This window comes from Achromobacter sp. 2789STDY5608621, assembly GCF_001299375.1.
GTDB classification, from domain to species: Bacteria; Pseudomonadota; Gammaproteobacteria; order Burkholderiales; family Burkholderiaceae_B; genus Achromobacter; species Achromobacter insuavis.
In genome coordinates, this window is sequence record NZ_CYTU01000046.1 from 1 (window position 1) to 44,993 (window position 44,993).

At 69.7% G+C, this 44,993-nt stretch carries 40 protein-coding genes, 1 pseudogene and 2 riboswitches; of the genes and pseudogenes, 21 read left to right on the forward strand and 20 right to left on the reverse strand.

Features of this window, described 5'->3' with window-relative positions; translation table 11 throughout:
* The 3 genes and pseudogenes from AOZ53_RS35140 to AOZ53_RS27410 form a co-directional block, all read right to left on the reverse strand.
* Positions 1-336 (reverse strand): annotated as a pseudogene (locus AOZ53_RS35140) (lytic murein transglycosylase); the annotation flags it as partial.
* A gap of 200 nt (positions 337-536) precedes the next feature.
* Positions 537-1,877, reverse strand: coding sequence for an MATE family efflux transporter (locus tag AOZ53_RS27405; protein ID WP_054490179.1), 1,341 nt, complete (start codon positions 1,875-1,877; stop codon positions 537-539).
* Positions 1,878-1,904: 27 nt separating this feature from the next.
* Positions 1,905-2,591, reverse strand: coding sequence for a hypothetical protein (locus tag AOZ53_RS27410; protein ID WP_231690698.1), 687 nt, complete (start codon positions 2,589-2,591; stop codon positions 1,905-1,907).
* A 112-nt stretch (positions 2,592-2,703) separates the two neighbouring features.
* Here AOZ53_RS27410 and AOZ53_RS27415 point away from each other — a divergent pair, with 112 nt between their 5' ends.
* From AOZ53_RS27415 to AOZ53_RS27450, 8 genes are all read left to right on the forward strand, one after another.
* Positions 2,704-3,624: a LysR family transcriptional regulator gene (locus AOZ53_RS27415; protein WP_054435210.1), complete on the forward strand. Its 921-nt coding sequence runs from the start codon at positions 2,704-2,706 to the stop codon at positions 3,622-3,624.
* 8 nt (positions 3,625-3,632) lie between these two features.
* Positions 3,633-4,583 (forward strand): adenosine deaminase, encoded by a 951-nt coding sequence (locus tag AOZ53_RS27420; RefSeq protein ID WP_054435212.1) that lies wholly within the window; start codon positions 3,633-3,635, stop codon positions 4,581-4,583.
* A 163-nt stretch (positions 4,584-4,746) separates the two neighbouring features.
* Entirely contained in the window at positions 4,747-6,012 is a 1,266-nt protein-coding gene (locus AOZ53_RS27425; protein ID WP_054435215.1) for a carboxylesterase/lipase family protein, read from the forward strand.
* Between the two features lie 55 nt (positions 6,013-6,067).
* Positions 6,068-7,018: a Bug family tripartite tricarboxylate transporter substrate binding protein gene (locus AOZ53_RS27430; RefSeq protein WP_054435218.1), complete on the forward strand. Its 951-nt coding sequence runs from the start codon at positions 6,068-6,070 to the stop codon at positions 7,016-7,018.
* Between the two features lie 99 nt (positions 7,019-7,117).
* Positions 7,118-8,611, forward strand: coding sequence for an MFS transporter (locus tag AOZ53_RS27435; protein WP_054490184.1), 1,494 nt, complete (start codon positions 7,118-7,120; stop codon positions 8,609-8,611).
* A gap of 179 nt (positions 8,612-8,790) precedes the next feature.
* A complete protein-coding gene (locus AOZ53_RS27440) occupies positions 8,791-10,179 on the forward strand; it encodes an amidohydrolase (protein ID WP_054490186.1) in 1,389 nt (462 codons plus the stop codon).
* A 92-nt stretch (positions 10,180-10,271) separates the two neighbouring features.
* On the forward strand, positions 10,272-11,249 hold the full coding sequence (locus AOZ53_RS27445) for a Bug family tripartite tricarboxylate transporter substrate binding protein (protein ID WP_054478869.1): 978 nt from the start codon (positions 10,272-10,274) through the stop codon (positions 11,247-11,249).
* Positions 11,246-12,157, forward strand: coding sequence for a BMP family ABC transporter substrate-binding protein (locus AOZ53_RS27450; protein WP_054490188.1), 912 nt, complete (start codon positions 11,246-11,248; stop codon positions 12,155-12,157). Before AOZ53_RS27445 ends, AOZ53_RS27450 begins: the two co-directional genes overlap by 4 nt.
* Here AOZ53_RS27450 and AOZ53_RS27455 read toward each other — a convergent pair.
* The gene (locus AOZ53_RS27455) at positions 12,138-12,644 is read right to left on the reverse strand and encodes a GNAT family N-acetyltransferase (RefSeq protein WP_054478873.1); all 507 of its coding nucleotides are present in this window, start codon (positions 12,642-12,644) and stop codon (positions 12,138-12,140) included. The two genes, AOZ53_RS27450 and AOZ53_RS27455, sit on opposite strands and share 20 nt — an antisense overlap.
* Before the next feature lie 171 nt (positions 12,645-12,815).
* On the opposite strand from AOZ53_RS27455, the gene AOZ53_RS27460 reads away from it, so the two are divergent.
* The gene (locus AOZ53_RS27460) at positions 12,816-13,619 is read left to right on the forward strand and encodes an aspartate dehydrogenase (RefSeq protein ID WP_054478875.1); all 804 of its coding nucleotides are present in this window, start codon (positions 12,816-12,818) and stop codon (positions 13,617-13,619) included.
* A gap of 91 nt (positions 13,620-13,710) precedes the next feature.
* Here the strand turns inward: AOZ53_RS27460 and AOZ53_RS27465 are convergent, their stop codons facing one another.
* Positions 13,711-15,543 (reverse strand): ABC transporter ATP-binding protein/permease, encoded by a 1,833-nt coding sequence (locus AOZ53_RS27465; RefSeq protein ID WP_054490190.1) that lies wholly within the window; start codon positions 15,541-15,543, stop codon positions 13,711-13,713.
* A gap of 174 nt (positions 15,544-15,717) precedes the next feature.
* Positions 15,718-16,605: a LysR family transcriptional regulator gene (locus tag AOZ53_RS27470; protein ID WP_054435243.1), complete on the reverse strand. Its 888-nt coding sequence runs from the start codon at positions 16,603-16,605 to the stop codon at positions 15,718-15,720.
* A 120-nt stretch (positions 16,606-16,725) separates the two neighbouring features.
* On the opposite strand from AOZ53_RS27470, the gene AOZ53_RS27475 reads away from it, so the two are divergent.
* The 5 genes from AOZ53_RS27475 to AOZ53_RS27495 all read left to right on the forward strand — a co-directional run bounded on the left by AOZ53_RS27475 (position 16,726) and on the right by AOZ53_RS27495 (position 21,777).
* A complete protein-coding gene (locus tag AOZ53_RS27475; protein ID WP_054490192.1) occupies positions 16,726-17,562 on the forward strand; it encodes an amidohydrolase family protein in 837 nt (278 codons plus the stop codon).
* Positions 17,559-18,548 carry a tripartite tricarboxylate transporter substrate binding protein gene (locus AOZ53_RS27480; protein WP_054478884.1) on the forward strand — a complete coding sequence of 330 codons (990 nt, stop codon included), beginning with the start codon at positions 17,559-17,561 and terminating at the stop codon, positions 18,546-18,548. Before AOZ53_RS27475 ends, AOZ53_RS27480 begins: the two co-directional genes overlap by 4 nt.
* Before the next feature lie 116 nt (positions 18,549-18,664).
* The gene (locus AOZ53_RS27485; RefSeq protein ID WP_231690455.1) at positions 18,665-20,395 is read left to right on the forward strand and encodes a putative bifunctional diguanylate cyclase/phosphodiesterase; all 1,731 of its coding nucleotides are present in this window, start codon (positions 18,665-18,667) and stop codon (positions 20,393-20,395) included.
* 52 nt (positions 20,396-20,447) lie between these two features.
* Positions 20,448-20,828, forward strand: coding sequence for an RNA-binding S4 domain-containing protein (locus tag AOZ53_RS27490; RefSeq protein ID WP_054478886.1), 381 nt, complete (start codon positions 20,448-20,450; stop codon positions 20,826-20,828).
* 130 nt (positions 20,829-20,958) lie between these two features.
* The gene (locus AOZ53_RS27495; protein WP_156333548.1) at positions 20,959-21,777 is read left to right on the forward strand and encodes a hypothetical protein; all 819 of its coding nucleotides are present in this window, start codon (positions 20,959-20,961) and stop codon (positions 21,775-21,777) included.
* A gap of 42 nt (positions 21,778-21,819) precedes the next feature.
* Here AOZ53_RS27495 and ppk2 read toward each other — a convergent pair whose 3' ends face one another.
* Positions 21,820-23,097: a polyphosphate kinase 2 gene (gene ppk2 / locus AOZ53_RS27500; protein ID WP_054435256.1), complete on the reverse strand. Its 1,278-nt coding sequence runs from the start codon at positions 23,095-23,097 to the stop codon at positions 21,820-21,822.
* Between the two features lie 195 nt (positions 23,098-23,292).
* Here ppk2 and AOZ53_RS27505 point away from each other — a divergent pair, with 195 nt between their 5' ends.
* Together AOZ53_RS27505 and AOZ53_RS27510 are read left to right on the forward strand one after the other, a co-directional pair.
* Positions 23,293-23,736 carry a hypothetical protein gene (locus AOZ53_RS27505; RefSeq protein WP_054435259.1) on the forward strand — a complete coding sequence of 148 codons (444 nt, stop codon included), beginning with the start codon at positions 23,293-23,295 and terminating at the stop codon, positions 23,734-23,736.
* Positions 23,737-23,788: 52 nt separating this feature from the next.
* The gene (locus AOZ53_RS27510) at positions 23,789-24,859 is read left to right on the forward strand and encodes a hypothetical protein (RefSeq protein ID WP_054490196.1); all 1,071 of its coding nucleotides are present in this window, start codon (positions 23,789-23,791) and stop codon (positions 24,857-24,859) included.
* 81 nt (positions 24,860-24,940) lie between these two features.
* Here the strand turns inward: AOZ53_RS27510 and AOZ53_RS27515 are convergent, their stop codons facing one another.
* From AOZ53_RS27515 to AOZ53_RS27540, 6 genes are all read right to left on the reverse strand, one after another.
* A complete protein-coding gene (locus AOZ53_RS27515) occupies positions 24,941-26,137 on the reverse strand; it encodes a trans-sulfuration enzyme family protein (RefSeq protein WP_054435266.1) in 1,197 nt (398 codons plus the stop codon).
* Between the two features lie 16 nt (positions 26,138-26,153).
* Positions 26,154-26,810 (reverse strand): methionine ABC transporter permease, encoded by a 657-nt coding sequence (locus tag AOZ53_RS27520; protein WP_054435269.1) that lies wholly within the window; start codon positions 26,808-26,810, stop codon positions 26,154-26,156.
* Complete coding sequence (locus AOZ53_RS27525; RefSeq protein WP_054490198.1) at positions 26,791-27,897, reverse strand: methionine ABC transporter ATP-binding protein; 1,107 nt, start codon at positions 27,895-27,897, stop codon at positions 26,791-26,793. Before AOZ53_RS27525 ends, AOZ53_RS27520 begins: the two co-directional genes overlap by 20 nt.
* A 145-nt stretch (positions 27,898-28,042) precedes the next feature.
* A complete protein-coding gene (locus AOZ53_RS27530) occupies positions 28,043-28,882 on the reverse strand; it encodes a MetQ/NlpA family ABC transporter substrate-binding protein (RefSeq protein ID WP_054478895.1) in 840 nt (279 codons plus the stop codon).
* 162 nt (positions 28,883-29,044) lie between these two features.
* Positions 29,045-29,470, reverse strand: a complete 426-nt coding sequence (locus AOZ53_RS27535; RefSeq protein ID WP_054435277.1) for a CopD family protein — start codon at positions 29,468-29,470, stop codon at positions 29,045-29,047.
* 60 nt (positions 29,471-29,530) lie between these two features.
* A complete protein-coding gene (locus AOZ53_RS27540; protein ID WP_054490199.1) occupies positions 29,531-30,889 on the reverse strand; it encodes a spinster family MFS transporter in 1,359 nt (452 codons plus the stop codon).
* A 159-nt stretch (positions 30,890-31,048) separates the two neighbouring features.
* Here AOZ53_RS27540 and AOZ53_RS27545 point away from each other — a divergent pair, with 159 nt between their 5' ends.
* The 3 genes from AOZ53_RS27545 (at position 31,049) to AOZ53_RS27555 (ending at position 34,315) form a co-directional block, all read left to right on the forward strand.
* A complete protein-coding gene (locus tag AOZ53_RS27545) occupies positions 31,049-32,041 on the forward strand; it encodes an AraC-like ligand-binding domain-containing protein (RefSeq protein WP_054490201.1) in 993 nt (330 codons plus the stop codon).
* A 163-nt stretch (positions 32,042-32,204) separates the two neighbouring features.
* Positions 32,205-33,302 carry an NAD/NADP-dependent octopine/nopaline dehydrogenase family protein gene (locus AOZ53_RS27550; protein WP_054490203.1) on the forward strand — a complete coding sequence of 366 codons (1,098 nt, stop codon included), beginning with the start codon at positions 32,205-32,207 and terminating at the stop codon, positions 33,300-33,302.
* A gap of 2 nt (positions 33,303-33,304) precedes the next feature.
* Positions 33,305-34,315, forward strand: a complete 1,011-nt coding sequence (locus AOZ53_RS27555; RefSeq protein WP_082385793.1) for a 3-hydroxybutyryl-CoA dehydrogenase — start codon at positions 33,305-33,307, stop codon at positions 34,313-34,315.
* 1 nt (position 34,316) lies between these two features.
* On the opposite strand, the gene AOZ53_RS27560 is transcribed toward AOZ53_RS27555, so the two are convergent.
* Positions 34,317-35,324, reverse strand: coding sequence for a COG3904 family protein (locus AOZ53_RS27560; RefSeq protein WP_082380603.1), 1,008 nt, complete (start codon positions 35,322-35,324; stop codon positions 34,317-34,319).
* 189 nt (positions 35,325-35,513) lie between these two features.
* Positions 35,514-36,692 (reverse strand): ELC family class C beta-lactamase, encoded by a 1,179-nt coding sequence (gene ampC, locus AOZ53_RS27565; RefSeq protein WP_082385794.1) that lies wholly within the window; start codon positions 36,690-36,692, stop codon positions 35,514-35,516.
* A 151-nt stretch (positions 36,693-36,843) separates the two neighbouring features.
* A riboswitch (glycine riboswitch) is annotated at positions 36,844-36,935 on the forward strand.
* A 1-nt stretch (position 36,936) separates the two neighbouring features.
* Positions 36,937-37,023, forward strand: a riboswitch (glycine riboswitch).
* Positions 37,024-37,067: 44 nt separating this feature from the next.
* On the opposite strand from ampC, the gene AOZ53_RS27570 reads away from it, so the two are divergent.
* Entirely contained in the window at positions 37,068-38,297 is a 1,230-nt protein-coding gene (locus AOZ53_RS27570) for a D-amino acid dehydrogenase (protein WP_054435281.1), read from the forward strand.
* Between the two features lie 342 nt (positions 38,298-38,639).
* Here AOZ53_RS27570 and AOZ53_RS27575 read toward each other — a convergent pair whose 3' ends face one another.
* Positions 38,640-39,572, reverse strand: coding sequence for a LysR substrate-binding domain-containing protein (locus AOZ53_RS27575; protein ID WP_054435283.1), 933 nt, complete (start codon positions 39,570-39,572; stop codon positions 38,640-38,642).
* Positions 39,573-39,659: 87 nt separating this feature from the next.
* On the reverse strand, positions 39,660-40,892 hold the full coding sequence (locus tag AOZ53_RS27580) for an MFS transporter (protein ID WP_156333549.1): 1,233 nt from the start codon (positions 40,890-40,892) through the stop codon (positions 39,660-39,662).
* Between the two features lie 133 nt (positions 40,893-41,025).
* Here AOZ53_RS27580 and AOZ53_RS27585 point away from each other — a divergent pair, with 133 nt between their 5' ends.
* On the forward strand, positions 41,026-41,988 hold the full coding sequence (locus AOZ53_RS27585; RefSeq protein ID WP_054490209.1) for a LysR family transcriptional regulator: 963 nt from the start codon (positions 41,026-41,028) through the stop codon (positions 41,986-41,988).
* Here the strand turns inward: AOZ53_RS27585 and AOZ53_RS27590 are convergent.
* The 3 genes from AOZ53_RS27590 to AOZ53_RS27600 all read right to left on the reverse strand — a co-directional run.
* Entirely contained in the window at positions 41,985-42,728 is a 744-nt protein-coding gene (locus tag AOZ53_RS27590; protein ID WP_054435285.1) for a sulfite exporter TauE/SafE family protein, read from the reverse strand. The two genes, AOZ53_RS27585 and AOZ53_RS27590, sit on opposite strands and share 4 nt — an antisense overlap.
* 152 nt (positions 42,729-42,880) lie before the next feature.
* Entirely contained in the window at positions 42,881-43,669 is a 789-nt protein-coding gene (locus AOZ53_RS27595; RefSeq protein ID WP_054490211.1) for a PhzF family phenazine biosynthesis protein, read from the reverse strand.
* A gap of 129 nt (positions 43,670-43,798) precedes the next feature.
* Positions 43,799-44,993 (reverse strand): MocR-like pyridoxine biosynthesis transcription factor PdxR (locus AOZ53_RS27600; protein ID WP_156333550.1); only part of this gene is annotated, 1,195 nt, incomplete at its 5' end.

The window sequence follows — 44,993 nt, forward strand, 5'->3', positions numbered from 1 at the left end:
GGGCGCGGGAGCCGGGGCCGCCGTGGCGGGCGCGGGCGCAGGAGCAGCCGCCGGGGCAGGCGCGTGCACGTTCGTCGGCGGGGCGGCGCGCGTATCGTCCGGGACGGCCGCGGGCGCGGCGGCCGGGGCGGCGGCGGGCGTGGCCGGATCGTCGAAGCTGCGCTTGGGCGTCAGCGTCGGGCCGGACGTGGCGGGCTGGGCCCCGGGACTGCGCGTGCCGGTGGCGGAAGCAGGCGACTGGGCCTGGGCGGCGCCGACGGCGGCGACGCAGAACGCGGCGGCGAGGACCGCGCGCGCAAGGGGATCGATTCGGGCGCGAAGGAGACGCTGTCGCATGGCAATCCTGAAAAATCGAAGTCAGCCCGGATCGTACCGCGACCGGGCGCCGAAATCGAATGGCCTGGACGGGGCGCCGCCGGACCGTGGATTCCCCGGCTGGCGATGCCGGAACGGCCGTGACGCACAGCCCCTGGCCATGCCGGAACGGCCGCGACGCACGGTCCCTGGCCCGGCCGGAACCGTCGCGGGGCGCCGTCTCAGGCCGGGCCGGGCGCTAGGCTGGCCGGTGGCTGGCGCAACACCCGCCGGCAGAGCGCCAGCGCCAGCAGGCTCGACAGGGCGAAGCCCAGGGTCTGCCCCAGCAGCACGCCCTGCGCGCCGCCGTAGTGGGCGCCGACCCACACGAACGGCAGCGTGCCGACGGTGGCGCGCAGCCAGCCGATGACGGTGGCATAGGTGGCGTAGCCCAGGTTGTTGAACACCGCCACGGATACGAAGAACACGCTGTTGATCGCCCAGATGAAGCTGGCGTAGCGGCAGAAGACCAGCACCAGGTCGCGACCCGGCCCGGTGACCTGGAACAGGTCGGGAATCCACGGCGCCAGCAAGGCCAGCAGCGTGGCCGCGCCGAAGCCATAGGCCAGCGCCAGGCCGAGCGTGATGCGCACGGTCTGCCGCACCCGCGGCCACTGCCCCGCCCCCAGGTTCTGGCCCAGGATCGGGCCGATGGCGCCGGGCAGCACGAAGAACAGCGAGTACGACAGTTGCAGCACCCGGTCCACCACGGTCGCGCCGGCCATGACGCTGGGACCGAAGCCGGCGTAGGTGGAGGCGGTGAAGACCACCGCCGCGGGCGTGGCCAGCGCGCTCAGCGTGGCCGGCAGCGCGATGCCGCCGACGGCGGCCAGATCGGCGCGCAGGCTGGCCCGCGCCGGCCGCGCCACCAGCCGGTAGCGCCCGAACACCAGCCAGGCGCCCAGCGCCACCGTCGCCACGCGACCGACGCCGCCGGCCCAGGCCACGCCGCGCATGCCGCCGTCGAACACGAAAATCACCAGCGGATCCAGCGCCGCCACGGTGGCGGTGCCGGCCAGCAGCACCCACATCGACTGGCGTCCGCGACCGGCGGCGCGCAGCAGGTTGGACAGCATCATGCCCAGGCCCATCGCCACCGAGAACGGCGCGGTGATGGCCACATAGGACAGCAGCAACGCCCGCACGTCCGGCGCCAGCCCGATCGCCCGCGTGAACGGCCCGATCGCCAGCAGGAACACCGCCGCCGACAGCAGCGTGGCCGCGCCCATCAGCACCAGCGAGGCCGCCGCCAGCCGGCGCGCGCGCAAGGCATCGCCGGCGCCGAGGGCGCGCGACACCTGCGCCGCGCCGCCCACGGTCACGCCGATGCAGATCGACGTGATGGTGAACAGCGTCATCGAGCCGAAGCCCACCGCCGCCAGCACCGCCTCGTCGCGCAGCGTGCCCAGGTACAGCAGGGTCAGGAATTCAACAGCGAACACGGCCAGCATGCTGGCCCAGCCGGTCAGGACCATCTCGAGCACATGGCCGCGCAACGGTCCGGAGACGAAACGCGCGGGCATGGCGGCGGCGGCGTCCAGGCGGCTCTCCTAGCGCGGCGCGAACCAGTATTGCGCGCGGACCTCATCCGACGAATACCAGGGCAGCAGGCCGATGCTCTGCGACTCGCGCTGCACGGTCACCAGCAGCCCGCCCGCCAGCGGCCGCAGCAGCGCCATGGTGCGGTACATGCCCATCGATTCGTACTGGCGCCAGTCGCGCCGGGCGCTGATCCAGAAACGGCCCTGGGTACAGCCGCTGAAGCGCTGGATGCCGGGCACGTTCTCGCCCGGCGCATCGGGATCGGCGGCGCCATCGCGTTGCCGCAGCAGGTCAGCGCTGCCGCCGCCCAGGCCGTCGTCGGCCTCGACGCGCCAGCCGCCCGCGACGCTGACCAGGGTCACGCTGGCGGCCGCCGTGGGGCGCCAGGCGCGCTCGGCGGTGTCGCGCAGGCCGGGCAGGCCGAGCGTGTCGGCCAGGAAGCGTTGCAGGTCGGCGGCGCCGGCCATGGCCTTGCCGTCACGCAATTCGCCGGCGGCGCGATAGCGGCCGGCCAGGTCCGGGCACTGCGCCGGATCCGAGGGCAGCACCAGCGCCGCGCCATCCTTGAACGGCGGCCACTCGACCCTGACCCCGTCCACCGTCGACGTGCCGCATCCGGCCAGCGCCGCCAACGCCAGGAAGGCCGCCAGCCGCCGCGCGGCCAGCCCCAGGGTGGCGCCCATCATCCTCGTCATTGCCCGCTCCCCTCCGTTTCCATGGCGAGCAACTATACCGAAACCCGTCACCCGCGTTGCCAAGGCCCCGGCGCCGGAGAATAATCGGCGCATCGCTACTCTGCCGCCCGCCATGACGCCCTTCAAAGGAAAACTCCGCACCCGGCACCTGGAGATCGTGCTGACGGTCGCCGAGCTGGGCAACCTGTCCAAGGCGGCGGCGCAGTTGCACAGCACGCAGTCGGGCCTGTCGCGCGCCATCGCCGAGATCGAGGAACTGGTGGGCGCGCGGCTGTTCGAGCGCACCGCGCGCGGCACCAGCTGTACGCCGCTGGGCGAGGCCATGTGCCGCCACGCGCGCCAGCTGCTGACCGGCTTTCGCAAGGCCGAGATCGACCTGGCGGCGCTGTTGCGCGGCGACGAGGGCAGCCTGACGGTGGGCTGCTTCTCGATGTTCGCCGGCTGGCCGGTGGCGCAGGCCGCCTCGCGCTTTCGCGAGCGGCATCCGCGCATCACGCTGACACTGGAGATCGGCACGCACGAGCGCCTGATCGAGGACCTGGACGCCGGCGCGCTGGACGTGCTGATCAGCCGCTTCTCGTCCACGGTCGATCCGCGCATCTACCGCTCGGCCACCCTGCTGGAAGACGCCGTGGTGCTGGCCTGCGCGCCCGCCCATCCGCTGGCCGAACGGCCCGAGGTCACGCTGGCCGATTGCGTCGCCTACCCGTGGATCACGGCGCTGCCCGGCAGCCGCATCCGCGGCGAGCTGGAAATGCTGCTGTTACGGGAAGGCCTGCCGATTCCGGATATGATCGGCGCCCTATCCCTGGAATTCGGCCGCGAACTGCTGACGGTCGGACCCTATCTGTGGATGCTGCCCGGCAGCGTCGCGGCGGTGCGCGCCGCGCGCGGCGAGGTGGTGGTGCTGGCGCCCCGTCCCGCCCTGCGGCGCTCGCCGCTGGCGGCCATCTGGCGCCGCGACCGGCCCAGCACCCGCCAGGCCCGCGCCTTCGCCGACACGCTGGCCGAGGCCATCCAATCTTCTTCTTAGGAGCGCCCATGTACGACTGGCTCAACACCCTGCCCAAGGCGGAACTGCACCTGCACCTGGAAGGCACGCTCGAACCCGAGCTGCTGTTCCGGCTGGCCCACCGCAACGGCGTGGCGCTGCCATGGCCGGACATGGACGCGCTGCGCGCCGCCTACAACTACGGCAACCTGCAGGAATTCCTCGACCTGTACTACCGCGGCGCCGACGTGCTGCGCACCGAGCAGGATTTCTACGACCTGACCTGGGACTACCTGGTCAAGTGCCACGAGCAGAACGTGGTGCACACCGAGCCCTTTTTCGATCCGCAGACCCACACCGACCGCGGCGTGCCGTTCAAGGTGGTGCTGGACGGCATCAGCCAGGCGCTCGAAGACGGCCGCAAGAAGCTCGGCATCAGCAGCGGCCTGATCCTCAGCTTCCTGCGCCACCTGCCCGAGGAGCAGGCCATGCGCACGCTGGAAGAGGCGCTGCCCTACCGCGACGCCTTCATCGCCGTCGGCCTGGACAGCAGCGAAAAGGGCTTTCCGCCGCGCCTGTTCCAGCGCGTCTTCGACCGCGCCCGCGCCGAAGGCCTGCCGGCCGTGGCCCATGCGGGCGAGGAAGGCCCGCCCGAATACATCTGGGAGGCGCTGGACCTGCTGAAGGTGCTGCGCATCGACCACGGCGTGCGCGCCGCCGAGGACCCGCGCCTGATGGCGCGCCTGATCGACGAACAGATCCCCTTGACGGTATGTCCGCTGTCGAACACCCGCCTGCGTGTGTTCGACCACATGTCGCAGCACAACATCCTGTCGCTGCTGGACGCCGGCGTGAAGGTCACGGTCAACTCCGACGACCCGGCCTACTTCGGCGGCTACGTCACCGAGAACTTCCACGCGCTGTACGAGCACCTGGGCATGAGCCAGGCGCAGGCCCAGGCGCTGGCCGACAACAGCATGGATGCGCGCATCCTGAAGTAGCCCCGGCCGGCAGCCCCGGTCGCGGCACGGGGTATGCGGGTTGCGCATGGCCCGGTTCGAAACCGGCATGTCTGCCCGCCCCCTTTCGTCCCTACCATAGTCCCGAGCGGATGGCGGCCCTGCATGCCCTCCGCCGGAAACCAGGACGACAAGGGACCAGACCATGACTGACACCGTTCAGGCCGACCTGCGCGCCGGCAGGTTGACCGGACTGCGCGACGGCGACGCCTGCCGCTTCAGCGCCATTCCATATGCCGAACCGCCCGTGGGCGCGCTGCGCTTCGCGCCGCCCCAGCCGGCCCGCTGGCGCGGCCCGCGCGATGCCACCCGCCCCGGCAGCGTGGCGCCGCAACTGCCCTCGCGCCTGCGCGGCGCCATGGGCGACTTCGACGCGCCGCAGGCCGAAGACTGCCTGCACCTGACGGTGTGGACGCCCGCCGCCGACGCGCGCCGCCGGCCGGTGGTGGTGTGGCTGCATGGCGGCGCCTGGCAAAGCGGCGGCGGCGCGCTCGACTGGTACAACGGCGCGCGCCTGGCGGCGCGCGGCGACGTCGTGGTGGTGGCGGTGAACTACCGGCTGGCCGCGCTGGGCTGGCTGCACGTGCCGGGCGAGACCGCCAACGTCGGCCTGCTGGACCAGGAATGCGCCATCGACTGGGTGCTCGACAACATCCAGGACCTGGGCGGCGACCCGGCCCGCGTCACGTTGATGGGCCAGTCGGCCGGCGCCTCGTCGATCTGCGCCATGCTGGCGCGGCGGCCGCGCTTTGGCCGCGCCATCCTGCAGAGCGCCGCGCTCGGCCGCGGCTTTCGCAGCAGCGCGCAGGCCGCGGCGCTGGGCCAGGCATTCCTGGCCGCCGCCGGCGCCGACACGCTCGAACACGCCCGCGCGCTGCCGGTCGAGCGGCTGCTGGCGGCGCAGCAGGCGCCCGCGGTCATCGCGGCCCTGCAGGCCGAAAGCAGCCGCCGCAGCCTGTTCGGCCCGGTGCTCGATGGCCAGGTGCTGCCGGCCGACATCGCGCCGGCCTTGCGCCAGGCGGCTGGCCGCGCCGACGTGCTGGTCAGCTACACCCGCGACGAAATGGCGGCGTTTCCCGGCGGCGACGGCCCCGACTGCGCGGCCGCCAGCGAGGCGGTGTTCGGCGCGCCATCGCGCCAGTGGGCCGCGGATGCCGCCGCCCAGGGCCGCCAGGCCTGGCTGGCGCGCTTCGACGTGGCGCCCACGACCCGTTTCCAGGCCTGCCACTGCATCGAGCTGCCGTTCGTCTTCGACACGCTCGCGGCCTTTGCCGACGCGCCCATGCTGCAAGGCCTGGCGCCAACACAGGCCGCCGCGCTGGCGCAGACCACGCAACGCGCCTGGATCGCTTTCATTCGCGGCGAAACGCCCGCGTGGCCGGCCGCGCCGCACCTGGAACGGCTGGCCTGAAGTCCCGCGCCGGGCGCATGACCCGGCGCGTCCAACATCGACAAGGGGAATACCAATGCTCAAGCCATTCGCCATCGCGCTCGCCCTGCTGCTGCCCGCCGCCGCCGGCGCGGCCTATCCGGACAAGCCGGTCAAGATCATCGTCTCCAATCCGCCGGGCGGTCCGGTCGACGTGATGCTGCGCGTGCTGGCCAGCAAGCTGTCCACCGCCTGGGGCCAGGCGGTGGTGGTGGAAAACAGGCCCGGCGCGTCCGGCATCATCAGCACCGGCGCGCTGGTCAAGTCGGCGCCGGACGGCTACACGCTGGGCATGGTGGTGGCGTCGTCGGTGACGATCGTGCCGTTCGCGGTCGACCACCTGCCGTTCGATCCGCAAAAGGACCTGCAGCCGGTGGCGCTGGTGGCGCGCACGCCGTTCCTTTTCATCGTGCCCAGCGACAGCCCCATCAAGACCTGGCAGGACTTCGTGCGCGAGAGCAAGGCGCGCAGCCTGACGGTGGGTTCGTTCTCGATCGGCACCGCCTTCCACCTGGTGTGGGAGCAGACCGCCCGGCGCGCCGGCATCAAGGCGCTGTACATCCCGTCGTCCTCGTCCGGCAAGACGCAGAACGACCTGATCGGCGGCCAGCTCGACGTGGGGCTGGACGCCCCCTCCAGTTCGAAGGGCCTGATCGACAGCGGCCGCCTGCGGGCGCTGGCCATCACCAGCCCGCAGCGCTTTCCCGGCCTGCCGGACACGCCCACGCTGCGCGAGTCGGGCATGGGCGACTACGCGCCGCAACCGTGGATCGGCCTGATGGCGCCGGCCGGCGTGCCGGCCGACCGCGTGGCGCGGATCCAGCAGTCGGTCGCGGACATCCTCAAGGAACCGGCGATGAAGGCGCAGATGGAAACGCTGGGCATGATTCCGATCGGCGGCAGCGCGCAGGAACTGGCCGACACCATCGCCGCCGATCGCGCGCAGATGGAGCCACTGATCAAGGAACTGGGAATCAAGCTGCAGTAGGCGCGCCAGCGCGGGCCGGGGGAAGCCCGTTCATTCTTTATTGACCGACGGTCAGTCATTTATTAGAATGCGGTCATCCCCTTTCTTCCGGCCATCCGCATGACTCCCAATCGCCGCCGCGCCCTGGTGTTCGCCGTCAACCTGGGCAGCTTCATCACCATCCTGGACATCAGCATCGTCAACGTCGCCCTGCCCACCATGCAGGCGGCGCTGCGCATCGACATGGCCGGCCTGCAATGGGTGGTGGACGCCTACGCCCTGTTCCTGTCGGCCTTCATGCTGTCGGCCGGCCCGCTGGGCGACCGCTACGGCCGCAAGCGCTCGTGGCTGGCGGGCGTGGCGCTGTTCACGCTGGGCTCGGCGTTCTGCGGGATGGCCGACAACCTGCCGCTGCTGCTGGCCGGGCGCGCGGTGCAGGGCGTGGCCGGCGCGCTGCTGATCCCGGGCGCGATGTCGCTGCTGACGCAGGCCTTTCCCGATCCCGCCGAGCGCGCCCGCGCCATCGGCCTGTGGGCGTCGTGCAATGCCATTTCGCTGATCGTCGGCCCGATGCTGGGCGGCCTGCTGGTGGCGCACTTCAGCTGGCAGAGCATCTTCCTGATCAACCTGCCGGTGGGCGTGGTGGCGATCGCGCTGGGCGCCTGGGGCATCCAGGAAAGCGCGCATCCCGAGCACGCCGCCTTCGATCCAATCGGCCAGGCCCTGAGCGTGGTCTGGCTGGGCGCGCTGACGTATGGCCTGATCACCGCCGGCGAACACGGCTGGCAGGCGCCGGCCACCCTCGCCGCGCTGGCCGTGGCCGCGCTCGGGCTGATCGCCTTCCTGTGGGTCGAGCACACCGTGGCGCGCCCCATCCTGCCGTTGGGCCTGTTCCGCGACGCCGGCTTCGCCAGCACCAACTTCGCGTCGTTCGTGATGGGCTTCGGCGCCTACAGCAGCCTGTTCTTCTTCTCGCTCTACCTGCAGCACGTGCGCGGCCTGTCACCGCTGGAAGCCGGCTGGCAGCTGGCGCCGCAATTCGTGGCCACCGGAATCGTGTCGACGGTGTTCGGCCGGCTGAACCAGCGCTTCGGCCTGCCGCGGCTGATGATCGCCGGCTACGCCATGGTCGGCGCGGCCATGCTGGGCATGATGAGCTTCGACGCCCACACGCCCTATGCGCTGTCGGGCTCGCTGATGGTGCTGCTGGGACTGGGCATGGGACTGTCGGTGCCGGCCACCAGCATGGCGGTGATGGCGACCGTGCCGCGCGAGCGCTCGGGCATGGCTTCGGCCACCATGAACGCGCTGCGCCAGACCGGCATGACCATCGGCATCGCGCTGCTCGGCGCGTTGATGAGCGGCCGCGCGGTCGACGGCCTGGCCACGGCGCTGACGCGGCTGGGCCAGGCGGATGCGCAGGCGGTGGCGCGCATCGCGGTCACCCAGCATGTGCTGCCGGCGCGGCCCGATGGCGTGGCGGCGCTGTTCGCCGATGCGCTGGCGGGCGGCTTCCATGCCGCCATGGCCGGCGCCGGCGCGGCCTCGCTGCTGGCGGCGCTGCTGCTGTTGTGGGTCACGCGCGGCGCGCGGCCGGTGCTGCGAGCGGCATGAATGGATGCCGGGACGGGCGCATGGAACCCAGGCTGGACGCGGAATTCCAGCGCATGGAATTCCAGCGCCCGGAATCAAATCGCGCCGTTCTTAAGCAGGCGTAACAAGCGCGCCGCCGTGCATGCGCTCCGGTAAGATCTCCGCCCAATAACAGGTTAACAACCAAGAGGAGACATGCCATGCAACACCGCAAGATCCTGTTCCGCCTGGCGCCGTTGGCGCTGGCCGCGCACCTGGCGCTGAGCGGCGCCGCCGCCGCGCAAAGCGCGCCGGGCACGCAGGGGCCGCTGGCGCCGGCGCCCGCCCCCGAACTGGCCGCGCAGATCGACCAGCGCGCCAAGGCCATCGAGGACAAGCTCATCGCCTGGCGCCGCGACATCCACCAGCACCCCGAACTGGGCAACCAGGAAACGCGCACTTCCAAGCTGGTGGCCGACCATCTGCGCGCGCTCGGCATGGAAGTGAAGACCGGCGTGGCCGGCACCGGCGTGGTGGCGCTGCTCAAGGGCGGCAAGCCCGGCCCGGTGGTGGCGCTGCGCGCCGACATGGACGCGCTGCCGGTCAAGGAACAGGTCGACGTGCCGTTCGCCTCCAAGGCCAAGGGCACCTACCTGGGCAAGGAAGTGGACGTGATGCACGCCTGCGGCCACGACGCCCACACCGCCATCCTGATGGCCACCGCCGAAGTGCTCGCCGGCATGAAGGACCAGCTGCCCGGCAGCGTCAAGTTCATCTTCCAGCCGGCCGAGGAAAGCCCGGCCGACTTCGAGCCGGACGGCAAGAAGATCTGGGGCGCCAAGATGATGGTGCAGGAAGGCGTGCTGGACAATCCCAAGGTCGACGCGATCTTCGGGCTGCATGTCTCCAGCAGCTATCCGGTGGGCAAGCTGTCGTGGCGCAGCGGCCCGGCGATGGCCGCCGCCGACCAATTCTGGATCGACGTCACCGGCAAGCAGACGCACGGCGCGCGGCCGTGGTCGGGCATCGACCCGATCGTGGTCAGCTCACAGATCATCCTGGGCCTGCAGACCATTCCCAGCCGCCAGATCAACAGCATGCTGGAGCCGGCCGTCATCACCGTGGGCGCCATCCACGGCGGCAACCGCATGAACATCGTGCCGGACAGCGTCGCCATGACGGGCACCATCCGCACGTATGACGAGGGCATGAAGAAGGACATCCACCAGCGCATCGCGCGCACCGCCACGCAGATCGCGCAAAGCGCGGGCGCCAAGGCGGACGTGCGGGTGGTCGAGCTCTACAACGCCACCGTCAACAACCCCGGCCTGACCGAGGAAATGGGCGCGACGCTGCGGCGCGTGGCGGGCGAAGGCAACTACGGCCTGCAACCCAAGTCGACGGCGTCCGAGGACTTCTCGTTCTACCAGGAGAAGGTGCCGGGCATGTTCTTCTATCTCGGCGTCACGCCCAAGGACGTCGATCCCGAGACGGCCGCGCCCAATCATTCGCCGCGTTTCTACGTGGACGAATCGGGCCTGATCAACGGCGTGCGGGCGCTGTCGAACCTGACGGTGGACTACATGGCCAAGGCCAAACAAGGCAGCTAGCGCCCGGCATAAGCAAACCGCCATAAAGTCTTTGTGGCGGACGGCATGGTTTCCTACAGTACGGCCCTTTGCCGCCAAAGCGCCGACCCGCCATGCCGATCTCCCGCCGCCGATTCCTGCTTGCCAGCACGCTGGCCCTGCCGCTTGCGCGTCCGCGCCGGGCGCGCGCCGCCGCCTGGCCCGAACGGCCCATCCGCCTGGTGGTGACGTTTCCGCCGGGCGGCGCCAGCGACATCGCCGCGCGCGTCATCGCGCCGGCGCTGGGCGACCTGCTGGGGCAATCGATCGTCATCGACAACCGTCCCGGCGCCGGTTCCACCATCGGCGCGACGCAGGTGGCGCAGGCGCCGGCCGACGGCTACACCCTGCTGATGTCGAACTCGGCGCCGCTGTCGATCTCGCCCGCGCTGATGCCGCAGCACAACTACGACCCGCTGGCCAGCTTCCGCCACGTGGCCTACCTGGGCGCGGTGCCGACCGCGTTCGTGGTGCATCCGTCGGTGCCGGTCGAGACCTTCGCGCAACTGACCGAGTGGATCAAGGCGCAGCCGGCGCCGGTGCAGTACGGCAGCGGCGGCCTGGCGTCGGTCGGCCAGATCGTCGGCGAACTGTACGCGCGCCAGACCGGCGCGCGGCTCGAACACATTCCCTACAAGGGCTCGGGCGCGATGCGCAACGACCTGCTGGGCGGACAGATCCGTTTCGCGGTGGATGCGCTGCCGCAGAACCTGCCGTTCCTGCGCACCGGCCAATTGCGCCTGCTGGCCGTGACCACCGCGCAGCGCGTGCCGCAGGCGCCGGAGATTCCGGCGGTGGGCGAACTGGGCTATCCCGGCCTGGTGGCCGAGAATTTCGTCGGCCTGTCGGGCCCGGCGGGCCTGTCCGACGCCGTCAGCGAACGCCTGTACAACGCCTTGACGCAGGTGCTGCGCACCCCGGAGATCCGCGCCAAGCTGGAAGGCCAGGGCTTCGTGCTGGCGCAGAAGTCATCCAGCGAATTCACCGACTTCGTGCGGCGCCAGGCCGAGGCCTGGGGACCGGTGGTGCGCGCCACCGGAGCCAGCCTGTGAGCGCGCGCCGGTTGCTGGCGCTGTTCGGCCAACCCGGCCGCGGCGGCTTCAACGAGGCCGCCGTCGAAGGCGCGGCGCGCGCCGCGCGCGCGGGCCAGCCGTTGCAGATGGAATGGATCACGGCCAACGACCCCGACGCGCGCGCCGCGCGCCTCGCGGACCTGTGCGCCGCCGCGCCGGACCTGGTCATCGTGCATGGCGGCCAGGGCGATGCGCCAGTGGCGCGGGTGGCGCCGCGCTTTCCGCGCACCCAGTTCGCCATCACCCAGGGCAGCCATCATGCGGCCAATGTCGCCTCGTATGAAATCCTGCAGGAGCACACGGCCTTCCTGGCCGGCGTGCTGGCGGGCCTGCGCGGCGGCGCCGCGCATCTGTCGGGGGAACGCGTGCGGCCGGGGCTGAAGGGCCGCGCCGCCTATGCCGATGGCGTGCGCCGCGTGCGCGGGCAGGATCCGCTGACCGGTTTCTGCGGCAACCAGCACGACCCGGCGCTGGCCGAGGCCTGGACCGACGCGCTGGCGGCCGACGGCGCCCGCGTGGTGTTCGCGATGATGGACGGCGGCCGCGACGGCATCAGCCGCGCCTGCCGCCGCCATGGCCTGTGGCAGATCGGCAATGTGCTGGACTGGGTGGCGCGCGATCCGGCCGTGTACCTGGCGTCGGCGCTGGCCGACTCGGGGCTGTGCGTGGAACGGGCCGCGGCCGATCACGCCGCCGGCGCGCTGCGGGTCGGCGCGGTCACGCATTTCGGCCTGGAAGCGGGCGCATCGCTGCGGCTGGCGCTGGGCGCGGACGTCAGCGCGGAGGAACGCCGCGCGCTGGACGACTGGTCTGCGCGGCTGGCGCGCGGCGAGATCGCGGTCGCGCCCGACTACACGGGACCGGAATTCACGCCGCCGGCCCGGTAGCCGCGAAGCCCGCGTGGTACGCCACCTCGCCCCGCGCCGGCTGGGTGAACGCCTGCGCCATGAAGTACTCCGGCGGCACGCCGGGGTAGGTCAGGGCCGGCGTCGCCGCGAAGCCGAAGCGCGTGTAGTACGCCGGATCGCCCATCACCACGCAGCCGGCCGCGCCGCGCGCCTTGAGCGCGGCCAGGCCAGCCTCGATCAGGGCCGCGCCGATGCCGCGCCCCTGCATCGCGGGCAGCACCGCCACCGGCCCAAGCCCATACCAATCCGCCGCGCCGTCGCTGATCGCGACAGGCGAAAAGGCGATGTGACCCACGGCCCTGCCGTCCTCGCGCGCCACCAGCGACAGCGTCAGCGCGCCGGCCGCGCGCAGCGCGTCGATGATGTAGCCCTCGGTCTGCTGGCTGTGGGGATGGTCCTGGAAGGCTTGCTGGGTCAACGCGAAGATGGCGTCGATGTCGTCGGGGGTTTCGGCGGAAATTCGCATGACCCTTCTCCTTGGCGATGAATGCATGGCACAGACCGCGAGTGTAAGCCCCGCGATGATTGACGCCCGCCCGGCCCCTCGCTACAGTGACCGCCGACCCTGGCCGGCCACCCTGCCGCCGGCCGGCCCGCGAACCTGACGGCGCCTCGCGCCCCTTCTCCGGAATCTTCCATGAACAGCTACCGCGTCGGCATCGCCGGCTTCGGCGCCATCGGCCAGGCCGTGGCGCAATCCCTGGATGCCGGCCTGCCCGGCCTGACGCTGGCCGCCGTGGCCGTGCGCGATCCCCAGGCCGCGCCCGCGGTGGCCTGGCGGAACGCCAAGCCGGTGTTCACCACCATCGGCGAACTGGCCGACCATTGCGACGTGGTGGTCGAATGCGCCCCCGCCGCCGTGTTCCGCGAACTGGCCGAGCCGGTGCTCACGGCCGGCAAGAAGCTGGTGGTGCTGAGTTCCGGCGCGCTGCTGCGCCACGACGACCTGATCGAGGTCGCGCGCCGCCACCACGGCCAGATCCTGGTGCCGTCCGGCGCCATCCTGGGCCTGGACGCGATCACCGCCGCCGCCGAAGGCGAGATCCACTCGGTCACGATGATCACGCGCAAGCCGGTGCGCGGCCTGCTGGGCGCGCCCTACCTGACCGACAACAACATCGACATCGACGGCATCACCGAGCCGCGCCTGATCTTCCGCGGTTCGCCGCGCGAAGCGGCGGTGGGCTTCCCGGCCAACCTGAACGTGGCGGTGAGCGTATCGCTGGCCGGCATCGGCCCGGACCGCACCACGCTGGAGATCTGGGCCGATCCGTCGCTCGAGCGCAACGTGCACCGCGTCGAAGTGGTGTCCGACTCCGCCTCGTTCTCGATGGAAATCCAGAACATCCCGTCGGCCAACCCGAAGACCGGCCGCATCACCGCGCAAAGCGTGATCGCGGCGCTGCGCAAGCTGACCGGCCCGCTGCGCGTCGGCACCTGAGCGGCATCCGCGCACGACGGGCGCCGCCCGCGCCCCAGCCGGCGGCCGACCACCGGGACCGGGCCGCGCGGCGCAACGCCTCGCGCCGGCCTCAGGCCGCCGCCCACGTCAGCACCGGCCCCGGCGCCGCGGCCAGCGGCCCGGCGCGCCAGCCGCCCTCTCCGTCCAGGTCCAGCCGGTGGGTGTGGAACGCGTCCAGCGTGCTGCGGTGACCGACGCTCACCAGCATGGCGTCCGGCAGCTGCTCGCGCAGCAAGCCGTACAGCATGTGTTCCAGCCCTTCATCGGTGGCCGAGGTGGCCTCGTCCAGGAACACGATGGCCGGCCGGTTGAACAGCACGCGCGCGAACGCCACGCGCTGCTGCTCGCCGATCGACAGGATGCGCGACCAGTCGGCCTCGTGGTCCAGCCGCGCCGCCAGATGCCCCAGATTCACCGCCCGCAGGGCCGCCGTCAGGCGCGCGTCGTCGCCGGCCCGCGCATGCCCGGGATAGGCCACGGCATCGCGCAGCTTGCCCAGCGGCAGATAGGGACGCTGCGACAGGAACAGCGCGGCCGCGCCCTGCGGCCGCCGCACCGTGCCCTGCGCGTAGGGCCACAGGCCCGCCAGGGCGCGCAGCAGGGTGGTCTTGCCGCTGCCCGACGGCCCCTTGATCAGCAGGGCCTGGCCCGGATGCAGCGCCAGATCCAACTGCCGCAGCAGCGCGCGGCCATCGGGACGCGACACGTCCAATCCGCTGATTTCCATGGCGTCCGGCAAAGGCAGCGCCGCGATCGCCGGCAGCTCGCGCGCCGCCGCGTTGGCGTCGAGAAAACCGGCCAGGCGGTTGAGCGTGGCGCGGTACTGCGCGAACGAATCGTACGAGGTGCGGAAGAACGACAGCGAATCCTGCACCTGGCCGAACGCCTGCGAGGTCTGCATGACGTCGCCCAGCTTGATCGCGCCGCTGAAGAAGCGCTGCGCCTGCAACAGGAACGGGAACACCACGGCCACCTGGCTCACCACCAGGTTGAAGCCGTCGAACTTCAGACCCCGGTACACCCGCGCCCACAGGTTGGCGATGTAGGCCGAGAAGCGCGCCCACAACGTCACCCGCTCGACTTCCTCGCCCTGGTAGAAGGCCACGTTTTCGGCATTCTCGCGCAGCCGCAGCAGGGCATAGCGGAAGTTGGCGGTGAGCCGCTCGGACAGGAAGTTCAGCAGGATCAGCGGCCGGCCGATGCGGAACGCGAACAAGGTGGCGACGAGCACATACACATACACCATGAACACCATGGCGCGCGGGATCTCGACACCCGCCACCTCGAGCGCGCCGGACAGGTTCCACAGGATGCCGGTGAACGCCACCAGCGACACCACGGCGCTCAACGCGCCGATCGCCAGCGAGCGTGATCCGGTCACGAACAGGGCGATGTCCTGCTCGATGCGCTGATCGGGGTTGTCGACCGGCTCGCCGACGAAATGGCCGCGGTAGTAGGCGCGCGCGCCGAGCCAGTCGCGCGTCAGGCTGTCGTTGAGCCAGACCCGCCAGTGGATGTCGAAGGCCTGGCCGGCGTAGCTGTCGATCAGGGTGCGGATCACGTGCACCGTGGCCAGCACCGAGAAGATGCCCAGGAAGCGCCAGAACGCGTTCGGATCGAGCGCCTGCAGCGCGCTGTAGAAGCCGTTGTACCAGAACGAAAACAGCACGGTCATGCGCACCGAGAACATCGCCAGGAACAACAGCGCGGCCAGCGTCAGCAGCGGGCGCCAGCTGCGCCGCGGCGTCAGGTAGGGCCAGGCCAGGCGCCAGAACTTGCGCCCCCAGTCGGTCCAGCGCGCCAGCGCCAGCGTCGCCACTGCCAGCGCGACCACGCTGATGCCGAACGCGCGCGCCAGCCAGAGCGCGCTTTCCCACAGCTGTTGCTGCCAGTTCAGATCCATGAGCCACCCCTCTGATGCCGTTTCTGGTTAGAACGGCCGGGGCGGCGCGGTTCCGGCGCAAGCGCCGTCTTAAGCGTGGCTTAAGTGTTCTCCGGCGTAACTGAAGGCGTCATGAAAGATCCCGGAAAGGCGCCGGGAAATGTTCGAGGATCTGGCGGTGATTGGCGCGGCGCGTCAGTGGCCGGCCAGGTCCAGGTTGGCGAACAGGTCGGCCAGCGTCGGCACCGAACGGGCCGGCCAGATCGCGCTCAGGTCGAAGCTGGGCAGGCGCTCGCCGTCGCGCACTTCGCAAAAGCGCACGCCGCGGAAATCCATCGAGCGGATCCAGCTGGGCAAGAGCGCCACGCCGCAGCCGCCAGCCACGCAGGCCAGCACGGTCAGGGTGCGGTTGGCCTCCTGCGCCACGTGGGCGTCATGGCCGCCCTTGCGCATGGCGTCGAGGATGTCGGCATAGAACGCCGGCAGTTGCGATTGCGGATACATCACCAGGCCGGCCTGCGCGATCTGCGCCATCGAGACCTGGCCATCGGCGGCGACGTCGAACTCGTCCGGCACGGCCGCCACCAGCCGGTCGCGCAGCAGCTGGCGCTCGCGCATGCGGCCGCCCACGGCCACCGGCGTATGCATCAGGCCGATGTCGATCTCGCCCGTCTGCAGCGCCTCGGCCTGCTCGGCGTTGCTCATCTCGCGCAGGATCACGCGCACGCCGGGCGCCTGCCGCCGCATCTCGCGCAAGGCCCGCGGCAGCGTGTCGAACAGCGCCGACGACACCAGCCCCACCGTCAGCTGGCCGGCGCTGCCGCGGCCGATCTCGCGGGCCCGGCGCGCGGCGGCGTCGATGCGCGCGACGCTGGCGCGCACGTCCTCCAGGATGGCCTGGGCCGCGGGGGTCGGCGTGGTGCCCTGGCGCGAGCGCTCGAACAAGCGCACGCCCAGGTCCTTTTCCATGCGTCCCAGGGCCTGGCTCAACGCCGGCTGGGCGATGCCCAGCCATTCGGAGGCGCGGCTGACGCTGCCGTGGTCCACCACCGCCAGGAAGTAGCGCAAATGCCGGGTTTCCATATCAATCCAATATAAATAAAGCAACTTTCCAGAATGGAAAACTATACCCTGCCTCCCTAGAATGCCGTTTACAGAACCTTACATAACGCGCGGGGCACGGACCCCGCCCAGGAGACTGCCTTGCCCCCCTCCGTCACCGGCCCCGCCGTCGACAGCCACGCCCACGTCTTCCTGCAGGGCCTGGCGTTGGCGGACACGCGCCGCCACACCCCGGACTACGACGCCCCGCTGGCCCAATACCTGGGCCTGCTGGACGCGCACGGGCTGTCGCATGGCGTGCTGGTGCAGCCCAGCTTCCTGGGCACCGACAATAGCCACCTGGTACAGGCGCTGCGCGCCGCGCCGACGCGGCTGCGCGGCGTGGCGGTGGTGGACCCCGCGATCGACGACGCCGGGCTGCAGGCCCTGGCCGCGGCCGGCGTGGTCGGCATCCGGCTCAACCTGATCGGCCTGGCCCTGCCCGACCCGCGCACGCCGGCGTGGCAATCCCTGCTGGCGCGCGTCAACGCGCTCGGCTGGCACGTCGAGGTCCACGTGCAGGCCGCGCGCCTGGCCGATATCATGCCGGCGCTGCTGCAGGCCGGCTGCCGCGTGGTGGTGGATCACTTCGGCCGTCCCGACCCGGCCCTCGGCGTGGCCGACCCCGGATTCGGCTACCTGCTGCGGCAGGCCGCCAGCGGCCAGGTCTGGGTAAAGCTGTCCGCGCCCTACCGCAACTGGACCGGGGCGGCCTGTGCCAGCGCCGGCCGCGAGGCCGCGCGGCAACTGCTGGACGCCTACACGCCCGCCCGCCTCATGTGGGGCAGCGACTGGCCCCACACCGAGCATCGCCACCTGGCGTCCTACCCCGCGGCAACGCAGTGGCTGGACGACTGGATCGACGACCCTACGCAACGGCGCGCCGTACTCGCCGAGACACCGTTGCGGCTGTTCCAATTCCAAGGAGAATTCCAATGACCCCTCTGTTCCAACGCCTCGCGCGCCGCGCCAGCCTGCTGGCTGCCGCCGGTCTGCTGGCTGGCGCCGCCGGCACCGCTGCCGCCGCCTACCCCGAGCGCGCCGTCACGCTGGTCGTGACCTACCCGCCCGGCGGCACGGTCGACGTGGTGGCCCGCCTGATCGGCCCCAAGCTGGCGGCTGAACTGGGCCAGCCGGTGGTCATCGAAAACCGCGGCGGCGCCGGCGGCATGATCGGCGGCGCCGTGGTCGCCAAGGCCCAGCCCGACGGCTACACGCTGATGCTGGACGCGTCCAACCACGCGCAGAACCCCGCGCTGCATTCCAAGATGCAGTTCGACACCCTGACCGCGTTCGCGCCGGTGTCGCTGCTGTTGCGCGTGCCCAACGTGCTGGTGGTGACCCCGTCGTACGAGGTCAAGACCGTGGCCGACCTGATCCGCCTGGGCCAGCCCGGCAGCAAGGACCACGTCTACTTCGCCTCGGCCGGCCCCGGCTCGGCCCAGCACCTGGCCGGCGAACTCTTCAACCTGCTGGCCAAGACCCAGCTGCAGCACGTCGCCTACAAGGGCGGCGGCCCGGCCATGATCGACGTCATGTCCGGCCAGGTGCCGGTGATGTTCGCCAGCATGGGCTCGGCCTGGCAGCACGTGAAGAACGGCAAGCTGCGCGCGATCGCCGTGGGCGGCTCGGAACGCTCCAAGGCGGCGCCGGACCTGCCCACCATCGCCGAATCCGGCGTGCCCGGCTACGAGACGTATGAGTGGAACGCGGTGTTCGCGCCGGCCGGCACGCCGCCGGAAATCGTCAACAAGGTTTCCCAGGCGCTGGCCAAGGTGCTGAAGGACCCGCAGATCGCCGAGCAGCTCGAAGGCATCGGCGCCGAGCCCATCGGCTCCACGCCCGCCGAACTCGACACCTTCCGCCGCGCCGAGATCGCCAAGTGGCAGCGCGTGGTCAAGGAAGCCGATCTGAAACTGGATTGAGTACTGCCGGGCGCATGCCGCCCGACAACCGGAATGCCGGTCTTGGACGCCCCTCGGGGCGTCCTTTTTTTTGGTTTTACGGCGGCTCTCCGATGCGATACAACAGCACTTCAAGCGTGCTCAGGGAAATCCGCAGCGAGATGAACCACGACAGCAACGAGCCTTCCTCCTTCCTCCCGCCCGCCGACGCCCGCCTCGCGGCCGGCGCCGACGGCGCCACGCTCGACGGTCTGGCCGACGGCTTCCTGTCGCTGGATCGCCACTGGCGCGTGCGCTACCTGAACCCGGCCGCCGAACGCCTGCTGCGACGCAGCAGGCTTGACCTCGTGGGACACGGCCTGTGGGACAGCTGTCCGGACCTGGTCGGCACCGGCTACTACGATGCCTGTCGCGGCGCCATGCAGACCGGCCGCCCGGCGCAGCACATCGGCTACTACGCGCCGCTGGCCAGCTGGTTCGAGGCCCGCGCCTTTCCGCACGAGGGCGGCCTGGCGGTGCTGTTCCGCGACGTCTCGCGCGAACGCGAGGAGACCGCCCAGCTCAGGTACCAGGCCACCCATGATTACCTGACCGGCCTGCCGAACCGGCGCCAGTGCATGGACACGCTGTCCACCGCCATCGCCGAGGCCGAGCAGGCGCTGGCCGCGCAGGGCCCGACCCTGGCGGTGCTGTTCCTGGACCTGGACCGCTTCAAGGAAGTCAACGACGCCTTCGGCCACGCCGAGGGCGACCTGCTGCTGTGCGACGTGGCGGAGCGGCTGCGCAAGTTCCTCACGCCCGCGATCTTCTGCGCCCGGGTCGGCGGCGACGAATTCCTGCTGGTGCTGCGCGGCACCAACGAGCGCGCGGCCGAGGCCCTGGCCAATTCGATCCTGAATGCGCTGTCGACCCCGAGCGACATCCACGGCCGCTCGGTCTCGCTGGGCGCCAGCATCGGCATCGCGCTGATGAACTCGCCCGGCGAATCGGCCGAGATGCTGCTGAACTATGCCGACGCGGCCATGTACGCGGCCAAGTCGGCCGGCCGCTTCCAGGTGCGGGTCTATCACCGCGAGCTGATGCAGGGGCTGGGCGCGCGCCTGTCGCTGCGCGGCGACATCCAGGGCGCGCTGGCCAACAACCAGTTCGAGCTGCACTTCCAGCCGCAGATCAGCATGCACGACGGCTCGCTGTGCGGCGCCGAGGCGCTGCTGCGCTGGCGCCATCCCACCCGCGGCCTGCTGGCGCCGGCCGCGTTCCTGGACGTGATCCTGGATTCGCCGATGGAGTCGGCGCTGACCGAATGGGTGGCCAACGCCACCTGCCTGCACATCAGCGAATGGCTGGGCGAGGGCCTGCCGGTGCCGCGCATCTCGTTCAACCTGTCGGCGCGCCAGCTGGTGGCCCCCGACCTGGCCAACACCATCGTGCGCCTGGCGCAGGTGCACGGCGTGCCGCCGACGCTGCTGGACGTGGAGGTCACCGAGAATTCGCTGATGAGCGACGTCGAGAAGGCCTCCGGCATTCTCGCGGCGTTGCGCGAGGCCGGCATCTCGGCGTCGCTGGATGACTTCGGCTCGGGCTATTCGAGCCTGGCGTACCTGGTGCGGCTGCCGATCGACACGCTCAAGATCGACCAGTCGTTCGTCTGGGCGCTGGGCAAGGTGCCGACCGCCACCGCCGTGATCCGCGGCGTGGTGCGGCTGGCGCATTCGCTGGGCATGCGCACGCTGGCCGAGGGCGTCGAGACCGAGGCGCAGCGCCAGATGCTGATCGAGGAAGGCTGCGACGCGATGCAGGGCTTCCTGTTCAGCCGCGCGCTGCCGGCCAGCGCCTTCGCCGCGCTGCTGCGCGAAGTGCCGCGCTGACGCGACCCTCTATCATGTCCGCCTGACGACCCGATTGATGGCGGCAATGACGATGGACAGGATACGGCTCGACAAATGGCTCTGGGCGGCGCGCTTCTACAAGACGCGCAGCCTGGCGGTGGACGAAATCGGCAAGGGCCGCGTGCAGGTCAACGGCCAGCCCGCCAAGCCGGCGCGCGAGGTCGGCCCCGGCGACGTGATCAGCATCCGCAAGGAAGACCCGCCCATCCAGGTGCGCGTGGTCGCCGTCAGCGGCGCGCGCGGCCCGGCGCCGGTGGCGCGCCAGCTGTACGAGGAAACCCCGGAAAGCGCCGCCGCGCGCGAACGCGCGGCCGAGATGCGGCGGCTGGCGCCCGAGCCGGCGCTGGACATCGCCGCCGGCCGGCCGACCAAGCGCGACCGGCGCCTGATCGACCAGATGCGGGGCAAATAGGCGGCGCCCTGCTGCCCCGGTTGAGATCCGCTCATGGCAATACAACACCGATTCGGAATTCATATTGTCGACAAGTCCGTATGAAACGGTTTGCCGTTAGTATGCTGCGTCAGCGAGAAAAGGACGGAGCATGGAAAGGACAACCCCAGCGTTTACGGAAGATCAACTAGTCAAGGAAGCTGAAGTCCGCCTAAGGAATTTCTTCACGGCGCGCAGCCGTAAGTTCCTGTCATACACTCCTGAAAATACCTTGCAGAATTTCTATCAGCTCGATCAGTATTGTGCGGACTTGGTCGCATGCGTGGACGATTGGTATCCGCTCCTGTTGGAGTTCAAGCTCTTCGACGGTAAGTATCTGCCATCATTCAAGAAGACCCAACATGAAGGCTTGATGCTTCTGAATGAACATGGCGTACCGGTACGCTATTGCTTCAATCGCACGACCCATATGGCCGTTGCCGACGATGCCGAATTCCTAGATGCACTGCTAACCTGCGAGGCCAAGCCGCTACCATCCCGAACACCTGTTACGACACACTCGAGCCTGCTGAATCTACTGACTAGCCAGGAGCACGGCGACCATAAATTGGCCCCATTGGCGTTTTGTTATTCGGGGGTGTTCGAGAAAGCACAAGTGGCGGAGTTGAACACAGCTCGGCTGCTCATTCTTGCCGACACATCAGTGCTTTCGCTGCCTGCACAATACGGCAAGCAGATCGTGGACCGGATCTGGGCAAATCAGCAAAAATCAGGGCGGAAACCCGGTAAGGTATTGCAAGAACTGCAGAGCGAAATCATAAGACTCAGGATGAGCTATTCGGAGCTGGTGGCTGAATTCCAAGCAATCGAGCAACGCGATAGGCAAGAACTCGGCGAAGCGTTTGGATCCATTGACGAAATGGATCCCAGGTCCGACGAGCCGCCCTCCTATCCATCACCCGGGATGTAGAGAACGACGGCCCTGCCTCGATTTCACGCGGGATCGATACGCCTACAGCGCCCGCCCCACGATCAACGGATCCAGCGCCAGTTCCGGGGCGCCGCTCTTGCCTTCGTACGGCAGGCGGCTGAGCACGTAGCGCATGGCGTTCAGGCGCGCGCGCTTCTTGCAATCCGACTTCACCACGATCCACGGCGCGTCGGCCGTGTCGGTGTGCGCGAACATCGCTTCCTTGGCGCGGGTGTAGTCGTCCCACTTGTCGAGCGAGGCCAGGTCCACCGGGCTCAGCTTCCATTGCTTGAGCGGATGCACCTTGCGCTGCAGGAAGCGGCGGCGCTGCTCTTCCTGGCTGACCGAGAACCAGAACTTGACCAGGTGGATGCCGCTGGTGACCAGGTGACGCTCGAAGTCGGGCACCTGGCGCAGGAACTGCAGGTATTCCTCCTGCGAGCAGAAGCCCATCACGCGCTCGACGCCGGCGCGGTTGTACCAGGAGCGGTCGAACATCACGATCTCGCCGGCGGTCGGCAGGTGCTGCACGTAGCGCTGGAAATACCATTGGCCGCGTTCGGTGTCGGACGGCTTTTCCAGCGCCACCACGCGCGCGCCGCGCGGGTTCAGGTGTTCCATCATGCGCTTGATGGTGCCGCCCTTGCCCGCCGCGTCACGGCCTTCGAACAGGATCACCACGCGCTGTCCGGTGGCCTTGACCCAGGCCTGCAGCTTGAGCAGTTCGACCTGCAGCGCGTATTTCTGCTTTTCGTAATTGCGCCGCAGCATGCGGTGGCGGTACGGATAGATGCCCTCGCGCCAGTCGGTCGCCAGTTCCTCGTCGGGATTGCGGCGCACGGCCGGCGCCTGCACGTTGGCTTCGAGCAGCGCGCGATGCACCGCCACCGCGTCGTCGGGCGACAGTTCCTCGATCACCGAACGCAACGCCGCATGGGCCTCGCCCGATTCGCCGACCTGGTAGCGGCGAGCGATGTCGGCCAGCACCGCCGAGGTCTCCTGGCGCGCGGCGACTTCCCGCGCGTTGACGCGCTTGCGCGCCTGGATCGCCGGCTCGATGGCGGGCAAGCCGGCCGGGGTCGCCAGCGTGGCCGCCGGCGGCTGGGCGGACTTGGCCGGCTTGTCGGCGCGGGCGGCGCGCGTGGACTTGGGCGTCGCGGCGCCGCTGGCGGACCGCGCCGCGGCCGGCGTGCGCTTGGCGGCCGGGGCGGATCGCGTGGTCTTGCGCGGCGCGGCGGTGCGCTTGGCGGCGCGCGGCGCGGAGGTATCGTCCTTGTTCTCGCCGGGCGATACGGAAGCTTGCGGGTTCTTGTCTGTCATCGTTGCAATCCTTGCTGCGCGTGAGGTCCGAGCCACGGCGGCCGGCCAGTCGCCGGCGACCCGTCAGGAAAAAACATCTACCCTAACTGGCGTGCCGAGGCCGGGCGTTGACGTGGATCAATGCTTGTAACATTGCGGCAGCAATCCGCGCCGCTACACTGCCCGCTGTCCTCTTTCGAGTGCCCCCTTGCCGCCATGTGGTCCCTGCTCAAACGGCTGCTCACCGGCCCGCCCGCGCCGCCCGATCCCTACGCCGAAACCATCCGCTTCGATGACAGCGGCTTCACCCGCGCCATGGGCGACGAAGCGACGGGCGGCCGGCGCCAGTTCTGGCCTTGGGAGGCCATCGACGAATTCGGCTTCCAGTTCACCGAGGCGCTGTTTCCCGACCCGTGGGTGGGCGACTACATGGAAGGCCTGTGGTACGTCCGGGTCCACGACGAAGGCTCGCTGATGGCGGTGGCGTTCGGCCAGGAACATCTCGACCTGGCCGCCCTGCCCCCGGCCTTGCTGCGGCACATGCCGGGACTGGACGTGCAGGCCCTGCGCGAGGGATTGGCCGTGGCCAAGCGCGGTATCCATCATTTCGAGGGCGAGGGCACCTGGGTGGCCTGGCGGCGCGATCCGCATTGCACCTGAAAAGCCCTCACGGTAACATCTGCGGCTAAATATTTCGTGGCTGCCGCCCGCCGTGGAAACGCGTAGAGAACCCACCCTGAACCCGGAAGGCGCCGGCACGCCGATGCCGTTCGCGACATCGGCAACGCCCGAATCCCCGCGACCCAGCCGCGCCCTGCGGACGTGGACCTGGATCCTGTACATCGGTTTGTGGCTGCTGGCGCTGATGTTCAAGTCCGACGGCGCGGCCGGCGTCGCCGATCCGGCCGAATCGATGAGCTACCGCGTCGGCGGCGCGGTCGGCAGCGCCATCGCGCTGCTGCTGCCCGCCGCCCTGGTGATCCTGGTCCTGTCGCTGTTCAAGCGCTTTCGCACGCCGCTGCATCGCATGCGCGCCACGTTCGCCACGGGCCTGGTGCTGGCCGCCGCGGCCGCCGTCCTGGCCGGCCTGTCGGCCTATCGCGAAACGCAGAAGGCCACCGCGCTGGCCGAGATCCGCCGCACCGGCGAATGGATGCGCGCCGCGCTCAACGCGCCCGACCATCCGCCCGGCGATGTGCCGGACATCGACGCCACGCCCAAGGCGCGCGGCGTGTACGGCGAGATCGAGCGCGGCGTCAAGATCATCCTGGGACAGCGGGTGGCGCAGTACCGCGCCTACATGAAGGAGCTGGATGAGGTGCGGCTGTCCGACCTCTTCATCCCCAACCGGCTGGCGCGCGATCGCGGCATGGTGGAAAGCCGGCTGATCCTGGAGCAATCGCAGCGCGTGGTGCAGAAGTACAGCCAGCAGAACCAGCGGCTGCTGGCCGACGTGCCCGTCACCATCCGCTCGCTCGACCTGAGCGATCAGCAGAAGGACCGCATGGTCGAGGGCGCGATCAAGTCGCGGCCGCAGCAGAAGGCGACCCTGGCCCGCAACTGGGACCTGGAGCGCCAGACCCTGGACGAGTTCGAGAAGATGATCGCCCTGCTCGACGACAACCGCCGCTCGTGGCGCGTGGAGCACAACGAGATCGTGTTCGACCGCGACAGCCTGCTGAACCGCTTCCGCGCGCACCAGCTGACGGTGCGCAAGCTGACCGAGGAACGCGCGCGGCTGGAGTCGCAGCAGTTCGACAGCCTGACCTCGGTGCTGCGCTGAAGTGCTGCGCCTCTGTGCTGCTGCACTGAGGCGCCGCGCCGAGACGCCCTGCCGAGATACCGCGCCGAGACGCCGCGCCCGTCAGGTCCCCGCCGCGTCCAGCCCCTGCTTGAGATCCGCCAGGATGTCGGCGGCGGTTTCCAGCCCGACCGACAAGCGCAACAGGCCTTCCGACAAGCCATACTTTTCGCGGTCTTCGGCCGTGTAGCTGGCGTGCGTCATGGTGGCCGGATGCTGGATCAGCGTTTCCGGATCGCCCAGGCTGACGGCGATGCGCGCCAGCTTCAGGCTGTTCAGCAAGCGCCGGCCCGCCGCCACCCCGCCCTTCAGTTCGAACGCCACCAGGCCGCCGCCGGCCGCCTGCTGGCGCTGCGCGATCTCGGCGCCGGCCGTGCCCGCCAGGCCCGGATAGAACACGTCGGCCACCGCCGCGTGCTCGCGCAGGAACTTCGCCACCTTCAGCGCCGACTCGCTGTGGCGCTCGACCCGCAGCTCCAGCGTCTTCAGGCCGCGCAGCACCAGGAAGGCGGTGAACGGCGACAGCGTCGCGCCGGTGAAATAGCGCAGGCCCTGCAGGCGGATCGCGTCGATGTGCTGCTTGCGGCCGACCACCGCGCCGGCCAGCAGATCGCCGTGGCCGCCCAGGTACTTGGTGGCCGAATGCAGCACGATGTCGGCGCCATGCTGCAGCGGCCGCTGCAGCACCGGCGTGGCGAAGGTGTTGTCGACGATCGTCAGCAAGCCCTTGCCGCGCGCGATGGCCGAGATCGCGGCGATATCGACCAGCCGCAGGTTGGGATTGGCCGGCGTCTCGAAATAGACGGCGCGGGTCTTGGGGCCGATGGCGGCGGCCACCGTTTCCGGGCGCGTGAAGTCGGCGAACACGGCGTTGATGCCCAGGCGCGGCAGCCCCTGCGCGAACAGCGTGAAGGCGGTGCCGTAGACGATCTGGTCGACCACGATCTCGTCGCCGCTCTGCAGCAGCGACAGCAGCGTGGCCGAGATCGCCGCCATGCCGGAGGCCGTGACCACGCCGGCCTCGGCCCCTTCGAGCGAGGCCAGCCGCTCTTCCAGCAGCGCCTGCGTCGGGTTGCGGGTGCGGCCGTAGACGTAGCCCGACTGTTCGCCCAGGCGGATGCGGTCGAAGGCCTCGATGCTGTCCTGGGTGTAGGTGGACGTCAGGTAGAGCGGCGGCGACAGCGCGCCCTGCTCGTCCAGCGGGTCGTAGCCCAGGTGGATGGCGCGCGTGGCGAAGCCGTGGTGTTGCGTGTCGGACATGGGGGACCTCCAGGAGTCAGCGCTTGTGGTCGGCGCGGCGCGAGAGCCATTCGCCGGTGAATTGCACGATCGAGACCAGCGCGATCAGGATCACGATCACTTCGAACATCACGCGGGTTTCATAGCGTTCATAGCCGTAGCGGATGGCCAGGTCGCCCAGGCCACCCGCGCCCACCGCGCCGGCCATGGCCGAGGCGTTGATCATGGCGATGACGCTGACGGTCATGCCGCCGATGATGCCCGGCAGCGCCTCGGGCAGCAGCACGTGGCGCACGATGTGCCAGCGGCGGCAGCCCATGGCGCGGGCGGCCTCCACCAGGCCGTGGTCGACATCGTTCAGGCTGACCTGGGCGATGCGCGCGAAGAACGGCACCAGGTTGGCGGACAGCGGCACGATCGCGGCCCAGGTGCCGAGCGTGGTGCCGACCAGCATGCGCGTGAACGGCAGCATCGCCACCAGCAGAATGATGAAGGGGATGGCGCGGAAGGTGTTCACCGTGATCGACAGCGCCTTGTTCAGGCGCGGCCGCGGATACAGGTTGCCCGGCGCGGTGACGGTCAGCACCACCGCCAGCGTCAGGCCGGCGGCGATCGCGATGACCGCGGACACGCCCACCATGGTCAGCGTCTGCAGGAATGCCTGCAGGTATTTATCAAGCATCGACAGCGACATAGCCCAGCACCTTGATCTGATCGGCCACCAGCGCGGCGCGCGCGGCCTCTTCCTGTAGAACCGCCACGGGCACCGACACCAGCAGGCTGCCCTGGGCGTGGCCGCGCAGGCGGTCCAGCCCGCCATGCAACAGCGTCGCGCCCGGCCCCAGCGCGGCCAGCGCCTGCAGCGACACCCCTTGCGGCCGGCCCTGGCCGGTGAAGCGCAGCCGCAGCACCGCCACGCCGGGCCGGCCTTGCAGGTCCGGCACCAGCCGCGCCGCCAGATCGGCCGGCAGGTCGTGCTGCAACGGCCGCAACAGGGCTTGCGTGGCATCGGCCCGCGGATTGCCGAACACGCGCCAGACCTCGCCGTGCTCGACGTTGCGGCCGCCGTCCAGCACCAGCACCCGGTGGCAGACTTCGCGGATCACCGCCATGTCGTGCGTGATCAGCACCACGGTCAGGCCCAGCTTGCGGTTGATGTCGCGCAGCAGCGCCAGGATCGACTGCGTGGTTTCCGGGTCGAGCGCGGAGGTGGCTTCGTCGCACAGCAGGATCTCGGGGTCGTGCACCAGCGCGCGGGCGATGCCCACACGCTGCTTCTGGCCGCCGGACAGCTTGGACGGATAGGTGTCGGCCTTGTCGCGCAGCCCGACCAGGTCCAGCAGCGCGTCGACCTTGGCGCGCGCCTCGGCCGGCTTGACGCCCGCCACGCGCAGCGGCAGGGCCACGTTCTGCGCCACGGTCTTGGCCGACAGCAGGTTGAAGTGCTGGAAGATCATGCCGATGCGGCGCCGCAGGCCGACCAGCGCATCCTCGTCCAGGCTGCCGACGTCCACGCCGTCGACCCGCACGTGGCCGGCGCTGGGCCGCTCCAGCATGTTGATCGAGCGCAGCAGGGTCGACTTGCCGGCGCCGCTGCGGCCGATGATGCCGAACACCTCGCCGCGGGCGATGGAAAAGGAGATATCGGACAGCGCCGCCACCGGGCCCTGCGGCCCCTGGTAGTGCTTGCGCAGCCCGTCGAAAACAATGTGCGCGTCGCGCGCCGCGCCGGCCTCGGCCTGCTCGGCCGCGTCCGGCAAGGAAAACTCGTGTTGCATCATGCCCTGTCTCCGAGCCGCCTGGTAAGGCGGCGGCCTCGCCTGGCCCGGCATCCGATCACCGGCCTGTGCGAGGCGCCTTGTGGTGTGAACCGGCGCCTGGGTTGATCGCGGCGCCGGCTGGCGCCGCCACACCCGACGCGCAAGTTCAGAAGACCGGAATGACCGAGCCTTCGTACTTGCTCAGGATGAACTGGCGCACTTCCTCGGAGTGGTAGGCCTTGACCAGCTCGGGCACCCAGGGCGCGTTCTTGTCTTTCTCGCGCACGGCGATGATGTTGACGTAGGGGTTGTTCTCTTTCTTCTCGACCGCGATGCCGTCGCGCGTGGCGATCAGCCCGGCCTGGTAGGCGAAGCTGTTGACGATGGCGGCGGTGTCGACGTCGGGCAGCGAGCGCGCCAGCACCACCGAGGCGCTTTCGACGAAGTTGAGCTTGCGCGGATTGGACGTGACGTCGGCCAGCGTGGCCGTGCCCGTGGCCGGATCGAAGCCGTCCTTGAGCGTGATCAGGCCCTGGTCGCGCAGGATCACCAGCGCGCGGGTCTGGTTGCTGGGGTCGTTGGGGATGCCGACCTTGGCGCCCTCGGGCAGGGCCTGCAGCGACTTGTACTTCTTCGAATAGAAGGCGATGGGCGAGATCAGCGTGTTGGCCACCGGCACCAGCTTGTAGCCGCGCTGCTTGATCTGGTCATTCAGGAACGGGATGTGCTGGAACGCGTTGGCCTCCAGGTCGCCGTTGTTGAGCGCCTCGTTGGGGCTGGCGGTGCCAGTGATGACCACCGGCTCGACGGCCAGGCCGTTCTTCTTGGCGACCTGCGCCACCACTTCCCAGATCTGTTCGTCGACGCCGCCGCGCACGCCGACCTTGAGCGGCTTGGGATCGGCCGAGAACGCCGGCCCGTGGAACATCGCGGCGGCCGCCAGCACGGCGCCCAGCAGGGCCTTGGCCAACGTGCCCAGGCGGGCGGATTCAGTACGGGGAGTCATATGGAAATCGCCTCTCAGTCGATACGGTTATGAGCAGACGATTCTAGGGATGGCCCCCGCGGGCGCGAACGAATAGTTCGTTGAGTCGTTATTACAGGGGTGTTTGGATATGGCGCCGGCGCATAAGCGGCGGCGCCCGGCGCCAACGGCGCGCGCCGCGCCTCAGAACGGCTTGACCACCACCAGCGTCACGATGACCGCCGCCGCGACCACCGTGAGCGGCGCGTACAGGTCGACCAGCGGCGCGCGCTTGGCGCTGCCCTGGGACTGCCGGCGCAAGGCGGCGCTCTGCACGCCGAGCAGGCCCGACAGGACCAGCGCCAGCGCGATCTTGATCCAGATCCAGGTCATCGCGAACCAGCCGAAGGTCACCGCCAGGTGCAGGCCGACCAGCCAGGCCAGCACCATTGCCGGCGTGGTCACGAACAGCGTCCAGCGGCGCAGCGCGCCCAGCATCTTGCGCTCCTTGGGCGCCTCGTCGCTGTCGGGCGGCTGCGACGACAGCAGGAACAGCGACACGAACAGGGAGCCGCCCAGCCATGCGACCACGGCGGCGACATGCAGCATTTTGAGTAGTTGGTAGGTCATGCGCGCGATTATCGCCGGTGTGGCGCGCGCCGGGGTGGGATCGGGTCCGACGTGTTTGCGCTAGGGCAAAGCGGCGCGTTCGCCCTCTTCCCGCGCCAGGCTGCGCCGGTACTTGCCGCAACCGGCGGCCAGCAGGCCGATGCACGCCAATGTGGCCACGCCGATCAGCAGCGACATGGAATGCCCCACCGCCGCCGGATTGTGGAACAGGCGGTCGGTCAGCAGCGCCACCGCCGTGGTGCCCAGGCCCAGCCCGACCAGGTTGGAGATCAAGAGGAACAGCGCCGACACCTGCGCCCGCAGCTGGTTGGGCGGCAGGATCTGCATGGCCGCGGTCGAGGTCGGCATGGGGAACGAGGCGAAGAACATCGCCGGCAGCAGCAGGCCCACCGACAGCCACAGCCCGTCCACCTGGGTGAAGGCCACCGCCGGCAGCGCCATGCCGATCGCGCCGATGACGCCGGCGCGCAGGGGCGCGTCGCTGTAGCCGCGCCGCGCCAGCCAGTCCATCAGCCAGCCGCCGCAGAACACGCCGGCGGTGTTGGCCACCAGCACCACCGTGCCCAGCATGTAGCCCGCCTCCACCGGCGACATGCCGAACTTGCGCATGTAGAAGGCCGGCGTCCAGCCCAGCAGGCAGAACAGGATCATGGCGTAGAACGAGAACCCCAGGTAATGGCAGCAGAAGGTGCCGCGATGGCGCCCCAGGAAGCGGAACACGTCGCCCGCCGTCGGCTTCCGCACGCGGCCGCTGGCGTCGTGGCGCAGGCCCTTGCGCTGCGGATCGCGCACGGTCAGCAGGATCAGCAGCGCCACCAGCACGCCAGGCAGGCCGACGATGAAGAAGGTTACCTGCCACGGCCGCAGGTCGCCCACCCCGGGCACGTGCACGCTGTCCACGCTCTTGAGCAGGTCGATGACATAGCCGCCGATCAGGAACGCCAGGCCGCCGCCGATGAACGAACCGATCGAATAGATGCCCACCGCGCGGCCCAGCTTGTGGCGCGGGAACATGTCGCTGAGCATCGAATACGTGGCCGGCGACAGCGCGGCCTCGCCCACGCCCACGCCGATGCGCGCCAGGAACATCTGGCCGAAGTTCTTCGACAGGCCGCAGGCGGCGGTCGCCAGGCTCCAGAAGGCCACGCCGATGGCGATGATGCGGGGCCGCGAATAGCGGTCCGCCAGCAGCGCGATGGGAATGCCCATGAAGGCGTAGAACAGCGAAAAGGCCAGCCCGTGCAGCAGGCTGAACTGCGTGTCCGAGAGCTGCAGATCGCGCTTGATGGGCTCGATCATCAGGGCCAGGATCTGCCTGTCGACGAACGAAAATATGTACGCTAGCATGCAGATCAGGACGACATACCACTCGTAGGCATAGCGCTTTTGCGCCGCGTCGTTTCCGGTATCGCCCGTCATGTTTTTCCCTTGTATCGCAGCGGGATCGCGCCATCCGCGTCAGGGCGGCGGCGTCCCGCTGTCTGGTTCGCCATTTCGATGGCTGCATCTGTTGTAGGCCTTTGCGCCGGCCGGCTCTATACCGGGCGCGCAACGGCTATTCCCGGGGCGCAGGAAAGCATGTTCCACGATACCTATCCGCTGCAACGCCATTGCCTGCTGGATTCGGGCAATGTCTCCGAAATCACCGACCAGGTCAGCCAGCACCTGTGGTCGCACCGCATGTGCGTGGCCCCGGGCGAACCGCTGCAATCGCGCCTGTACGGCGTGTTCTTCGGCAGCGCCGCGCTGTTCGACCTGCACTACGGCGCCGAGGTCGAGATCGACGCCGGCGACATCGCCCGCTACTACCTGGTGCGGGTCACGCTGCAGGGCGCCGGCGAGGTCACGCTGGGCAAGCGCAGCGCGGCCCTGCGCGAGGGCGGCCTGACCATCTCGTCGCCGTCCGAACGCAGCATCCTGCGCATCGGCCAGGACTGCCGCAGCCTGATCCTGCGCATCGAGCGCGAGGCGCTGGAACGGCAATTGCAGCAGCTGCTGGAACGCCCGCTGCGGCAGGCGCTGGTGTTCGACCTGGAGGCCGCGCCCGGCTCGCCGGGCCTGGCCGCCGTGCAGGAGACGCTGGACTACCTGTGCCGGCTGTACCGGCACCCCGCCATCGAGGGCGTGACGCAGACGCTGGCGGCGGGCTTTTCCGATTACCTGGCGTCGCTGCTGCTGATGCAGCTGCCGCACAATTACTCCGAGGCCCTGCGCGCCGACCGCCGCCAGCCGCTGCCGCTGCACGTGCGGCGGGCGCGCGACTACATCGAGGACCACATCGACGCCCCCATCGCCCTGCCCGACCTGGCGGCCCATTGCGGCGTCTCGATCCGCACGCTGCAGAACGGCTTCACCCAGTTCCTCAAGCAAAGCCCCAGCGACTATCTGCGCAACCGCCGCCTGGCGCGGGCGCACGCGGCGCTGGCCGAGGCGCGCGACGGCGACAGCGTCACCGACATCCTGCTGCGCTGCGGCGTGACCAGCTTCGGCCACTTCGCCACGCATTACCGCAAGCGCTACGGCTGCCTGCCGTCGGAAACGCTCCGGCAGCGCCGCGCCCGCGCCTGTTGACGCGCGCGGCGACGCGCCGCGCGGATCCTCGACCTCGCGGCATGACGGCGCCGCGGCCGTCCGCAACCATTCCGTTGCCGATTCCGTATGCCACTTGCGCCTGCGGCGCAGCCTCGCCCGTGCGCCATCGATAGGATCGAAGCTCTCTCGAAGGAGCTTGATCATGCGCATCGGCGTTATTGGAGGCGGCCACGGCTGCTACGCGGCGGCCGCCGACCTGGCGGAAAAAGGACATCAGGTGCGCCTGTGGCGCCGCGACGGGGCGGCCTTCGACGGCCTGCGCCGCGCCGGCGCCCTGGAGGTCACCGACTATCGCGGCACCCGCCGCATCGCGCTGGGCGACGGCCCCGGCCAGATCGAACTGGCGGCCTCGCTGGCGGATGCCACGGCGGACGCGCCGCTGCTGGTGATTCCGCTGCCGTCCACCACGCACGCCGCGCTGGCGCCCGAGCTGGCGCCGCACCTGCGCGACGGCCAGGTGGTGTTCCTGCCGCCCGGCACCTTCGGCAGCTACCTGTTCGCCCGCGCCCTGAAGGACGCCGGCAACCCCGCCGAGGTCGCCTTCGCCGAGACCGGCACCCTGCCCTACCTGGCGCGCAAGCACGGCGACCGCGTCGTCATCAGCGCCTACGCCACCCGCCTGCCCACCGGCGTCTTCCCGCGCCGCCTCGCCGGCCGCGCGTTCGAGACGCTGGCGCAGGCCTATCCCGGCATCGAACCGATCGAGGACGCGCTGTCCGGCGCGCTGATGAACGCCGGCCCGGTGATCCATCCGCCGCTGATCCTGATGAACGCCGGACCGCTCGAACACTTCGAGCGCTGGGACATCCACAACGAGGGCACGCAGCCGTCGATCCGCCGCGTGACCGATGCGCTGGACGCCGAACGCATCGCCATCCGCACCGCGCTCGGCTACGCCGCGCCGCACTTTCCGCTGGCCGACCACTACGCCAGCGAGGGCGACGAATGGATGTACGGCCGCGGCGCCCACGGCAAGCTGACCGACAGCGGCGACTGGCGCGAGACCATCGACCTGGGCGCGCACCGCTACATGCTGGAGGACACGCGCCTGGGCCTGTCGTTCCTGGTGTCCACCGGGCGCTGGGCCGGCGTGCCCACGCCGGTCGCGCAGGGCCTGCTGAGCGTGGCCTCGGCGGTCACCGGCCGCGACCTCTACGCCGAGGGCCGCACGCTGGAGGCGCTGGGGCTGGAAGCCCTGTCGCGCGCCGACATGGCCGCGCTGCTCGCGCAAGGATGCTGACCATGGAACGGACCTTGTGCGTGGTCGGCGCCGGCCGCATGGGCATGGGCATCGCCCTGTCATACATCCATGCCGGACTGGACGTCACGCTGATCGACATCAAGCCGCGCGCGCGAGGCGAGCGCGCCGAGACCTTCGCCCGCGTGCTGGGCGGCCTGCGGCGCGAACTGGCCACGCTGGTGCGGCTGGGCCTGCTGGACGAGACGCAGGCCGACACCGCGCTGGGCCGCGTGCGCCTGATGGCGCGCGAGGACGCCCTGGCCGACCTGGCCCGCGCCCGCGTGGTGTTCGAGGCGGTGCCCGAACAGCTCGACATCAAGCGCGACACCTTCGACTGGCTCGGCCAGGCCTGCGCGCCGGACAGCGTCATCGCCTCCACCACCTCGACCTTCCTGGTCACCGAGTTGGCCGACATGGTGCGCGCGCCCGGCCGCTTCCTGAACGCGCACTGGCTCAACCCCGCCTACCTGATCCCGCTGGTGGAAGTGAGCCGCGGCCCGCGGACCGACGACGCGGCGTTGCAGGACCTGCTGGCGGTGCTGCGCCTGGCCGGCAAGACGCCGGTGCAGTGCGCTCCCGCGGCCGGCTACATCGTGCCGCGCATCCAGGCCCTGGCGATGAACGAAGCGGCCCGCATGGTCGAGGAAGGCGTGGCCAGCGCCGAGGACATCGACACCGCCGTGCGGCTAGGCTTCGGCCTGCGTTTCTCGGTGCTGGGCCTGCTGGAGTTCATCGACTGGGGCGGCGGCGACATTCTCTACTACGCCTCGCGCTACCTGTCCGGCGCGCTGGACCCGCGCTTCGCGGCGCCGGCCATCATCGAACGCAACATGGAACAGGGCCGCAACGGCCTGCGCGAAGGGCAAGGCTTCTACGACTACGCCGGCATGGACGTGGAGGCGTACAAGCTGCGGCGGCTGGGCGAGCTGTGCGCGCGGCTGGAGCTCATGGGGCTGCTACCGAAGTTCGATGGCGCTTCCGCAGGATCGAAAGGCGCATCTCCTCCTGCATAGATCAGCCTCCCATGCGCTGCAAAGCCTGCCCCGCCGCCATCCGCAACGACTCCGATGCATCGGTCTCATGCCAACGACGCAACAGGGCCCGGGCCTTGTCGGGATTGGGGGCATGCTCCACGTATTTCTCGAAGCAACGCACGGCGCCAGGCACGTCGCCCAACCCCGCCAAAGATTGACCAAGGTTCTGCCAAGTTGCCCAGCGCTTGGGATTCAATTGCAGCGCAAGAAGCAGTGTCGATTTCGCTTTCGCAAAGTTCCCGGTTTTCAACTCGGCATAGCCAAGGTTTCCTGAAATCTCAACGTCGTAGGGATTGACTGCGGTGGCACGCGCAAGGATCGAAATAGCGCCAGCGTAGTCATCCTTCTTGATCAGCAAAAGCGCTTGATCATTGAGAGAGCGAGCAAACCTGAATTCGGAATCGCTGACTGTCTTGCGAACGGGAGTATCCGGTTCAACCTTAGTCGCAACCTGTTCGACATAAGGCATCGCCTGCGGCTGTCTCGGCACCACGACACTTTGCATGGCAGCCAACTCTGCCGCTGTCAGCCAACCCATCTCACCTGGGGCGGTCCTGACCAATCGGCCAAGGATCGCTTCCGGCACACCGAACTCATGGAGAAACCTGGCGATATCCACTGTCGTGGATTTCGCTTGATCCGGCTCGAGACCACCAATCGACGCGCTATGCACACCGATCCTGGCCCCCACGATCACCACCTTGTTCTTGCCCGCGGCAAACGGCATGAAGCAAGCGCTGGCACACGTCGCGCCGTCCGGGACAACAACGCTGAGTTGATTGTCCCGGATGACGATGGCCAAGTCAGCGCCCCCTTTTACCGAGCCCCCCGGAGAATTCAGCACCACGAATTGGACGGGAACACTTTTCTGCCGAGCTTCCTGAATGAGGAAGCGCAGCGTCGCACCGTCGTTGGATTCAATTGGGCCGCTTAAAAACACCGCACTTGAGGTCGTATCCAATGCGCCAGGAGAGAGATCAGCCCCCATTGCAGAACTCACCCAAACCGAAAGCGCAATACAGAAGAATCCTTTCCTCACCGTCCGCCACCCTCTCTAGATTGATAACCGACGAAAGACAGCGTTGCTCACACGCCCCTTCCGCTCGACACTACCCTCTGGTACCTCAACTTATATCAAAATAAATCTGAACGTACCAATTTGCGCCAAACGGACCAATCAATCTCGAGGGAAAAGTTGGGTGAGAATACGCAACGCCAGCCGCACCCGCGCCTCATTCGGATAGTTGCGGTTGGCCAGGATCACGATGCCGAGCTTGCGCGACGGCACGAACGCCACATAGGCGCCGAAGCCGTTGGTGGCGCCGGTCTTGTTGATCCACACCGCCTGCTGCGGCGCCAGCGGCGGTTGCAGGGCCTTGACCGGCAGGGTCTCGAACGCGACCTGGGCGGAATTGCCGTGCACCAGATCGTCCACCGACACCGGGTAACGGTACTGCTCCCAGATCAGGTCCTGCGTCATCGCGCCCAGCTGGTAATAACCGGTCTGGGTCGCGGCGATGGCGCGCTGCAGCGTGGCGTCGACCGGCGCGGTGCCCAGGTTGATCTCGACGAATCGCAACATGTCGCGGGAGCTGGACTTCACGCCGTAGGCCTCGTCGGCCAGCACGCCCGGGTTCACGCGCACCGGCGCGTCCTGCTTGTCGTAGCCCTGGGCGTAGTCGGGCATCTTGCGCGGCGGCACTTCCAGGTAGGTGTCGCGCAGGCCCAGCTTGGGGAACAGCTGCTGCTCCATCGCCGCCACATAGGGCTCGCCCAGCGCGCGCGCCGCCACCACGCCCAGCATGCCGATGCTGGGGTTGGCGTAGGTGCGGCGCGTGCCGGGCGCGTACTGCGGGGTCCAGGCCTTCAGGTAGTCCATCAGCTGCGCCATGGTCTGCACCGCGTCCGGCACCTGCAGGGGAAAGCCGCCGGCGGTGTGGGTGGCCAGGTTCACCAGCGTCAGCTTGGCGAATTCGCTGCCTTGCAGCTCGGGCACCCACTTGGCCGGACTGTCGGTGAGCGACAGGCGGCCCGTGGCCTGGGCATAGGCGGCCAGCGTGACGGTGAAGGTCTTGCTGATCGACCCCAGTTCGAACAGGGTGTCGCTGGAGACCGCGCGGCGCGGCGCGCGCGAGGCGTCGCCGTAGCTGAAGAAGCGCTGCTCGCCGTCGCGGCTGACGCCGATGGCCATGCCGGCGATGCCGTATTCACGCATGACCTCGGCCACGGCGGCGTCGACGGCGGCGGTGGCGCGATCGGCCTTGGCGGCGGGCGCTTGCGCAACGGCCGGGCTGGCCGAGGCGGCGCCGGCCAGGGCCAGCGTCAACGTCATGGACAGCAGGGGAATACGGAACATTGCCGGAGCGCGCATGCGGGATCGTCCTTTCGTTTTCTGACCGGCGCGTGCCGGCGGGTCGGCGCCCAGTGTAGAGCCTATCTGCCTCCTTCTTGGTATTAACCCTGAGTCCCGCTCGCGGCGGATTTTGGCTATTCTCACTGCGTCGATTCAAAACCCCGCAGAAGAGTCCCGTCCCCCGTGGCGGGCGCCGACGGAGCAACCGCCCCGGAAACTCTCAGGCAACAGGACTGCGCGGTCTAGACAATCTGGAGAGAGGCGCCTGGCGCCCACCGAAGGGGAACCCGCGCCGCAGCGCCCGGGTGAAGCTCTCAGGTACAGAGACAGATGGGGTGCCACGGCCGTTGGGTCGTGGCCACGCCTTCTGGAGCCATCATGCCCCGCATCGCCATCATCGGCGCCGGTATCACCGGCGTCACGTCCGCCTACGCCTTGAGCAAACTGGGCTACGACGTCACCGTCTACGACCGCCAGCGCTATCCCGCCATGGAGACGTCCTACGCCAACGGCGGCCAGCTGTCCGCCAGCAACGCCGAAGTCTGGAACAGCGCCGCCACTGTCATCAAGGGCCTGCGCTGGCTCGGCCGCCACAACGCGCCGCTGCTGCTCAACCCGCGCCCGAGCTGGCACAAGTATTCGTGGCTGGCCCAGTTCATGGGGCAGATCCGCAACTACCGCCAGAACACCATTTCCACCACCCGCATGGCGATCGAGGCGCGCGAGCACCTGTACGCCATGGCGGTCGAGGAAGGCATCGACTTCGACCTGCAGCGCCGCGGCATCCTGCACATCTACCATGACGCGGCCAGCTTCGAGACCGCGCGCCGCGCCAACGCGCTGCTGCGCGAAGGCGGGCTGGAGCGGCACGCCGTCACGCCCGAGGAAATCCGCGGCATCGAGCCGACGCTGCAAACGCCCTGCCACGGCGGCTTCTACACGCCGTCCGACGCCACCGGCGACATCCACAAGTTCACCAGCGGCCTGGCGCAGGCGTGCCTGCGGCGCGGCGTGCGCTTCGAACAGGACGCCGACATCCGCGCCATCAGCCGCGACGGCCTGCCCTACGTGCTGGACGTGGCGCGCGAGGACGGCGCGCGGCGCGAACAGCACGAGGCCAGCGCCATCGTGGTCTGCGCCGGCGCCGCCAGCCGCCAGTTCGCGCGGCAGCTGGGCGACCGCCTGAACATCTACCCGGTCAAGGGCTATTCGATCAGCGTGCATCTGGACGACGCCGCGAGCCAGGCCGCCGCGCCCACCGTGAGCCTGCTGGACGAGGCCGCCAAGATCGTCACCAGCCGCCTGGGCGACCGCTTCCGCGTGGCCGGCACCGCCGAGTTCAACGGCTTCAACCTGGACATCCGCGCCGAACGCATCCAGCCCCTGGTGGACTGGACCCGCCGCCATTTCCCCGGCGTGCGCACCGCGCGCGTGGTGCCGTGGTGCGGCCTGCGGCCGATGATGCCCGACATGATGCCGCGCGTCGGCCCGGGCAAGCGACCGGGCGTCTTCTACAACACCGGGCACGGACACCTGGGCTGGACGCTGTCGGCGGCGACGGCGCAGATGCTGGCGGCGAGCGTCAGGGAGGCGGTGGCGCTGCCTTGATGTCAGACTGAAGGCTAGCTGCAGGCGCTTGGAACGGTCATGAGGCCGTTGTAAGCTCGCGGCTGCCAATGACAAGGCGATGGGCAGCCCCAAACTCGCCCGTCGCATCTTGTCCGCTTGCGATTCACGGACAACTGCCCCCAAGACCTCAACGCAGCGTCACGATAATGCCTGACGATATCCACCTCGAACCCCTGCAAGAGCAAGCCCAAGCGCTCCTTCAAATCCTCTTGCAAGGACAACAGGAAATCGAGGCAGGCCGAACGTCTCCTGCAAAAGCAGTCTTTGCCCGACTGGATGACATGGACGAAAACGACGAGGATTGAACGCTCGTGAACGTCGTCACCGCACCAGGTCCAACGTCCCGGCTTCCTGGCGCAGCCAATCCCGCAACGCCAGCACCCGCGCATCCTCCGCGCTGCCTTGCGGATAGACCAGGTAATAAGCGAAGTCCGGCGCCATGCCGACGTCGATATCGAACAGCCTGACCAGCCGTCCGCGAGCCAGATCGGCCTCGACCATGGCCGGTTCCAGCAGGCCGACGGCGCTGCCGTCCAGCGCCGCCTGCGCCACATGACTGGAATCCGGAAAGGCCAGGCTGCGGCTGGCGTCGACGTCCGCCACGCCGGCCGCCGCCAGCCACATCCGCCAGTCCGGCCAGACCATGCCCTCGGCCACGCAATCGACGTGACACAAGGGATAGTGCGCCAGGTCGCGCGGCGAGGCGATGGCGGGTCCGCTGGCGAGCAAGGCGGGACTGGCGATTGGCGCCAGCGTCGTGGCGAACAGGCGGTCGGCCCGCGTACCCGGGTAGCGGCCCGCGCCGAAGCGGATCGCGGCGTCGATGTCGTCCACCTCGAAATCGCGCACCTGGTCGCTGATGTCGAACGTCAGTTCCAGGCCCGGATGGGCCGCTCGAAAGCGCGCCAGGCGCGGCAATAGCCAATGAGTGGCGAAGCGCGCCTCCAGCGACAGGCGCAGGTGGCCGGCGCCGCGCGCCATGCGCTGGGCGCGGCCGACCGCGCGCCGCAATCCATCGAGCGCGTCGGCGGCGGCTTCCAGCAGGACCGCGCCGGCCGGCGTCAGCTGGATGCTGCGGCTGCTGCGGGTGAACAGCACCAGGCCCAGCTGGTCCTCGATTTCCTTGATCTGATAGCTGACCGCCGCGGGCGTCAGGCCCACCTCGTCCGCGGCGCGGGTGAAGTTGAGCAGCCGCCCCGCGGCCTCGAAAGTCCGCAGGGCGCGCGTGCCGGGCAGCATGCGGGAAGGGTTCATGATCTTCAAGCCGGATTTGATGTTCCGGCGAACATAGCCCGGCGCACCCGGGGCGGTCAATGCGGAACCCCTCGCGAAGCTTGAAGATCAGGCGGCCCGCCGGCCGCTGGCGATGACCAGCGCCAGCCCCGCCACGACAAACGCGCCCGCCGCGACCGGAATGCGCGCGGGACCGGCCCCGTTGATGAGCAGCCCGCCGACCAGCGCGCCCAGGCCGATGGCCGCATTGAAGACCGCGACGTTGATCGAGGTGGCGCCATCCGCCCCGCCCTCGATCCGCGCGGCGCCATTGAAGACGGACGTCTGCAACAGCACCGGCAGCGCCCCGTAGGCCGCGCCCCACAGCACCATCATGGCGGCCATGGCCGCGTGGCTGTCGATCGCCAGGTGCATGGCCAGCAGGCTGGCGGCCAGCATCGCGGTGACGAGCGCCAGGCTGGCGCGCAGCGCGCGCGCGGCCAATGGCGCAATCGCGAAATTGGCCAGCACGCCGGCCGCGCCATACAGCAACAACATCAGGCTGATGTCGGCCGGCGACTGCCGTGCGACCTGTTCGAGATAAGGCGCGATATAGGTGTACGCCAGGAAATTGCCGGTGACGATCAGCGCGGTCGCGCCGAACACCGCGAGCAAGGCCCGGCTCCTGAGGATGCCGCGCATCGCGCCGCGTATCGTCGCCCTGGACAGCCGCACCGCGGGCACCGACCACAGCACCACCGCGAACACGCACAGGCTCAGCATCGACAGCGCCGCGAACACCGCGCGCCAACCCTGGTGTTCGCCCAGGATGGTGCCGGCGGGCACGCCCAGCACCGTGGCCAGCGATACCCCGCCAAAGACGATCGAGGTGGCCCGTATCGCGTTGCGGGCGGACACCAGGTGCACGGCAGTCACCACCGCGGTCGACCAGAACACGCCGATGGCGGCGGCCACCAGCACCCGCCCTCCCAGCACCACGGCGTAGCTGGGCGCCAGGTAGGTGACCAGGTTGCCCAGGCAGCAGACCGCCAGCAACAGGGCCATGAGCGCCTTGCGGTTGATGGCCCCGAGCAATCCGGTCAGCGGGGTCGCGGTCAGTGCCACCACGAAGGCAAAGCACGACACCAGGTAGCCGGCCTCGCCCAGCGAGACCTCCAGCCCCGAAGCCATCGCGGGCAGCACGCCGACCGGCATCAGTTCGGTGCTGACGAAAGAAAAGCATCCCAGGCTCAGCGCCAGCACGGCGGCGGCGCTGCGCGCCCTCGACAGCGAGGCGCCGTGCGGCGGATGCGCGCCGTCGCCCGACGAGGACGGGCCGGCGGGTTTAACCGTGAATTCCATGAATCGTTCCACCAGAGAAAGGAAGTGAATGGGGCGGGCGGCGCCCGAAGCCCCGCACAGGCGAGATTGTGGAATTCACGGTCCCGAATTGCGATAGCATGGAACACATAACATTCATGACTCTGGAGCATCAATGCGCACGCTCGATACTCAACTTCTCGAAGGCATGGACGTGATGGCGGCGGTGGTCGATACCCGCAGCTTCAGCGCGGCCGCCGAGGCCGTGGATATGTCGCAATCGGGCGTCAGCCGGGCCATCGCGCGGCTCGAGCAGCGGCTTGGCATCCGGGTGTTCGAGCGCACCACGCGTTCGGTACGCCTGACCGACGAGGGGCGCCGCTTCTATGAGACGGTGATGCCGCTGATCGGCGCGCTGGAGGAGGCGACGGGCAACGCCGTCGACCTTGCGCGGTCGGTGCGCGGGCGCTTGCGCGTCAATGTCGATCCGCTGTTTGCCCAGCTCATTCTCGGCCCGGGCATCGGCGCTTTCCTGGATCGCCATCCGGAACTGGAAGTGGAATTGCGTTGCCGCGAAGGGCTCGGCGACCTGGTCGCCGACGGCTTCGACCTGGCGCTGCGCTTCGGCCACCCGCAGGCCTCGTCACTGGTGGCCCGCAAGCTGTTCGATACGCGCGTCTTCGCGATGGCCGCGCCCGCCTATGTGCAGCGCTTCGGCAAACCGAAGGATCCGCGCGACCTGGAACACGGCGCGCATCGCTGCATCCTGTTCCGCGAGCCGGAAGCGGGCGGCACCTTTCCCTGGGAGTTCCGCCAGGGCCGCCGCCTGCTGGTCGTCAAGCCGCGGGGCGCGCTGACCGTGAACGATCCCGGCACCGTCCACAGCGCCTGCCTGGCCGGACAGGGCATCGCCCAACTGTTCGAACTGGGCGCCGAACGCTACCTGGCGTCCGGACAACTGGTGCGCCTGTTCCCCGACTGGGCCGACCTGCGCTTTCCCCTGCACGCGTACTACCCGTCACGCCACCACGTTCCCGCCAAGACCCGGGCGTTGCTGGCGTTCGTGGCCGAACAGGTCGGCCAGGGTGGAACGCAGACAGGCCGAGCGGCCGGCCGCCCCGCAGCTGCTGCCGGCTAGCGCGCCAGCAGCTGCGGCACCGACGACGCCAGCAGCGTCAGGCCCGAGCACGTCAGCAGCCCCAGCACCACGCGCCGGAACGTCACGTCGGAAATGCCGATATACAGGCGCGTGCCGAGCAGCGTGGGGATCAGCATGGCCGGCGCCACCACCGCGAACATGGGCGCCATGTCGCGCGTGACGATGCCGGTGGCCAGGTAGATCGCCATGGTCACCGACAGCATCGACAGATTGAAGTTCTGGATCACGGCGCGCTGCGTGTCCTTGTTGAAGCCGCGCAGCGTGCACCACAGCGTCGGCACGCTGCCGGCGAAGCCGCCGATGCCGCCCAGCACGCCGCCCACCAGGCCGACCGCGCCGTCGCCCCAGCGGTTGCCGCCGATGCGCGGCAGGCGCTGCGCCACCAGCATCACCGGGCACCACAGCGCCAGCAGCGCGCCCAGCACCGCCTTGAACCAGTCCATGTCCAGGTGCGGCAGGACCAGCACGCCCAGCGGGATGCCGGCCAGCCCGCCCAGCAGGAACGGCCACAGCAGCGGCCAGTTGAAGCCGCGGCGCACCGAGAACACCGCCAGCAGCTGCCCGGTCAGCGCGCCGAACACCGCCAGCGCCGCCGCCAGCCGCGGGTCCAGCACCCAGGCCCAGAACGACATGGCCACCATGCCGAAGGCAAAGCCCGACAGCCCCTGCACGAAGCCCGCCGCGGCCGCGCCGATCGCCACTATCCACACCGCATCCATGCCCTGCGTCTCCTTGTTGTCGTGACCGCCGACGCGTGTCGGCCGGTCCGTGTCTTGTGACGGCAGATTCTAGGCGCGCCCCGGCGTGGCGCGTATTTGAAGTGCTGATGAGGCGATAGGTTTTCGGTAATGGCGGCGGGCGCCGCGCCGTCTCAGAGGAAGATCGTGCCGCGCAGGTACAACGCCGCCTGCCCGCTGATGATGACGCGGCCGTTGTCGCGCACCTCGCAGCGCAGCTGCCCCTTGCGCGCCCCGCCCTGCTCGGCGCTCAGGACCGTCTTGCCCAGCCGCTGCGCCCAGTACGGCGCCAGCGAGGTGTGCGCGGAGCCGGTCACCGGGTCTTCGTTCACGCCGACCCGCGGACCGAACCAGCGCGACACGAAATCGTGGCGCGCGGACGGCGCGGTCACCGCCACGCCGCGCACGTCGAAGGCCGCCAGCGCGGCGAAGTCCGGCTTGAGGCCGTCGATCAGCGCTTCGTCGTCGATCACGACGAGGTAGTCGTCGGTGCGGTACAGCGCCCGCGCCTCGGCCAGCCCCAGGGCCTGCAACAGGCCGGGCGGCACGGCCTCGGCCACCGGCTGCTTGGCCGGGAAGTCCATCGCCAGGCCGTCGCCGGCGCGGCGCACCTGCAGCTCGCCGCTGCGGGTGGCGAACCGCAGCACCTCGTCCTTGGCGCCGAGTTGCTCGAACAGCACCCAGGCCGTCGCCAGCGTGGCGTGGCCGCACAGGTCGACCTCGACCGCGGGCGTGAACCAGCGCAGATCGTACAGGCCGCCGCGCCGCACGACGTAGGCGGTCTCGGACAGGTTGTTTTCCTCGGCGATGCGTTGCAGCGTGGCGTCGGGCAGCCAGGCGTCCAGCGGCACCACCGCGGCGGGATTGCCGCCGAACGGCGCGGCGGAGAAGGCGTCTACCTGGTAGAGATCGAGTTGCGGCATGGAGGATCCTCGAATGCGGTGAAGTCGGCGGCGCGCGCAGGCACGCCATGCGGCATTTTGCTACGAAAACCGCCCGCGCCTGGCGACCGGGCGCCCGGCTGCGCGCGGGCCCGTCCCGCGCCGCCCTGGCTAGCGGCGCGCGGCCTCGCGCAGCAGCGCCTCCAGCCGGTCCAGGTCGGCGTCCTGCCGCGCGCTGTAGCCGATGACGACGCCGTCCGGCCAGGACACCCGCCGGCAGAAGTCGGCGACCGGCTGGATGCCCACGCCGCGTTCGCGGGCGCGGGCCAACAGGGCCGCGACGTCGAAACCGGACGGCGGCCACCACACCAGGTGAAAGCCGGTCTGCTCGCCGCTGACGCGCAGCGGCGCCGCGCCTACCGTCTCGCGCAGCATGGCCATGACGCGGTCGCGGCGGCCGGCGTAGACCGAGCGCGCCTTGCGCACGTGGCGCGCGAAACCGCCGTCCTCCAGGAACGCCGCCAGCGTCATCTGCTCGATCACGCTGCACGAACGCCCGGTGACGTAGAGCGCGCGGGCGAAGGCCGGCGCCAGCGACCGCGGCACCACCGCGTAGCCGATGCGCAAGGCATTGAAGAGGGTCTTGTTGAAGCTGCCGAAGTGGAGCACGCGGTCGGCGCCGTCCAGGCTTTTCAGCGCCGCCAGCGGCGCGCCGTCGTAGCTGAACTCGCTGTCGTAGTCGTCGTCGAGGATCCAGCAGCCGGTCTGCGCGGCCCAGTCCAGCAGTTCCAGGCGGCGCGACACGGGCATGGTGACGCCGGTGGGCGATTGATGCGCCGGCGTCACGTGCGCCAGCCGGGCGCCGCGCTGGCGCCGGGCGCGGGCGACCGAGAATCCGTGCTCGTCGATGGCGATGGGCACGATGCGCCGCGTGTACTGGCTGAACAGCGGCTCGGCGTTGAGGTAGCCGGGGTCCTCGACCAGCACCTTGTCCTGCGGCGTCAGCAGCAGGCGCGCGCTCAGGTCCAGGCCGTCGCGGATGCCGGTCAGCACCACCACCTGGCCGGCGTCGCAGGCGATGCCGCGCGCGGCGCCCAGGTAGCGGGCGATCTGCTCGCGCAGCGGATACCAGCCCAGCGGATCCTCGTGCGCCAGTTGCGCCGGCGTGACGCGCTGGGCGCTGGCCATCAGGCCCTTGCGCCAGGTTTCCATGGGGAACAGCGAGGCGTCGGCGCTGCGCGCCATGAAGGCCGCTTCACGGCGCGGCGCCGGCGGCGGACCGGCGGCCTCGACCGGCGCGGCCACGGCCTGCCCGCCCGCCTCGGCGCGCGCGCGGGCAGGCGCCGCGGCCGCGCCCGGTCCGCTG

Bases quoted from the DNA above. Each gene is read 5' to 3' on its own strand.
- AOZ53_RS27405 (WP_054490179.1), bottom strand. From the start codon at position 1,877: ATGCCCGCGCGTTTCGTCTCCGGACCGTTGCGCGGCCATGTGCTCGAG.
- AOZ53_RS27410 (WP_231690698.1), bottom strand. From the start codon at position 2,591: ATGACGAGGATGATGGGCGCCACCCTGGGGCTGGCCGCGCGGCGGCTG.
- AOZ53_RS27415 (WP_054435210.1), top strand. From the start codon at position 2,704: ATGACGCCCTTCAAAGGAAAACTCCGCACCCGGCACCTGGAGATCGTG.
- AOZ53_RS27420 (WP_054435212.1), top strand. From the start codon at position 3,633: ATGTACGACTGGCTCAACACCCTGCCCAAGGCGGAACTGCACCTGCAC.
- AOZ53_RS27425 (WP_054435215.1), top strand. From the start codon at position 4,747: ATGACTGACACCGTTCAGGCCGACCTGCGCGCCGGCAGGTTGACCGGA.
- AOZ53_RS27430 (WP_054435218.1), top strand. From the start codon at position 6,068: ATGCTCAAGCCATTCGCCATCGCGCTCGCCCTGCTGCTGCCCGCCGCC.
- AOZ53_RS27435 (WP_054490184.1), top strand. From the start codon at position 7,118: ATGACTCCCAATCGCCGCCGCGCCCTGGTGTTCGCCGTCAACCTGGGC.
- AOZ53_RS27440 (WP_054490186.1), top strand. From the start codon at position 8,791: ATGCAACACCGCAAGATCCTGTTCCGCCTGGCGCCGTTGGCGCTGGCC.
- AOZ53_RS27445 (WP_054478869.1), top strand. From the start codon at position 10,272: ATGCCGATCTCCCGCCGCCGATTCCTGCTTGCCAGCACGCTGGCCCTG.
- AOZ53_RS27455 (WP_054478873.1), bottom strand. From the start codon at position 12,644: ATGCGAATTTCCGCCGAAACCCCCGACGACATCGACGCCATCTTCGCG.
- AOZ53_RS27460 (WP_054478875.1), top strand. From the start codon at position 12,816: ATGAACAGCTACCGCGTCGGCATCGCCGGCTTCGGCGCCATCGGCCAG.
- AOZ53_RS27465 (WP_054490190.1), bottom strand. From the start codon at position 15,543: ATGGATCTGAACTGGCAGCAACAGCTGTGGGAAAGCGCGCTCTGGCTG.
- AOZ53_RS27470 (WP_054435243.1), bottom strand. From the start codon at position 16,605: ATGGAAACCCGGCATTTGCGCTACTTCCTGGCGGTGGTGGACCACGGC.
- AOZ53_RS27480 (WP_054478884.1), top strand. From the start codon at position 17,559: ATGACCCCTCTGTTCCAACGCCTCGCGCGCCGCGCCAGCCTGCTGGCT.
- AOZ53_RS27490 (WP_054478886.1), top strand. From the start codon at position 20,448: ATGGACAGGATACGGCTCGACAAATGGCTCTGGGCGGCGCGCTTCTAC.
- AOZ53_RS27495 (WP_156333548.1), top strand. From the start codon at position 20,959: ATGGAAAGGACAACCCCAGCGTTTACGGAAGATCAACTAGTCAAGGAA.
- ppk2 (WP_054435256.1), bottom strand. From the start codon at position 23,097: ATGACAGACAAGAACCCGCAAGCTTCCGTATCGCCCGGCGAGAACAAG.
- AOZ53_RS27505 (WP_054435259.1), top strand. From the start codon at position 23,293: ATGTGGTCCCTGCTCAAACGGCTGCTCACCGGCCCGCCCGCGCCGCCC.
- AOZ53_RS27515 (WP_054435266.1), bottom strand. From the start codon at position 26,137: ATGTCCGACACGCAACACCACGGCTTCGCCACGCGCGCCATCCACCTG.
- AOZ53_RS27520 (WP_054435269.1), bottom strand. From the start codon at position 26,810: ATGTCGCTGTCGATGCTTGATAAATACCTGCAGGCATTCCTGCAGACG.
- AOZ53_RS27525 (WP_054490198.1), bottom strand. From the start codon at position 27,897: ATGATGCAACACGAGTTTTCCTTGCCGGACGCGGCCGAGCAGGCCGAG.
- AOZ53_RS27530 (WP_054478895.1), bottom strand. From the start codon at position 28,882: ATGACTCCCCGTACTGAATCCGCCCGCCTGGGCACGTTGGCCAAGGCC.
- AOZ53_RS27535 (WP_054435277.1), bottom strand. From the start codon at position 29,470: ATGACCTACCAACTACTCAAAATGCTGCATGTCGCCGCCGTGGTCGCA.
- AOZ53_RS27540 (WP_054490199.1), bottom strand. From the start codon at position 30,889: ATGACGGGCGATACCGGAAACGACGCGGCGCAAAAGCGCTATGCCTAC.
- AOZ53_RS27545 (WP_054490201.1), top strand. From the start codon at position 31,049: ATGTTCCACGATACCTATCCGCTGCAACGCCATTGCCTGCTGGATTCG.
- AOZ53_RS27550 (WP_054490203.1), top strand. From the start codon at position 32,205: ATGCGCATCGGCGTTATTGGAGGCGGCCACGGCTGCTACGCGGCGGCC.
- AOZ53_RS27555 (WP_082385793.1), top strand. From the start codon at position 33,305: ATGGAACGGACCTTGTGCGTGGTCGGCGCCGGCCGCATGGGCATGGGC.
- AOZ53_RS27560 (WP_082380603.1), bottom strand. From the start codon at position 35,324: ATGGGGGCTGATCTCTCTCCTGGCGCATTGGATACGACCTCAAGTGCG.
- ampC (WP_082385794.1), bottom strand. From the start codon at position 36,692: ATGTTCCGTATTCCCCTGCTGTCCATGACGTTGACGCTGGCCCTGGCC.
- AOZ53_RS27570 (WP_054435281.1), top strand. From the start codon at position 37,068: ATGCCCCGCATCGCCATCATCGGCGCCGGTATCACCGGCGTCACGTCC.
- AOZ53_RS27575 (WP_054435283.1), bottom strand. From the start codon at position 39,572: ATGAACCCTTCCCGCATGCTGCCCGGCACGCGCGCCCTGCGGACTTTC.
- AOZ53_RS27580 (WP_156333549.1), bottom strand. From the start codon at position 40,892: ATGGAATTCACGGTTAAACCCGCCGGCCCGTCCTCGTCGGGCGACGGC.
- AOZ53_RS27585 (WP_054490209.1), top strand. From the start codon at position 41,026: ATGCGCACGCTCGATACTCAACTTCTCGAAGGCATGGACGTGATGGCG.
- AOZ53_RS27590 (WP_054435285.1), bottom strand. From the start codon at position 42,728: ATGGATGCGGTGTGGATAGTGGCGATCGGCGCGGCCGCGGCGGGCTTC.
- AOZ53_RS27595 (WP_054490211.1), bottom strand. From the start codon at position 43,669: ATGCCGCAACTCGATCTCTACCAGGTAGACGCCTTCTCCGCCGCGCCG.